We start from the raw sequence: 57,671 nt of genomic DNA on the forward strand, positions 1-57,671 counted from the left end.
ATATTTTTTTGTTCTCCTCTTTTAATCTTATGCCACATCTTCAGCGTATCTTCTGCTCCATGACCTCTAGATAATTGATCTCTAACTATTCTTCTTATCCTTCTTACATCTGTTGTTGTAATTCTATTATGATTATCCAAATTTAATTGAGTTAGTGCTGAAATATAAATTCTAAATTTATATTTTTCATCAATATATGATGTTAATATTGGATTTAAAGCATGAATTCCTTCTACAATAATAACTCCATTTTTAGGTAGTTTCATCTTTTTCCCAGTCCATTCTCTTTCACCTTTTATAAAGTTAAACTCAGGTATTTCTACTTCCTCACCTTGTAAAAGTAAATTCAAATGCTTATTAAATAACTCTGTATCTACTGACTCTATTGTTTCAAAATCATATTCACCATTTTCATCTATTGGTGTTTGATCTCTATTTACAAAATAATCATCCAAAGAAATAGGAACTGGAATTACACCATTTACCCTTAATTGAATTCCCAACCTATTTGCAAATGTTGTTTTTCCTGAAGAACTTGGCCCTGCTATTAATACTAATTTAAGATCATCTTTTGAGCAAATCTTATCTGCAATCTCTGCAATTTTCTTTTCATGAAGCGCTTCTGATATCATAATTAAATTTATTAATTCGCCTTCATCGATCTTTTTATTCAATGATCCTACATTACCAACACCTAAAATATCTAGCCATTTTTCAGTTTCCCTAAATATACTACTCATTTTTCTTTGCTCAATAAATTCTGCTAAAGTAAATTTTTCATAATCATTTGGCCTTCTTAATATAAATCCATTATCATAATACATTAAATCAAAAACTTTTATATCACTAGTTCTTTCAGTCATAGGTCCATAAAAATAATCATATCTTCCATCTAACTCATATAACTTTACTTCTTTAAAATCTACTTGTTCAAGTAAAAGAACTTTATCATGCATATTATAAGAATTAAAAATATCTATTGCCTTTTCTTTAGTAACTTTTATCTTATTTATAGGTAAATCTCTATTTATCAATTCTTGCATTTTAGCTTTGATGTCTTTCACATCTTTTTCATTTAATGGCTTATCTTTAAAAATCTCTCCAAAAATCCCCTTACCAACACTATGTTCAATTGTAATTTTAGATTCTGGAAATAAATCTAAGGCTGCCTTTATGAATATAAATTGCAATGTTTTAGTATACTTCTTTTCTATTTCCTCATTAGCCCTTACTTTTAAATTAATGTCTTGTTTCATACTTAATCCACCCTTCTAAACCATTATAATATTATTGCCTAATTAAAAATCCATATTATAAAATTTAGTGTTAATCCACCTTATTCACCTACTGAAGGGAATAGAGTTTTCTTCTATTAGTTTTTTTAATTAAAGTCTATATATTCTTATTATATACTGCAAAAAAAAATATTCTATTATTTTTATATATTAAAATTCTTTTTATTTTCAAATTCTAATTTTATTAAGGAATAAAAGCATTTTATTTACAAATACTTTAATTAGAGGTGATTTACTATGTTCATTGTCCTAATTAGAACAATCTTTTTATATTTCTTGGTAATACTCGTAATGAGATTAATGGGAAAAAGGCAAATTGGAGAATTACAGCCATATGAATTTGTAATAACAATAATGATATCAGACCTTGCTGCTTTGCCTATGCAAGATACTCGATTACCTTTAATACTTGGAATTATTCCAATTATCACTTTGTTATTCATAAAAACAATATTAACCCAATTACAGTTAAAAAGTCAGTTTACTAGAAAAATATTAGAGGGCGAACCTTGCATCTTAGTTTGTAAAGGTAAAATAAATTATCAAGCTTTAAAAAGACAGCAAATTAATTTAGATGAACTCATGGAAGAATTAAGATTAGCAGGCTACTTTGATTTAAATGAAGTTCAATATGCTATTTTAGAAAATAACGGTCAACTATCTTTTTTAACTTCTCAAAGTAGTTCTTCTAGCGGCGGTAGCCCTAATGCTTCTTGCAGTTCCAATACTCAACCATTATCATCAGGAAGTCAAAATAGTTCTTCTGCTCAAAGCAGTTCTAGTAACTCTCAGAATTCTAATAGTAATTCTTCTGAAAGTGAAAGTTCTTCTAAAAATAATAAAAAGAGTAATTCAACTAGCTCTAGTAGTTCATCTTCTTCCGGAAATTCAAGTAATTCTGGAAATAGTAGTTCTACTCAACCGCCTAGGCTTCCTATAATTTATGTATTAGATGGGCATGTTAATAAAAATGCTTTAACAACTAGTGGTAAAAATAAGGTATGGATTGAACATGAACTAAAAAAACATCATATAAATTCAATTGAGGATGTATTAATAGCTATGATTGATACTCAAGGAAAGTTTTATTATCAACTTTATGATAAAAATGAAAAAGAGAAAGGAGCTAAAAAATGAAAAACTCATTATTTTCTATTTTTCTCTTTGTAGTCCTATTAGGATTTTTAACTTATACTGATATCAGTTTTAAAAACCTTTGTTCAGAAGTAGTAGATATGTGTGAAGAAATGGAAACAAATATGAAATCATCATCTAAAGAAGAAAACTTCAAAACAGCAATGGATATATATAATTTAATCCAAGATAAAGGTAAATTTGCTGCCATATATATAAATCATGTTGATTATGATGTAATGCTAAATGAAGCATTAAAATTAACTGTATATATTGAAAATGATGATCCTAGCGAGACTGAAGCCTCTCTTCATATTTTGAAATCCAGTACAGAACATATGAAAGAATTACAAGTACCTAATATAGAAAACATATTTTAACTAAAAATTAGAAGGTAATATCTATTTACCTTCTAATTTTTCTGTAAATACCCCCTTAATTCATATACTTTAAATCTCAATTAATCTTTTTATAAATATCTATTTTACTAATAACAATGAATATCTCCAGACTATAAATCATATTATTCTTATTATATTTATGCATAATTATTTCTTGTTTTCATATATAAATATATTTTTATGCAAATTCTAAAATAACTATTGCATAATTATGCATTAATGTGTATAATTATAAACATCAAGTATTTAGACCATTTTATGGATATACATACAATGCTTAGTTGAGTATAAGTAAAAACTACTAACTCCTAACTAAAAACTATTAACTAATTAAAAGGGGGCTTTTATATATGAAAAAATTTAATAAAGTTGTTTTAGCTTATTCAGGAGGTCTTGACACATCAATAATAATATCTTGGCTTAAGGAAACTTACGGCTGTGAAGTTATAGCTGTTGTTGGTAATGTAGGACAAGCAGATGAGCTAGAAGGACTAGAAGAAAAAGCAATAAAAACTGGGGCATCAAAAATATATATTGAAGATTTAACAAAAGAATTTGTTTACGACTATATCTTCCCTACCCTTCAAGCTGGTGCAGTATATGAAGGAAAATATCTACTTGGAACTTCTTTTGCTAGACCTTTAATTGGAAAGAGACTTGTAGAAATTGCAGAAAAAGAAGGGGCAGATGCAATTTGTCACGGCTGTACAGGTAAAGGAAATGACCAAGTTCGTTTTGAACTTGCAGTTAAGAACTTTGCACCTGAAATGCCAATTATAGCACCATGGAGAATTTGGGACATAAAATCTCGTGAAGAAGAAATCCAATATGCTTTAGATAGAGAAATACCAATAAAGATTACTTACGAAACTAACTATAGTAAAGATAAAAATCTTTGGCATTTAAGTCATGAAGGTTTAGATTTAGAATTTCCTGAAAATGAACCTAAATATGATAAGATTCTAGAAATGTGTAACACAATAGAATCTGCACCAAACAAAGCAACTTATATTACTTTAACTTTTGAAAAAGGTATTCCAGTTGCACTTAATGGTGTAAAGATGGATGGAGTTTCATTAATAGAAGAATTAAATAAAATTGGTGGAGAAAATGCTATTGGTATTATGGACATGGTAGAAAACAGACTTGTTGGTATGAAGTCAAGAGGTGTTTACGAAACTCCAGGTGGAACTATTTTATACAAAGCTCATGCTGATTTAGAAGAACTTTGTTTAGATAAAGCTACTCATCACTTTAAACAAACAATTGCATTAAAATTTGCAGATTTAGTTTACAATGGTGAATGGTTTACTCCATTAAGAGAAAGTCTTTCAGCTTTTGTTGATAAGACTCAAGAAACAGTTACTGGTGATGTTAAGCTTAAACTATATAAAGGCAATATTATTAATGCCGGAATGAACTCTCCTTATTCATTATACAGCGAGGAATATGCTACTTTCGGTGAAGATGGCGTATATAATCAAAAAGATTCTGAAGGATTTATAAATCTTTATGGTTTACCAACAGTAGTAAATTCAAAGATGAAAGATTCTTTAAAGAAGAAGGATAAATAAAATGAAGCTTTGGGGCGGAAGATTTACAGAGGGAGTTAATGAGTTAGTTAATACCTTTAACTCCTCTATTTCAATTGATTCAAGAATGTATAAGGAAGATATCGAGGGTAGCCTTGCTCACGTTAAAATGTTAGGAAAGCAAGGAATCATTCCTCTTAAGGATAGTGAAAAAATAGTTGAAGGCTTAAAAGAAATATTAATTAGAATTGATAATGGAACTATACAAATAGACAATGACTCAGAAGATATTCATAGTTTTATTGAAAGTATATTAACTTATTATATCGGTGATGAAGGTAAAAAACTTCATACTGGTAGAAGTAGAAATGACCAAGTTACTTTGGATACAAAACTATATTTGAAGAAATATTTAAAAATAATTATTGATGAAATATTAAATCTTCATACTACATTATTAGAAAAGGCAAAAGAAAATATAAACACAATAATGCCTGGTTATACTCATATGCAAAAGGCTCAGCCAATTACATTTGCACATCATTTATTAGCATATTGTGAAATGTTTAAAAGAGATATAGGCAGACTTTTTGACTGCTATAAGAGACTTGATGAAATGCCTCTTGGAAGTGGAGCTTTAGCAACATCTACATACCCTATTGATAGAGAGTTTGTAGCATCACAGCTTGGATTTTCTAAAATCACGCTTAACAGTTTAGACTCTGTTTCAGATAGAGATTATGCAATTGAATCCCTTTCTGCACTTTCATTAATAATGATGCACTTATCAAGATTTTCTGAAGAAATTATACTTTGGTGTACTGGTGAATTTAATTTTATAGAATTAGATGATGGTTACAGTACTGGAAGTAGTATAATGCCTCAAAAGAAAAATCCTGATGTTGCTGAATTAGTTAGAGGTAAATGTCCTAGAGTTTATGGTAATTTAATGACATTACTTACTGTAATGAAAGGAATTCCACTTGCTTATAACAAGGATATGCAAGAAGATAAAGAAGCTTTATTTGATGGTTTAGATACTGCTCTTCTTTCACTTCAAACATTTAATGGAATGATAAAAACTATGAATGTAAAAAAGGACAATATGAAAAAATCAGCTTCCGGTGGATTCACTAATGCTACTGATGTTGCAGATTATCTTGTAAAAAAGGGAATGGCTTTTAGAAGTGCTCATGAAGTTGTTGGTAGAATAGTCCTTTATTGTATTGATAAAAGTATTACTATAGATGATTTAACTCTAAAAGAATTTAAAGAATTTTCTCCTATTTTTGAAGAAGATATATATAAAGCAATTGATTTATTAACTTGTGTTGAAGAAAGAAGTGTCATTGGGGGACCTAGTTCTTCATCAGTAAAAATGCAAATTGAAATTTTAGAAAAATTCATAAAAACAAATAAGGAGAATTTATCATGTTTAAAGTAGGAATAATTGGTGCCACAGGATACGTTGGAGTTGAATTATTAAGGATTTTACTTAATCATGATGATGTTACAGTTACTGCTATCTCCTCCTCTACTTTTAAGGATGAGGAGATAAGCTCTGTATATAGAAGTTTTTTTAATAAAACAACTTTAGTATGCCAAGATAAAACTGAAGTTATTGATAAATGTGATGTAATATTCACTGCTCTTCCTCATGGTTTAAGTGAGGAGATTGCAGCAAAAGCAATAAGCAAAAATAAAAAGGTAATAGATTTAGGGGCTGATTTTAGATTAACTTCTGAAGAATCCTACGAGGAATGGTATGGAAAGAAATTCACTTGCAACTCTCTACATTCTCAAAGTATTTATGGATTACCAGAATTTAATGGATCTAAAGTCAAAGAATACAATATAATTGCTAATCCAGGTTGTTATCCAACAAGTATTTCACTTGGACTTATGCCATTATTAAAAAATAATTTAATTAATACAAAAAATATAATTTGTGATTCAAAATCAGGAATTACTGGAGCTGGAAGAGGCCTATCCTTAAAGACACACTTTGCAGAGGCCAATGAAAACTTCACAGCTTATGGAATTGGAAGTCATAGGCATACTCCTGAAATAGAACAAACATTGTCTTATATGGCAAATGAATGTGTAGAAGTAACATTCACACCTCATCTATTACCAATCAATCGCGGAATATTATCTACAATTTACTGCGAAACTAAAGCTAATCTTACCTTAGAAAAAATCCATGAAATATATACAAAGCAATACGAAAATGAAGAATTTGTACATGTATTACCATTAGGTAAAACTGCTGAAATAAAGCATGTAAAATACACTAACAACTGTCATATATCTCTTCATCAAAATTATAGAAAAGATAAATTAATTATAGTTAGTGTTATAGATAATATGGTTAAAGGAGCTGCCGGACAAGCTATTCAAAACATGAATATTTTGTTAGGTTTACCTCAAAATACTGGACTTAAACTAATAGCTCCAAGCTTCTAATTAAAGGATGTGTAATTTTATGATTAATATAGATGAAAATTTAAGTGTGACTTCCCCTACTGGTTTCAAAGCTTCAGGAATTCATTGTGGATTAAAGAAAAGCTTATTAAAAAAAGACTTAGCTTTAATATACTCTGACGTTGTCGCTACCTCTTGTGGTGTATATACAAAAAATAAAGTCAAGGGGGCTCCTCTTACCATAACCAAGCAACACCTAGTTAATAAAAAAGCACAAGCAATAATAGTTAATAGTGGAAATGCCAATACTTGTAATGGTGATGATGGTTTAGCTAAAGCAAAAAAAATGGCTACTCTTTGTGCTAAAGAATTAAATATAAAAAATGATGATGTTCTTGTTGCTTCCACTGGTATAATTGGTGTTCCTTTGAATATAGATGCAATAAAAGATGGAATTCCTCAACTAGTTGGAAATTTATCATCTAATATCGAATCTGCCAAAAATGCATCTATGGCTATTATGACTACAGATACTATTGAAAAACAAGCTGGAATAGAAATTGAACTTGGTGGTAAAAAGGTTACTATAGCTGCTATGGCTAAAGGCTCTGGAATGATTCATCCAAACATGGCTACTATGCTTTCTTTTATAACAACAGACCTTTCTATATCCCCTTCTCTACTTAAAGAAGCCTTAAAGCAAAGTGTTAATGTTTCTTATAATAGAATAAGTGTTGATGGTGATTCTAGCACTAATGATATGGTATTAATTATGGCAAATGGTCTTGCGCATAATGAAACTATAACTAAAAAAAATGCTGATTATGATTTATTTTTAGAAGCATTAACAGCTTTAAATATTTATATATCAAAGAAAATAGCCAAGGATGGTGAAGGTGCCACCAAACTTATAGAATGTAGTGTTAAAAATGCATTATCAATAGAAGATGCAGAAACTCTTTCTAAAAGTGTAGTTACTTCAAGCCTTGTTAAAGCAGCTATGTTTGGTAGTGATGCTAACTGGGGAAGAATTCTTTGTGCTTTAGGATACTCTAATGTAGATTTTGATCCTGAAAAAGTAGATGTTTCTTTTGCTAGTAAAACTGGCGAAATATTAGTTTGTAAAGCCGGTTCTCCTGTAATTTTTGATGAAAGAAAAGCAAAAGAAATCCTATCGCAAAATGAAGTTAAAATTTTAGTTAATATGAACTTAGGATCTTCTGAAGTAACAACTTGGGGCTGTGACCTAACTTATGATTACGTAAAAATAAACGGGGATTACCGTAGTTAAAAATACATTTATATGCCTCAAAGTTAAATTTCATTAATGATTTAATCTCTGAGGCATACACTAAATTTAGATATTTTCTAAATATGAATATCTGGGAGGAAAAATAATTGAATTACACTCAACACGCAAATATATTAGTTCAAGCATTACCTTATATTCAAGAGTACTATGGTAAAACCATTGTTATAAAATATGGTGGAAATGCTATGATTAACGATAACCTTACTCAAACTGTAATTAATGATATTATCTTAATGAAATGTATTGGTATTAATCCAATAATAGTTCATGGTGGAGGGCCTGATATTAGTAGTACATTAACTAAAATGAATCACGAAAGTAAATTCATAAATGGGCTAAGATATACTGACGAAACTACAATAACAGTTGCTCAAATGGTTTTGGCAGGAAAGGTTAACAAAGACTTAGTAAAACTTATAGAAAAAGATGGTGGAAAAGCCATAGGATTATCTGGAATTGATGGCTCATTAATTAAAGCTAAAAAATTTAAAAGCGAAGTTGATTTAGGATATGTTGGCGAAATAACTTCTGTAAATACAGAACTTTTACATCTAACTATGAACGCCGGATTTATTCCCGTAGTTTCTTCTATCGCCATTGGTGAAAATGATCATAATAGCTATAACATTAATGCAGATATTTGTGCCTCTAAGATAGCATCTGCATTAAAAGCAGAAAAATTAATTTTATTAACTGATGTTCCTGGAGTAATGTCTAACCCTAGTGATCCATCTACTTTAATTTCAACATTAAGATTACATCAAATTCCTAAATTAACTGTAGATAAGGTAATTAAAGGTGGTATGATTCCTAAAATAAGCTGTTGTGTAGAATCTGTTCGAATGGGAGTTAAAAAAGCTCATATAATCGATGGAAGGATAGAACATTCTCTACTACTTGAACTTTTATCTGAAAGAGGAATTGGAACAGAAATTTATTAAAAAGGAGGAAATAAAATTGACATTGCTTGAACAGGAAAAAGAATACTTGATGAATACTTATACAACACTTCCAATTGAAATATCGCATGGTGAAGGTTCATATTTATATGATATTAATAATAAAAAATATATAGATTTCACTAGTGGAATTGGTGTTAATTCCTTAGGCTATAATAATGTGGCTTGGAAAGAAGCTGTTATTTCTCAATTAAACTCCTTTCAACATTTATCTAACATTTTTTCTAATGATACTACAATTGCTTTAGCTAAAAAGCTTACTGAACTTTCAGGGATGAGTAAAGTTTTCTTTGCTAACTCTGGTGCTGAGGCAAATGAATGTGCTATTAAACTTGCTAGAAAATATAGCTTTAATAGATATGGACAAGGTAGAGGTACTATTCTTTCATTGAAACAATCATTTCATGGAAGAACTTTAGCTACATTAACTGCTACTGGACAAGATAAATTCCATAATTACTTCTTCCCCTTTCCAGACGGATTTAATTATGTAACCACAAATTCAATATCTGACCTAAAGGAAAAACTTACCTCAGACGTTTGTGCTATAATGATGGAAGCTATTCAAGGTGAAGGTGGAGTTCATCCTTTAGATAAAGACTTTGTTTTAGATGCATGTAAATTAGCTGAAGAAAATGATGTATTAGTTATATTTGATGAAGTCCAATGCGGTATTGCAAGAACAGGTCATTTATTTGGATATAATAACTTTAATATTAATCCTGATATAGTAACTTGCGCAAAAGGACTTGGAGCAGGACTTCCTATAGGTGCAGTTTTATGTAATGAAAAGCTTTCTACTACCTTTACACCAGGGGATCATGGTTCTACCTTTGGTGGTAACCCAGTAGCTTGTGCAGGTGGATTATCTGTTTTAAATCAGATTTGCAACACAGATTCTTATAACGAAATAATATATAAAGGTAACTATATAAAACAATCTATTTTAAATGATAATAATAAGCATGTTAAGGATGTTCGTGGATTTGGATTGATGCTTGGTATAGAAATTGCTAGTGATTCCTCAGTTGTTCAAAAGAAAGCACTTGAAAAAGGACTCCTTGTATTAACTGCTGGTAAAAACGTCATAAGACTATTACCACCACTAAACATAAACATGGAAGACGTAAAAACAGGAGTAAAGATACTACTATCAGCATTAGTATAGTGGCAAGCTTTGCTAGAGTGATAAGTGACAAGTTGATGATGATTAAATCTTGCTTATTTAAACTAATTAATTTTAGCAGTAATTAAGTTTACTACGTGTTTCAAGAAAAAAAGAAAATATTATATTGAAGGGAATATTGAAATTGAGCCGTAGAATTAATTGTATAAATTCAAGATAATATTTCACTAATTCCCGAAAAGATAATATTTCTTTTTTCACTATTACACAATAAACCTTAATTACTTCTCAATAAAAAAAGGGGGCTTTATTTATGAATAAAGATTTACTACGCATGGATAATCTTTCTAAAGAAGAAATTTTAGATATATTAAACCTTGCTGATCAATTAAAATATGAAAGAAAACATGGTATTGACCATCCTTTACTTAAGGGAAAATCATTGGGGATGATTTTTGAAAAGGCTTCAACTCGTACAAGAGTTTCTTTTGAAGTTGGAATGTACCAACTTGGTGGACATCCATTGTTCTTAAGTTCAAAAGATCTTCAAATAGGTCGTGGGGAACCTATTCAAGACACTGCTAGGGTATTATCTAGATACTTAGATGGAATTATGATTAGAACTTTTTCACAAAAAGGTATTGAAACCTTAGCTGAGTGTTCTTCTATTCCAATAATTAATGGATTAACTGATGATGAACATCCTTGCCAAATATTAGCTGACTTAATGACAATAAGAGAGAAAAAGCTTATATTAGAAGGCCTGAAAGTTGCTTATATTGGTGATGGTAATAACATGTGTAATTCACTAATTGTAGGTTGCTTAACACTTGGAATGCATCTATCAATAGCAAATCCTATTGGATATAAACCACTTAAATATTATATAGACAAAGGTTCATCATTAGCTAATGAAAATGGTGTTTCTTTTGTAATGACAGAAAACCCTGAAGAGGCTGTGGTTGATGCTGATGTTATAATCACTGATGTTTGGGCTAGTATGGGACAAGAAGATGAAGCTAAAAAGAGACAAATTGCATTTAAAAGCTATCAAGTAAATAGTAACTTAATGAAACTTGCTAAAGATGATGCAATAGTTCTCCACTGTCTTCCAGCTCATAGAGAAGAGGAAATTACTGAAGAAGTTCTTGAATCAAATTCTGATGTAATTTTTGAAGAAGCTGAAAATAGACTTCATGTGCAAAAAGCAGTTTTAGTTAAACTCTTATCATAAAAGGCAGGACTATTAAGTCCCGCCTTTTATTTTTCTATGTAATTTATAACATGTTTTATTATCATATTAATACTTCCATCACCATTACGTTGAATTTCAAACTTAGAATCATCATGATAAGCTTCTTCATTTATATATAAATCAATATCCTTATCTATTTTAAGTCTTACTCTCTTAAGCTTCTTTTCTACCCATGCCTTATCTACAGACACTTCATTATCTAAACCATTACCCTTCATAAAGATTTCAAAATCTTGCTTTTGTGTAGGATTATCCCTAAATAATTCATTAGAAACTTCTTCTATATTAATAGAATCTTCTTCCTTAAGTTTGCTTTTTATTGTTGTTCTTATTTTCTCTGCTTGCTCGGCATTTTCAGCAACATTACTTCTAGTCCAAGCTTCTGAAGCTTTTAAGAATGTCTTTGTCATATCTCTTTTATTTGTTACAATACTACACCCTAAAAAATTATTCATGAAATAATTTGCACCATATTCATCATCGTCATTAGATTTCTTTTGCTTATCAATAACATATAAATCAAATATATTATCTTCTCTTATTGGTTTAATAAATGCAGCTTTTTGAATTCTTTGACTACTTGCTGGCAGTCCTGCTGCTTGTGGTACTATTCCTATTCCTATCTTTTCATTAACAAATTCAACTGAATGAGTAAAATTCTTTACATAATCCATTTTTAGTATACCTATCATAGGGCCAACATCTGTAACTAATGAAACTATTATTAAATCACATGATGGAATATTAACATTACCCTTCATTATTAAAAATAACTGTCTTGCAAGCTCCTTAGATAACCCCAAAACATCTGAATCTACACCATTCAAATAATCCTGTACGATTTCCTTAACTATATTTCTCTCTGAATTAAATGATGCTGTCTTTAATTCTTCATCTTTTAAACATTTTTCAATATGCTTATGTAAAAATTTATAAATATCTTCAGTTAGCTCTAATGTATACTCATTTAATACTGGCTCTGATGAATTATTATCAAGTATATGTATTACTGCTTCCTGAATATTTATATCATTAATATATTCCAAAATATCACCTCTAAAAATATGCTACAATTAACTTTTTCTTTAAAATATTATATCATCAAATTTCATCTTATTTATTTAAAAGGTCATTTTCACCATATTCTGCACTATACTTTTTGAATAAATTTACAGATGGTGTTAAATATCTATTTTTTAATGTTGCTAAATATATGAATCTTTCATGCTTTGGATTTATTATAGGTAATACTTTTACATTATAATACTTTAATGATGATATCTTAGGAACTACTGCTATTCCATAATTTATTTCAACTAATCCAGCAACGGCATTATCTTCTTCAACTTCACAAATTATATTAGGGCTAACATCAACTTCTTTAAATAAATCCGATATTAATGATCTAATTCCACTTTTTTCACTAAACCCTATAAAAGGATAATTATCTACTTCACTTAAATCTATAAATTCATTTTTTGCCAAAGGATGCTCATTTGATACTATTACAACTAACTCTTCCTTCGCAATTGGTATAAATTCAATATCCGGTTCATCATCTACTAATGAACAAAAGACCATATCATATTTTTCTTCTTTTAAATCTTTGATTAGTGATTGGGTTGTTCCTTGACCAAATAAGAATTTTATACTCTTATTTTCATCTGCATTAGTAAAGTTCTTTATTAACTTTGGTACAAAATTAGGACCTAATGTATAAATATATCCTAGCTCAATTGTACCTGTAGATACATTAGTCAGTTCTCTTATTTTTTTCTCTCCTCTTTCTAGTTCACTTAATGCTTTATCTACATATTCATAGTATATTTTTCCATATTTGGTTAATTTGATATTTCTACCTTGTTTTTCAAAAAGATAAGTACCTAAATCTTTTTCTAATGCAGACATAGCATGACTTAAGCTTGGTTGAGTTATAGATAATTCTTCTGCTGCTTGAGTATAATGTTCCAACTTTGCTAGTACTCTAAAATAACTTAAATGATTTAAATTCATAAGTATACTCCTTTCTTTTTTAATTTCTATCCTTTGTTAAATTTACTACTAATTTAAAGTCTAATTTTTTAATTAATTCTAAAACATTATATCACATCTATAGATATTTTCTATAAATATTCAAAAAAATATGTATTAGAATAATTGAAAATATTATATTAAAATCTATCTTGTAAAATAAATATGGAACTTATACATAATAACGTTAAATTTTTATCAAAAGGAGTATTAAAATGCAAAATACACTTACAAAAAACAAGTATTTGCCTACGGCATTATCTATGTATATTAACTACTTTATACATGGTATGGGTTGTATAATATTAGCCCAAAATATCGATTTCTTAATGAAACAATTTAACACTAATAACGCTGGAGTATCTTATGTTATCTCAGCACTTGGATTAGGTAGATTAATTGTTTTATTTGTCTCTGGTATATTATCAGATAAATATGGTAGAAAACCATTCGTACTTTTAGGTATGGGAACTTATGTATTATTCATGGGTGGTATATTAGTTAGTAATAATGTTACAATAGCATTCTTCTTTGCTTTATTAGCTGGTATGGCTAACTCATTTATGGATGCTGGTACTTATCCTGCATTAACTGAATGTTTCCCTGAAGCATCAGGAAGTGCTAACGTTGCAATTAAAGCATTTATTTCAGCTGGTCAATTCATATTACCATGGATAATAAGCTTCTTAATTGCTAACAATCTTTACTTTGGATGGTCATTCATCTTCTGTATCGTAGTATTCTTAATAAACGGATTATTTATATTAAAACTTAAATTCCCTGAATTTAAGCCTGTTGAAAAAGCTGAAGCTACTACAGAAGAAAAAGTTGAATCTACTGTTAAAGCTAACTTCTGGATTGAAGGTATATGCTTAATCTTAATCGGATTTACTGCTACTGCAACATTCCAAGTAATCGCAAACTGGTTACCATCATTCGCAAGAGAAGTTGCTGGTGTTGAGCAAACAGTTTCATTAAAATTAATAAGTATTTACAGTACTGGTTCAATAGTTTCTGTATTTGTTACTTCAATATTAGTTGCTAAATGGATTAAACAAGTTAGATTTACATTTGTTTACCCATTAATATCTTTAATAATGTTAACAGTACTTTGGATGTTCCCAAGCACTATTACTTGTGTAGTTGCAGCATTCGTAATTGGATTCTCTGCTGCAGGTGGAGTTTTACAACTTGCTTTAACTTCAATGTCAGAATTATTCCCAACAAGCAAGGGTAAAATTACTGGTATAGTGTTTACAGCTTCAAGTATAGCTTCTACTGTAGTTCCAAGTATAACTGGTATATTAGCAGATATAAACTTAAGCCACGTAATACTATTTGATATCGGAATAACTGCTCTAGGTGTTGTATTAGCACTTATCGTTAACATAAGATATAATATAGTTAAAAAAAATGAATTAAAAGCTAATATAGCTGCTTAATAAATTTAAAGGGTCTGTCACATTAAATAATTAATGTACAGGCCTTTTTTTCATAAAACATTCTATTTTATAGATTATTAAACTTCGCTATGCTATTAAAATCATCAATAAAATTTGCTATATCATCAATAAATATTTATATCCTATTTATACATCATTTATTTTCTCTCTGATTAAATTTATATATACAGCATTAATAAGTAATAACATTTAATTTTTTTATATTTCTATATCATATATTCTTATCAATATTCAAATAAAAAAATATAAGTAGTAATTTTCATATTATTGCTACTTACATTACTAAAACTATAAATTTTAAAAATAAATATAATTTACCTCTAAAAAAATTTCTTTTACTTTTTAACATTCTAAAACATCATAAATATAATAAATATATAATGTATTAATGAATTTAGGAGTCAAAATAATGTATAAAGTTGAAGTTAAAGAATTAGGTGAAAATAAGGTTTCCCTCTGTAAAATAATACCTCATATCGACTATAAGGATTTATATAATTTAGTTAAATCATATACCAATGAAGTACACTTATCTTTCTCCCTTCCGAACAATTGCCCTAATGGTAAAGAATGGGGAAATATATATGCATCTCAACAAAATGTAATTGGTCAAATAAAAATGACTTATATTGAAGAGGAGCATGATTCTTCATCTAATTAGTTACTTAAAACAAAAACTATAGAGTAAATATTACAAACATATTACCCTATAGTTATTTTTTTAGTTCAAATAATCTATAATATAATCTTCTACCAGACGCATAATACTATGCCTTTTGCAACAATAGTAAACTCCTCTAATGTCATTTTTGAATTAAAATTTAACTCATAATCTCTTCTTTTCCATTATGAATACTTATCAGTTCAAATACACCTTCAATAATCAATTCAAATCCTAATATTAATATATGCTCTGTTGCCTTTCCTAATGGGTCAAAAATCAATAAAATTGATAATGTAAATTCAATTATTGCTTTTATTAATGGTAAAAATCCACCCTCCTTTTTAGAAAAATAATATAAAGCTTCATTTAAATAATTTGCTGATTTATTTAAACCCGATATTCCCCAAAAGATAACTACCACAACTAATGCATTCTCTCTTTGAATAAGTATAGCTATAGCAACTGCTATTATTACAAGTGATCTCTCTAATTTTTTCTCTTCTAAACTTGCATAATCTTTTTCCTTAATGCCCTCTATCATCTTTACTATTCCCTTTATAAGCAATACCATGGCACAAATATTCGGTAACCATCCAATTATTTCTTCATGATAACTAATACAAATGAAACCATTTATAATTATTAATATCGTTGATATATAATCCCAAATTTGTTTTTTCATATTATCCCTCCATTCCAATGTTATGAATTAATAATTATACATAAGTTTATAAAAATATATTATTTTTTATAGTAATATTGATTAATATATATTTAATTTACCCTGTTTATCTTTTTATATAAAAAAAACCATATAGGTATACTCCCTATATAGTTTTATCGATAATTAATTAAATTATTAGTAATTTATAAAATTTAAGTTTCTTTCAAACCTCTTACATTCCACTTAATAAATATCATAAGACCTATATTAAATATTGCAGAAACTAATAATATAATTCCTATTGGTATTCCCATATCTATAACTTGTCCAAATAATAACTGCCCTGGTGCAACACTCACAGTTGCCACTGCTGTTGAAAATGCCGATACACGGCCAAGCATTTCCCCTGGTACTTGCTTTTGTATAAATGTTAAGGTCAATACATTTGATAATGACAAAGATAACATTATTGCCAGGCCACCAACTGCAAATATTCCAGCTAAAGCATAATTATTTAACTTTATAAATCCTAAAGTAGACATTACAATAACTCCTGATATCATTGGGAAATATGTGTAATGTACCTTTTTCATAGAAAACATATTAGGTTTTACACTAATCCAAAATCCACCTAATATCATTCCTAAAACACAAACACCTTCTACTAGTCCGTATATTTCTGAAGAAAGTCCTAAGAACACATTTATAAAATATGGTGCAACTATTGATAATATTGGAACTAAGAAAATATTGCATAAAGCATAAGATGCTATAATTCCAAGTACAATTTTCTTTTCATTTTTTAAGTAAATAAAGCTTTCCTTCATATCTGTGAAAGACTTCCTAATAAAATTCATAGATACTATTTTTTCTTCATCCTTAGATATAGCTATCTCATTATCAGTTACTATATTTGTCTTTACTACATCTGGAATATCTAAGAACATTTCTATTATTGCAGAAACTAAAAAGCTTACTGCATTTATTATTACGATTATCTTTATACCTAAAAATCCATAAAGTAATCCTGCAAGTATTGGTCCTGCAAAGTTAACAATAGATCCAACTTGATTTATTATTCCATTTGCTGAAGTTAGTCTTTCTTCCTCTACTATTTGTGGTATTGAAGATGTTACTGCTGGTCCATATAAAGTAGCACATATTGATAGCATAAACATAACAGTTCCAACTATTAATGCACTATCACTACCCCTAAGTAATATGTAAGCATATCCTCCAATCAATATGGTGCAAAATAAATCTAGATATACCATTATCTTTTTTCTATTTATATTATCAGATAATCTACCTGCAATTGGTGCAAATATTATATACGGTATAGTAGATATTGCTAATATTGTTGAAAAGGTAGCCGTGCTACCTGTAAATTCTAATAAGTATAATGACATACTAAATCTTTGAATTGCATTTCCAAATAAAGAAATAATTTGTCCTATAACTATTATTATAAAATTCTTATTTTTCATCTGTCCCCCTAAATAAGTCATACTCCATACATATTGGATACTTACCATCTTCACTTATTGTAAGGTTTGCATCTATTCCATATATAGTGTTTAAGTTTTCTTTATTAATTACATCTAATGGTCTTCCCTCACAAATAATCTTTCCTTTTTTAAGACCAATAATATTATCTGCAAATCTACAAGCATTATTAAGTTCATGAAGAACTATAACTACTGTTATATTTTTTTCTTTATTAAGCTTTTGAAGTACCTCTAATACTTCAAGTTGATAAGACATATCTAAGTAAGTTGTTGGCTCATCAAGCATTATTATTTCAGTTTCTTGAGCTAATGTCATAGCAATCCAAGCTCTTTGTCTTTGCCCTCCAGATAAGTTTTCTACTTCTCTATCAGCAAACTCAGTAAGACCTGTTTCTTCTATTGCCCAATCAATAAGATCTTTATCATGACTAGTAAGCCCACCAATCATTTTTTGATGAGGAAATCTACCAAAAGCAACAAGCTCTCTTACTGTAAGTCCATCTGGACAAACTGGTCCTTGAGGTAAGAATGCAACTTCTTTTGCTATATTCTTTTCTTTTACCTTTTTTATATTTTTATTATTAATGAAGATATCACCACTTTTAGGCTTATTAATTCTCGCTATAGTTTTAAGTAAAGTTGATTTACCACATCCATTTGCTCCAATTATTATGCTTATTTTTCCTTTTGGTATTGATAAGCTCATATCTTCAATTATAGTATTATTTTCATATGCCACGCTTAAATTCTTTACACTAATAGCTTCCATAATTATTTCTCCTTCATCATTAAATAAATAAAATATGGTACTCCAAATATTGATACTGTTATTCCTACTGGAATTTCAATTGGAGAGAATAAGTTTCTTGAAACTGCATCTGCAAGAATAACTATAATAATACTTATCATTGCTGAAACCGTAATAAACTTTTTATGATAAGGTCCAACTAACTTTCTTGCAATATGAGGAGATATAAGTCCTAAAAACCCTATATTACCTGCAAAGGCTGTTGCTGTTCCTGCCAAAATAACTGCAAAAGTTAAGAATTTTTTTCTTTCCTTTTCTAAATTTAAACCTAATGATATAGCAAGTTCATCTGAAAGGTTTAAAACGTCTAGTTTTTTATGATTTAATAAAACTATTGTAAACATTATTGCTACTATTGGAATTATTACCTTTGCATAGCTCCATCCTGATCCCCAAAGGCTTCCCGATGTCCAAACTAATACTCTATTATAGTCTCCAACACCACCTCTAAAAGTAAAGAATGTTATAAATGCATTAAGACCAGCATTTAATCCAATACCAATTAATAAAAGTCTTTTAGGTTTTATTCCCTTTCTACTTGACATCATATATATTATAAACGCTGTAACTGCTGCTCCTATTATCGCCATAGCTGGTAGTACAAATATTGATAATTGCCCAAGTTCGCTATAATATGCTCCAGTTGAATATGTAATAAATAATACTGCTGCAACTGCTGCCCCAGCATTTATTCCTATTATTCCTGTATCTGCTAAATCATTTTTCGTTATAGTTTGAAGAATTGCTCCTGCTGTTGATAATGCAATTGCTACAAACATACCAACTAACAGTCTTGGAAGTCTAATAGTTAATATTGCTGTATTTTGAAGTTTAGTTCCATTTCCTAAAAGAGTGTTTATAACCTCTAAAGGCGAAACCTTATATGTACCCCAACATAATGTAACCATAAAAGAGACTACTAATAAAACAAGTAAAATTGCTATAACTAATTTAAAATTTTTCTTATTCATTATCCTCTCTCCTTTCTAGCTACTGATATAAAGAATGGTATTCCTATTAATGCTGTAAACACTCCAATTGGTGTTTCATAAGGATTAAATATCATTCTTGCTGCAATATCTGCAAATGTTAAAAGAACTGCTCCAAGTAAAAATGAACATGGAATATTTCTTCTATAATCTTCACCTAATAATTTTCTAACTATTTGAGGTACTATAAGCCCAACAAATGCTATATTTTTACCTACTGCAACTGCAGCTGCACACATTGGTATCATGACCATAAGAGTTACAAATCTTATTTTTTCCGGATTTTCTCCAAGTCCAATTGCAACATCATCACCTAAATTTAATATGTTTATCTTTGGTGATAAAAATATTGCTATAACAAGTCCTACAATTCCTACTACAAAAATTAATTTAAAGTCTGCCCAACTTGCATTTCTAAAACCTCCAGATACCCAAAATCCTATCATTTGAGATTGATTTGATAAAAGGCCAATTACTGTAGTTAAAGAAATGAAAAATGTACTCATAGCTGTTCCTGCTAAAAGTATCTTTGCAATTGAGTTGTTATTTGCTTTTTTTGATATAAATCCTAACACTATAATTCCTGTTATTAATGCTCCTATAAAAGAGGCTATCATTACATTTTGAGTAGTTATTCCTATTCCTGCTGCATAAAAAATTGCTATTACTAACGTTGCTCCTTGGCTTATACCTAATATAGATGGTTCAGCTATTGGATTTCTAGTAACGCCTTGAATCATTGCTCCTGTTACTCCTAATACTCCCCCTGTAAATAATACAGCTAAAGCCCTTGGAATACGTACATCTCTAACTAACATAAGCTCTAAAGTTTCACTATAATTAAATATACTATCCCAAATGTCTTTAAACGTAATATGGACTGACCCTAACCTAATGGCTAAAGTCAATCCTCCTATTAAGAGTAACAAACTACAAATTACAAATATTATTGTACGTTTATTACTTTGTTTCATTTAACATGTCACCTATTTCATCTACTAATATTTCTCTTCCAATTGGACTGTATCCTTGGTTAAAGTATGGTGATGATTCTAATACTACTACATTACCATTTTTAACAGCAGGTAAGTTGTTCCAAATGCTGTTTGCTTCTAATTGAGCTAAGTCTTCATCTGTTGCTATTAAGAATATATAATCAGATTGAATTGCTGCTAACCCTTCATAAGTTACAACTGGTAAACTAATGTCTGTTTGTTCTGGCATTCCTGCTGGTTTAGCTAATCCCATGTCGTTATATAATACATCACCAAATCCTGCACCATCAAATATGAAGAATTGTCCACCACTTGCTAAGAATGAAAGATAAGTTGTGTCTTCACCATATTCAGTCTTGATTTTATCTCCAGCTTCTTTTGCCTTAGTTTCGTAATTAGCTATCCATTCATTAGCAATATCTTCTTTATCAAATACTTTTGCTAAAGCTCTAACATCATCTTTCCAATTTAAAGCTTCTAATTGAATCATAACTGTTGGAGCAATTTCACTTAATTGATCATACATTTTTTCTTGAACTGTTGATATAACTATTAAATCTGGGTTTAAGTTCATAACCGCTTCTACATCCATAGTATCTTGCATACTATAACCTAAAATTTCAGCACCTTTTAATGTCTCTTCTAAATATGAAGGGAATTTAGTGTAATCATATGCATCACTATTTGCAGTACCTACAACGTCATATCCTAAAATTGATAAAATATCGCTGTTCCCACTTAAATCTACTATTCTTTGTGGTTCTGCAGGTATTTCAACTTCTCCTCTTACATCTGTAACTGTTACAGTATTTTCAGTAGTTTTGTCTTCATTTGCTGTTCCGTTGCTAGCACATCCAACAAACATCATAGCTGTCATACAAGTTGCTACTATTGTTTTTAAAACTTTATTCTTCATTTTGTACCTCCATATATTTATTAACTAACTTTTATTTTTCTCATTTGACTTGAGTTAATTGTATATGAGAGTCATTCTCACTTCAACTGTTGCACCTAATTTAATAATTTTATCATCCTTTATAATAATTATTTTAATATTTAACTAAATTTATTTTATCCAAATTACTTATAAATAATATGAAGTTTAAATATTATTTATATATTCTCATAATGACTAATTTAATATTACTATTACCACAATTATTTCTTATATAAATATAACGAGTAATAGTATCTACTATTACTCGTTATACATCTATTCTATTTACTTTTATACTATAAATTAAATTTCATTAAATTATCTATTTGCTCGTCATTTCCTAATTTAAAAATATGTGTATCAAAATTTTCAAATCCTTGTTTTTCATAAAATTGTATTGCACTATAGTTCTTTTCCCACACACCTAACCATATATATCTTAAGGAATTCTCCATTGCAATTTTCTTTGCTTCTTCTATTAACATTTTCCCTATTTTCTTTCCTTTATATTTTTGTAATACATAAATTCTTTGAATTTCTAATGTATTATCATGATTTTTCTCTGTTTGTGCTTTATCAAAATTAATCTTCATATACGCTAAAACTTCATCATTATTTTTAACTATGTAAAATTTTGAATCACTATTTTCAATTTCACTTTTTATCCTATTATAAGATAAATTTTCTTTTATATACTCTTCCATATCTTCTTTTGTATTTTCACCTGCAAATGTTTCATAAAATGTCTTTTTACTTATATCTATAACATTTTCTATGTCTTTTAAAGTACATTTAGTAATTGAATAAATCGCCATATTATAAACTACTCCTATCATATTTAATTATTAAATAACTATATAAAAATATATTTATTAACAAAAAAAGGTGTCAAAAGCACTTCTTCAAAGACCTAACGAAGTACTTTCAACACCAATATCACACTTACCCGGTGGCAAGTCTGTGGCTTTTAATATATTTACTATATAATTATTCTCTATTTATATCATAAATTATACTAAAAGCCTTCTCATATTTCAAATGTATAATCGCTTAATGCAAAGGCAATTATTTACTTTGCTCTTAAATGCATTAAATATATAATTAAACTAATACTTACTAAATATAGAGGGATAATATGATTTCTAAAACAACAAAAGATTTTCAAACTACCGTTTTAAATAAAATGACTTTTGAACCATATAAAGGTGAAAACTATACTATATATAAAAATGAAAACAGACCTGATTTAGGCTACTTTATTAAATATTCACGTGAAGGATATTATGATTTTGGAATAGGCGACTATAGTATTCCTGCCGATTTTTCTATTTCTTTTGAGCATAATGAAGAAATAATGAGATTTGGTACTGTTTATACTGGTGAGACTGCTTTTGAAATTGAAGATAATCCTATATCTTCTTTCACTCCATCCTCATTTTTTGTAGTTGAAAAAACAATTCAAGGAAAACAGTTTTGGAAGAAAGGTCAACACTTTCATGGAGCCGAAATAACAATTTACAAAAAATACTTTGATGAAATAATAAAGCCAAACTTTCCTAATACTTTAGACTTTGATAACTTTATTAGTAATTATACATATAGATATCTTCCACTTGAAATATCTACAATCATACAAAGACTAAGAAGTATGTCTGAAGTCAATGAACTTACCCCTATATATTTAGAAAGCAAAATTCTAGAATCTATAGCTTTACTTTCTAAGGAGTTAAGTTCTTCACCAGAAAATGTTTTTACTAATCAATTAAACTATGGAAAAATTAAGATAGGAAAAGATCGATACATTACATTAACTGCATCAGATGCACATGCAATACAAAAAGCTCATGATATATTAACAGAAGAAGCATGTAATCCTCCAACTATAAAAGCTTTAAGTAAAATTGTATTTTTAAATGAACAAAAATTAAAGGCAGGATTTTCTGCAAAATATCATATGTCTATTAGTGAATATACTAACTCTATTAGAATGACAATGGCAGAAAATCTATTATCTACAACTGAGTTAAGTATTGATGAAATAGCTAAACAACTTGGTTATAATTATAGTGGTAATTTCGTTAAAATGTTTAAAAAAACTCATGGTAAAACCCCTTTAGCATTTAGAAAACTTAAAATTTAATTATCTATTATAAAGCATATGACAAAGGAATAATCTATCTTGTAGATTTCCCCATATCATATGCTTCTTTTATTATATCTTTTCCTTTTAAAAAGTCTTTTTCAATTGCCCCACAGCCATAGATTACTCCCTTTAACTTAATGTTTTCAAAATAATCAATGTATTTTTCAAAAGACTCTACAATTGTATTCATATACTTTTTAGTAAGTGCTACTCCACTTATAATAAGATAAGCTTCCTTATGTTTTACACCTTCTAACTTAGCATAAGTTCTGTCCATAATTGTTTTCATTTGTGCATTAAAGCTATAAAAGTATACTGGTGATGCAAAACTATTATATCTGAGCCTATTATTTTATCTAAAATTTCTGTCATATAATTCTTATGAATACATATTCCTTCATTTAATTTGCAAGCCCTACAACCTAAACAGTAATTAATATTTTCATCATTTACTAATATTTTTTCTACATTATTATATGTTATAGATTGCATATATACAGAGTTCTTCAAATTAGACTATGAGAGAAATGTAAATTATAAACTTAATACATATAAAAAACTTACTAATAATTTATAATGTTATTAATTGATTATTAGATATTTATTCTTGCTCCAGACTACATATTATAGAGCAAGAATTTTTTATTTTTAACTATAAAATTATAAACACTTTTATATCCTATATATGAAATTTGTAACTCTTTTGTAACAAAACCCCCTAATAATTGCCTTATAATTTTATTAATTATAATATTCAAGAGGAAGATAAAATGAGAAGAAAAATACTAACTGTAATTACCTTAGCAATGTCACTTTATATTATATTTTCATTTATTACAGGTATGTTAAGTGGAGTTTTTAAAAGCACACCTGAAAAAGATTATCTTGTGAAATTAGAAAATAAATCTTTAGATGATTTGCAAGATAAGATAGATACTTATCAAGATAGTATTTTAAATGCCAAAAATGATAACACTGAAGATCAATCCATTGAAAACATGAATATCAATTATAGTAAATACTATGAAAATACTATTTTCATGGGAGATTCCATAACTGAAGCATTATCTGAATTTGGTATTTTAGATAGCTATAACGTAATTGCCAATAAAGGGGATACTGTTATAAAAGCTTTAAATAGTATAGACAAGCTTCAAGGTATTAATCCTAAAAACTTAGTTTTATTATATGGAATGAATGACGTTATTGCCTTTGATAGCAATTCGCCTGAAGAAAGCTCTAATGCATTTAAAGAAAAATATATTGAACTTATTAATTCAATTAAAGCAGTACTACCAAAAACAAATATTTATTTAATATCTCCCCTTACTGTAATGGATAATGCAGTTAACACAAATCCTAGATTAACTAATGAAAACCTAAATAACTTTAGATTGAAAGTTGATGAAGTTGCCACCGCCACAGGTAGTACCTATATAGATTTAGCCAGCGTAATAACTGAAAAAGATTATTTGCATGAGCAAGATGGAATTCATTATAAATATGATTTCTATACATTATGGTTAGATTTTCTTATTAATTACATACAGTAAAGTTTAAATTATATATAACAAAACTTACTTTACCATATAAATATTTTTATATAATTTAAAATTTTCATAATTGATAAATTAATAATATTATTAATTTTATAACGAGGACTATATATGATACATAAATATAAAAAACCAAAATTTAACCAACAAAAAAAGTATACAAAATATTATTTACTTGAAATAGTTATAATTATCTCTTTATTCATAGGTTTATATCCTATATTAAGTATTAAGAGTGCTGATATGTCTGCAATAAAATCTAATTTAGAACAAAACCTAAACTTAGATTCTATAAATATTGGAGATGAAAAAACATTAAAAAATTTATATTACATTAATATGAACTCTATTGAAGATTTCATATCTTATGCACCTAAAAGTAATATGGATGTTGAAGAGATATTAATATTAAAGTTAAAAAATGGCGCAAGCATGGATGAAATCAAAGAAAAAGTTAACGCAAGACTAGAAAAACAAAGTGAAAGCTTTAAAAACTATAATCCTGAAAAATATAAAATCATCGAAAACGCCATATTAGAGGAAGAAGGACAATATTTAATATTTATTATATCTGAAGATTCTTCATCTATATACAAACTAATTAAAGACAATTTTAAATAACTAAATAATTGGAGTGAATAACCATGGTCTTTAGCAGCCTAATTTTTATATTCATATTTTTACCACTAGCTTTAATAAGCTATTATATTGCTCCTAAAAGATTAAGAAACACTATTATACTTTTAGCTAGTTTAATCTTCTATGCATGGGGTGAACCTATATACATTATACTCATTATTATATCAATACTTATAAATTATTTAGGAGCTTTAATAATTAGAGTACATATTAACAATAAAGAAAAATCTAAATTCATTTTTATAACAATACTACTTATAGATATAAGCATACTATTCTTTTTTAAATATTATGGATTTGCTATAGAAACCTTAGGATCTATTATTGGTTTGGACTTAAAGGTTAAAACTATTGCTCTACCACTTGGAATATCATTTTATACATTCCAACAAATATCTTATGTAGCTGATATTTATATGAAAAAAGCAAAGCCACAAAGAAACTTAATAGATTTTGCGGCTTATATCACAATGTTTCCACAACTTGTTGCGGGACCAATTGTTAAATATACCGATATATATAAACAACTTTCTAATAGAAAAGAAAGTATAAATAAGTTTGGAAAAGGAGTTCAACGATTCATCACAGGCTTAGGCAAAAAAGTAATACTAGCTAATAATCTAGGCTTAATTTGGTCACAAGTAAAAGAATTAAATTCAAGTGATTTATCTGTTGTGTTAGCTTGGATAGGTATAATTGCTTTTACTCTTCAAATTTACTTTGATTTTAGTGGATATTCAGATATGGCTATAGGTCTTGCTAATATGTTTGGCTTTGAATTTTTAGAAAACTTTGATTATCCATACATATCAAAAAGTATAACTGAGTTTTGGAGAAGGTGGCATATTTCATTAGGAGGGTGGTTTAGAGAATATATTTATATACCTCTAGGAGGTAATAAGAGAGGTACAATTATTCAAATTAGAAATTTATTTATTGTATGGTTTACTACTGGGCTGTGGCATGGAGCCAGTCTTAATTTTATAGCTTGGGGACTATACTTTGGAATAATTCTATTTATAGAAAAAATATACTTAAAGGACTTATTGAAAAAAATCCCTTCTATATTTTCACACATATATACATTAATAATTGTAATTATAGGTTGGGTCATTTTTGATACGAGTACACTTTCTGATGCAGGTAACTATATAAAAATAATGTTTGGGTTTAGTAATAACATATTTATTGATAATCTATCTAAATATATATTAACTAATAATTTTATCATTCTACTTCTTGGATTAATATGTAGTACAAAATTAATCAAATTTTCTACTAATAAAATTAAGTCTGCACTTAAAGAAAATGATATATTTATAATAACAGCAATTAATTTGTTAATCCTAATAATTTCTACTACCTATTTAGTAGGAGCAAGCTATAACCCATTCTTATACTTTAGGTTTTAAGGAGGTATTTTTATGGAAAATCCCCAAAAAAAATATAAAACTAAAAGAAATGAAATAAATAAAAGAAAAATCAAAAAATATAATAGATCTCTAAATGTACTTATGTCCTTAATATTTATATCCTTTATTACAGTTACAATACTTTTTAACGTTTTAAAAATCGATAATACATTCTCTGAAGAAGAAAATAGAGTATTAGCCACAATGCCTAAATTTACTATAAAAAGCTTCTTAAGTGGAGATTTTGTTGAGGACTACACAAAATATGTAGAAGATAATTTTGCTGGAAGGAAGGGCTTTGTCAGTATCAAGACTAATTTAGAAAAGCTATCTGGGAAAACTGAAATTAACTCTGTCTTCATCGGAGAAGATGGACAACTATTTGAAAAATTTGAAGAAGGGCCAGAAGAGGAAACTGACGCTAAAATAGACGCCATAAATTCTTTTTCTGAAAAGTATAAAGACTTAAATATAAGCTTTATGTTATCTCCTACAGCTACTAAAGTTCTTGAAGAGAATTTACCTAAATATGCTCCTAATGATGATGAATTATCTTATATAAATACTATTTTTTCAGGCTTAAACAATAATATTAATACTATAAACCCATATGAAGCTTTAATAGAAAATAAAGATGAGTACATATTTTATAAAACAGATCATCACTGGACAAGTAAAGGCGCTTATATTGCTTATACCGTAATGTGTGAAAAATTAGGATTAACACCAAACCCTATTGAAAACTTTGATGTTGTTACTGTTACTGATTCATTTTATGGAAGTCTATCTTCTAAAATAGGTGTACAAGATAGTGAGGCTGACAGTATTGATGTGTACATCCCTAAGGAATCAGACTTTGTTGTGACTTATGTAAATGACCAAAAGAAAAGTACAAGCCTATTTGACAGTACATATTTAGATCAGAAAGATAAATATAGTGTATTTACCGGAGGAAATCAGCCCCTAATTAATATAAAAACTTTAGGTGATCCAAATAAGAAGTTATTAATTATAAAAGACTCCTATGCAAATTGTTTCTTGCCTTTTTTAACTTCTCATTATGGTGAAATTAATGTAGTTGATTTAAGGTATTTCTATGATGACTTAGATACTTTAATTGAAAATAAGGAAATAACAGATATATTGTTCTTATATAATGCTAATACATTTAATAGCGATGATTCTATATTAAACATTGGAATGTAATAAAACAAAAATTGATAGTAGATAATTAAATATAATTATCTACTAGCAAAATATTTAGATACTTAATTTCATAGTTTGTATCCATATATGACCTAACTATCCTTTATATTTCTTAATTATATATTTCCTTATAAATTCTACTTTCATCATATCTATCTTTTGATTTATCTTTACGGCTGAATATCCCATTGGTAGAACACAATAAGGTTTAATATTTTTAGGAAGAGCTAATCATTCCTTTAATTATTTAGAATGATTAGCTTTATATAGTTTTATCACTATTTTATATAACTTCATTTCACTTTAAGAATAATATCCATTACTCAATTAATTATATTTATAATATTATAACTAGGATAATGCCACATCTAAAATCATCATAATTACAAAACCTATTGCAAATCCTATTGTCCCTATATCAGAATGATCTCCAATTGAGCTTTCTGGAATTAATTCTTCAACAACAACATAAATCATTGCCCCAGCTGCAAAAGAAAGAAGATAAGGCATTACAGGTGTTAATGCTGCAGAAAATAGAATTGTTAAAATTGCACCTATTGGCTCAACAACCCCTGATAAAAATCCATAAAAGAAAGAGCTTCCTTTACTCATTCCCTCACTTCTCAAAGGCATTGATATTATGGCCCCTTCTGGAAAATTTTGAATAGCAATCCCTATTGATAAAGCAAATGCTCCTGCAATAGTTATTGTACTTCCTGTATTCATGGCTCCAGCAAAAACAATACCTACAGCCATTCCCTCTGGTATATTGTGCAATACAACAGCTAGTACAAGCATAGTTCTCTTCTTTAGCTTTTCACTCTTTAATCCTTCAGGCTTATCATTATCTAAATGAAGATGAGGAATTATTCTATCCAAAATAAGCATAAAAAATATTCCTATTAATACTCCAATTGCTGCTGGACCAAATGCAAACTTACCCATTTTATTGCTCATATCAATTGCTGGTATAATTAATGACCATACTGATGCTGCAATCATTACACCTGATGCAAATCCAAGCAATGCCTTATTAACAAGTTTACTCATCTCCTTCTTCATTATAAAAACACAAGCAGCACCTAATGTAGTACCTAACAAAGGTATTAATAGCCCAATTAATATATTCATATCCATGACCTCCTTTATTAAAATAAATTATATTTTTATGTTAACTCATTTGATAATCATTATCAATTATTCTTGTGATCTTTATAAATATTTATATATTATAAAAAAGTTCCTGACTAAATATAACCATTTAATCAGGAACTTTTTTTATTTTTCAATCATATATAATAATGCTTTTTTAGCATTTTCAGTATTCTTAGAATCAATAAGTATTCCTATTATAGCCATAAAAATAAACTTACCATATATCTAATACATGATAAGTTTATTAGTTTATTTTTAATAATAATTGTTATCTTTTTTAGTTCCTCTATACTAAAACCCTTTATATTTCTTCCTGAAAAAAGTTATAACTAACATGGACCTTAGTTAATTCTAACTTCTAAATTTAATAAAAACTTACTCTTCTAATACACTAGGAAGTCCTATAGTAAACCTACTTCCGTTATTAACTTCACTTTCAAGTCTAATATATCCTCCATGCAGCTCAACTATATACTTAACAAGTGTAAGCCCAATACCGCTACTACTTACCTTTGTAACATTAGCCCCATCCACTTGTGAAAATCTTTTAAAGATAAACTCTTGATCCTCTTCTGATATTCCTATACCTGTATCCTCTACAGTGATTTCAACGTATTGCTTAACTTCCGAAATAAATACATATATTTGTCCACCTTCTGGAGTAAATTTCACTGCGTTACCTAATAAATTTATCACACATCTTTCAATCTCAGTAGCATCACAATGTATTATTTTTTCTTCCATATCTGGATCAATTGTAAGTGTTAAGCCTTTATCCTCAATATATTTACTCATATTAAGTGCAGCTTCTTCAACTATATATACTATATCATTATTTTCTTTATTAATTTTATAATGACCAGTTTCTATCTTTGAACTATCTATAATATCACCTATTATTTTTAATAAACCATCACAATTTTTGCTTATAATATTCATATATTTATTTGATTTTTCCTTAGTCATAGCATCCTCTTTGCTAAAAGCATTTATTAATTGAACTGTTGATGATATTACATTTATAGGTGTTCTAAGCTCATGTGATAAGTTTACAAAATAATTATTTTTAAACTTCTCTGTATTTATTATTTCTTCACTTAATCTTTTATTTTCTTCTAATTGCTTATTTAATTTCATTGTTTTTTGATTTACTAATTTCCTTAATATCTTAACATAAGTAAAGATATATAAAACTAATGCTCCTAATATAAAAATATATATTAAATAAGCTGCAGGTGTCTTCCACATCGGATTTTTCACCCTTATATTCATAGTTGTTTCTTCAGTTAAATTACCATGTCCATCTCTAGCACGTATTTTTAAAGTATATTTACCTGGCTCCAAAAACTTTATAGATAAATCACTATTACAATCTACATATATCCACTCTGAATCGATTCCTTCAATCATATATTCATAAGTTATATTACCCAAATTTCTATAATTCGGTAAGAAATAATCAATAAATAAATATCTATCATCATATTCTAGAATCAGCTCATGACCATCATAAATCACCTTTCTTTTCCCTATAAAAATCTCTCCAATAACTACCTTATCATCAGTTTTTTCTGGCTCAACTATTTCTTGTGATTTAAAATATGTAATCCCTTTTGTACTTCCAAATATCAAAGTTCCATCTGAATATATTACACTAGAATTTAAATTAAATTTACTTCCATATATACCATCTATCTCTGTAAAGTTTATAATATCTTTTGTTTCTAAATTTAATTTACTCAAACCTTTATTACTACTTATCCAAAGATTATTATTTTTATCAGGCACTATTGAATTTATGAAATTATTAATTAAACCTTCGGCCGTTGTATATGAAGTAAATTTCTCTAACTCTACATCTAATTTACTTAATCCCATATTAGTTCCTATCCATAAATTTCCCAACTCATCAAAAGTAATACAATTTATATTATTACTAATTAATGATTCTTTATCTGATGAATCATTAATATATTGTTTAATAATACCATTTTCTTTACTATATTTAATTATCCCAGTATCACTACCACTTAACCAAATAATATCATTATCCTTATTATCTGCTATAATATATTTTATATTACCTGGATTTATATTAGCTGCACTCAATTCATTGCTATAATATACTTTTTCTCCTGAATTAATATCATAAGCATAAAAATCATTTTCAGTAGCTGTCCATATTTTTTCTCCATCATTATATAAATAATTCACTTCATAAAAACAATCTTGCTCATATATATGACGTGTATATGAATAATTTTTTGTATCAATTGATACTAAATATTTATTAGTGGTAATAATAACAAATTGGTCATTTATACTAAATATATTTTTTATATAATTATCATTCATAATAATATTATTATCATCTTCGTCTAAATGAGTTATTAAATTGTCATCTTTATCATATATGTATACTCCCTCAAACTTTGTAGCTACCCATAATTGTTCACCATGCTGTAAAATAGATATTACATCTTTATCATATAATTCTCCTCCTCCTTTTTCATCCATTTTTGAATGATTAAATTGTTTATTTCCACTTAATATATTTACTCCTCTATCAGTACCAATCCATATTACCCCATTACTATCCTGATAAAAGCACGTTATAACATCACTCGAAATAGAATTCGGTATTTCTGTATCTTTCTTAAACCCCTTTATTTCCATTAGATCTCTAAAATATACTTTTATTCCATCACTACTAGATATCCACATATTATTTTTATTATCACTCATAATAAAGTTATTATTATATATATTTATATTTTTATCTTCATTATTTAAAATACTATTCATCTTATCTTCATCAAGTGTATACAAGTTTACATCATCATTTGATAAAATAAATATTTGTATATCTTCACCATTATTTACATCATATATAATAATTCCTTCTTTAGTAGAAATCCACATATATCCCTTGCTATCACTCTCAATATCATAAATAAACAACTTATTTTCATATACTTCAGTTTTGCTATATATAATTTCAGAATTTTCATCTATTATATTTATTCCCTTTTTTGTTCCAACCCATATTTTATTATATAGATCCTCTTCTAAACATGTTATTGACGAATTAGTCAAAGAGTTCTTATCTTCTTCATCATTGTAAAAACATTCCACTTCCCAAGTTTCAATATTTATTTTCATTAATCCATTTGAAGTACCAACTAACATAATATTCTCTTCATAACTAGTATTTAATATTGCTGTAATTTCTACTTCTCCTAAATTATACTTAGCATTCTTATATTCCTTAATCCGTACTACTTCATCAATATTATTCATTAAAATATCCAAACCATTATCGGTCCCAATCCATATATTACCAAGATCATCTTCTGCTATAACATTTATATATGTTGAACTTAAGGAATTTGAACTATTAATATCTGCATTGTATGTCTTTACTACCTCGCCATCGTATCTATTTAGACCATCTTCTGTACCTATCCACATATACCCTTTACTATCTTGAAAAATTGTTGTTATATATTCATTTGAAAGACCTTCAGCAATAGATAATTTATCAAATTGTCCTTTTATTAATATACCTGCTGATATACTTTCAAAACTTGAAATATTAATTAAAATACATATTAATGCTGCGTTTATTACTTTCTTTAATCTCATGAATCTCCTACCCTATATCTTGTATCTATTACATATTAAAATATTTCCAATTATATTATATAAAAACCAACATTTTTTTCAATAATATTATTCATTTTCGCTTTAATTTACCAAATATTTAATAATTTCTTCAAATATAACAATAGACCTAGTTTAATATAAAACTAGATCTATTATTATATTTATTATTTTTATCAATTCTAACTTTACTTTTTCATTATTTATTCCTCAAGAAAGTTGATAACAGTGAACCCTTATTCTTTGATTTAACCTTTATATATCCACAATGTTTACTTATTATTTCTTTCTATTAGAATTGAGATTGATTCTTCTACTTCATTAAAATTACTTACCTCAATTGTCATTGATGGATTATTACAATATATATATCTTCTATTTGTTTTGTGGTAGATACACTGTAATTCTTGTACCTACTTCTTTTCTACTCAAAACACTAAAATATCCATTATGATTATCAATAATCCATTTAGCTATAGATAATCCAAGACCAGTACCACCATTTTTTCTAACCCTTGCAGTATCAGCTCTAAAGAAACGCTCAAATATATGTGGCACATCTTTGGTATCCATTCCAATCCCATTATCCTGTACAGAAAAATAAGCTTCCCCCTTATTATTTCTCCCTATTTTTAATATTATATCTTCTCCATTTTCCGTATATTTTGCTGCATTTTCAACTAATATCCTAGCAGTTTGCTTAAGAAGACCACTATCTCCATAAATATTAACATCCTCTAACTTAATATAACTATATATATGTTTATCATCTATCATTTTAGATTCTTCTACAACATCCTTAATCATATCACTTAAAGAAAATTCTGTTATAGTTAGCTGCGTTTTGCCATTAATACCTCTTGCTAAAAATAATAGTTGCTCAACTAAATTTTTCATATTCTCGGATTCAGATTTTATTGCTGTAATAGATTCATCTAATACACTTTCATCACTTTTCCCCCATCTATCAAGCATATTTGCATAACCTTGAATTACCGAAATAGGAGTTCTAAGTTCATGCGAAGCATCAGAAACAAATCGTGCTTGCTGCCTATAAGAATCCCTCATTCTATCTAACAACTTGTTAATAGCATCCTCTAACCCCTTAAACTCACTATCTCCAATATGAATTCTTTCATCTGAAGAAATTGGACTAATTTTTGATATAGCATCTTCTAAACTATGAAACTTTTCTTCATCAAATACCATGTCGCTAAGTCTATCTGCTGTTTCTGCTATTTCATTAAGAGGCTTTAAAGTTTTTCTAACCTTAGCTGTACCAAAGATTATTTCTTCTAATAAAAATATACATTCTACTATTCCAATTATACTTATTATTTTTATTATATTATATAAAAAATCACTTGCTTCCTTAACCATAGTTTTTCCATTATCCCATGTTACAGTATATGTAGCTGTTTCTATTGGATAAAAACTTATTGATCTTTGAGCATTATTTATCAATTCCCCACAAAAGTTTTTTTCAGCATCAATACACCATAATCCTATTAAAACTATAAGAATAATTGCATCTATTATAAGGAACTTAAAAAATAAATCTCTTACTTGTATTGCATTAAGCTTTATTGCAATAGATGTAACATTTTTTGTTTTTCTCTTCTTATTCATCTTTTATTACGTATCCTACTCCACGAACTGTAGTTATTATTTTAGTATTAAAAACATCATCTATTTTAGTTCTTAAAAATCTAATATAAACATCTATTACATTTGTTTCTCCAATATAATCATAACCACAGACTTTTTCAATAAGCACATCTCTAGTTAATACTATATTTTTATTTTCCATTAGTATTTGTAATAATGTAAACTCTCTATTGGTTAATTCAATTTCATTATTATCATACATTACTTTATGTTTCATCTTATCTAAGCTTAATAAGCCACATTTTATTACATCTTCTTCTCTTTTTACTGTAACTATTCTCTTTTTAAGTGCTGTTCTTATTCTTGCAAGTAATTCTTCAATTGCAAAAGGCTTTGTTATATAATCATCTGCACCAGCATCAAGCCCTGAAACCTTATCCATAACAGCATCCCTTGCTGTTAACATTATTACTGGAATATCTGATATTTTTCTAAGTCTTCTTAATACTTCAAGTCCATTAAGCTCTGGAAGCATGACATCTAGAAGGACCAAATCTACTTCACCCTTTTCAGCAATTTCAAGCCCTTCTCTACCATTATTAACTTTTATTACTTTATATCCTTCATGAACTAGTTCTAGCTCTATAAATCTTGCAATTTTTTCTTCATCTTCAACAACTAAAATTTTAATCATTATTTACCTCCAGCTTTTATTCTTGATTTAATCTTTTTTACCTCTTTTGATACTTTTCTTAAAATATCATTAATCTTATCAGTGTTAACCTTTTTAGATTCCATAAAAAACTCTATATCTAAAAATAATCCAATGATAACAAGAGGTATCGCTATCCAAAATCCAAATATTAAAAGAACAATAACCACTGTAAGAGGAAGCTTTAAAAAGAAATTATTTTTACCCCTTATTTCTATAAAAATATTATTACATGTATCTATAACTTTACATATAGCTTCAAAAATCCCTTCAAAGTTATTATTCCATTTATAATTACTCTCTTTTTTAACTTCTTCAAAATTAAATTGGCTACCTTCTTCTTCATAATTTTCATTATACTCATTAGTATAAAATATACTAACTGAAGGCCCTTTTATCTTACCTTGCTCTTCTAAATACAAAATAGAATCAAGTATATCCCAATTATTTATTTCTAATACATCTTTTGCTTCCTCATAGGTTATCCCAGTTTTTTCTCTTAGCTTTTCTACAAGATTAAGCTTATCCACAAACGTTCCTCCAGCTTTTATTTATTAACATCTTATTTAAATTCTTTCCCTATTTATTAAATTATACCATCGTACAAAATATTTCTAAATAATTCACTAAAAAATAGAAAAGCCCTGAAAATAATTCAAGACTCTTTTTATAATATTTTAGTTTTCTTCATATCCTTTTTTAAAATCTTTTTTTATATTACCTGCTGATTCTGATACCTTTTCAAAAACATCATTTACTCCACCACAATTCATATTAGGTCCTCCAACTGAATACTTATACCCACAGAATAAACCTATTATTAATAATATTACAGTTGGTGGCATAAATAGTATTAGTAATATTATTGAAATTGTTAAAGATATTCTTATTGGTTTTTCATTATCCTTTTTAATTTCAAAATAATTCTTATTTCCTTTAGAAATAACCTTTCCTAAACATTTAAATATTCTTCCAATAACTTCTCCAATTCCACCATAGTTTTCGTCCTTTTTTTTACTGTTATCTTCTTTCTTTTGGTCTTCTTCTTTTACTTCAATAATAGTAGTAGTTTCATTATTTTCTACCTTTCCATTTCTCTCTAAGTAAATTATTGCATCTAAAAGATCCCAATTACATTTTTCTAATACTTCTTGTGCCTCTTCATTAGTTACATGCGCTTTCTCCATTAATTTTTTAACCATTTCATTTCTTTCCATTTATATAACCTCCATAAACCGAATTCTAAATTCCAGATAAATTTATCTTTGTTGTTTACTATGGTTATATAATACTTTAAGTAGATTAATCTAAAATATAAGAAAGATTAAAATTAGATTAAAAAATTAATACGAATTCTAGTATAAAAATGATACTCAACCTAAATTTATTAAAAAAGCAAAAAATTCAATTCATTATAATGCACAAAATACCTATAGATATTCTCTACATCCTAATGAATAGGCTTAGCTTGTACTTAAACAATTACTACCTACTTCCAATAATAATAATATATTAAAAGAGTTCTTTCATTAACGTTTTCTTGTTGATATTATAAATAAAAAAGGTTGTAGTTTAAACTACAACCTATAATAATCTAAAATTATCTTCTATTTTGTTCTTTTTTAGCTCTTCTACAAGATACACATCTTGTTGGCTCGTTATCGAATCCCTTTTCTTTGTAGAATTCTTGTTCTCCTACTGAAAATACGAATTCACTTCCACAATCTCTACATACTAATGTTTTATCTGTCATAAATATTCCTCCTAAAATTAAAGATTCTAAATTGATATAATAATCTCTAATTTTCGAGAAACTATTTACCTAAATGAAACTTTTTTTGTTAGCAACTTTGCTACTCTCTTATAATAACATAGTATTTATTCAACTGCAACCTTTTTTGATTATTTTTTATAAATAATTAAAATTAATCTATTTTATTCCAATAAAGCATAGTATTTTTAATTTTAGAATCATTTTTCATATATAATACCGACTCAGCTTTATATTTTCATTATCTCTTTTAATTTTAATTGACGATTTTATTTTTCTTCCATTTTCCTGAATAAAAATATATCATACACATTATTAATGATACTAGTGTCGCAACTGGAGCTGCAAATCCTATTTCATATAAAGTAATATCTTGCACTTTACTTAATATATACGACCCTGGAATACGCACTAAAAATGTTGCTATACAGCTATGAATCATCGGGAACATAGAATGTCCACATCCACTAAAGAATGAATTCATACAAAATATAAAGGCTACTAAAATACAATCTATACTATAAGACCTTAAATACAATGCAGCAGATGATATTACTTCAGAATCTTTACTGAACATTGCTGTTAAAGTACTTCCATACCATTGTGAATATAAACAAAATATCACTCCAAATATTAATGAAAACCCAATTCCTACATATAATGATTTTTTTGCTCTCTCAATTTGGCCTGCCCCCATATTTTGAGCTGTCATTACTGCAATAGCTGCCCCAAAGGCTGATGGTATAAGCATTGCAAAAATTATTATCTTTTCAACAACACCTACTGCTGCTGATGCAATTAATCCCATATTATTAATTATTACTGTTATTAATAAAAATGATATATTAATTAATCCATCTTGCATTGCAATAGGAAGTCCTAATTTTAATATATTACTTGTCTTATCTGATTTAATCACTATATATTTTCTTTTAAATCTAACTGCAAATTTTGATTTGCTTATATAAATACATGCGAATATTAAACTAATTCCCTGAGCACTAATTGTTGCAATTGCAGCACCTGCTGCTCCCATTTTAAATACACCAACTAATAAAATATCTACTACAATATTAATTACACATGCAACTGCTACAAAATATAGTGGTACCTTTGAATTTCCTAATCCTCTTAATATTCCACTAACTACATTATATCCTACAATAAAAGGGATGCCTGCTGAACAAATTAGTATATACTGCTTTGTAAATTTGACAGCTTCTGTTGGAGTATGCATCAATGAGGTTATCTGCCCTGAAAAAGAAACCATAATTATAGTTAAAATTATAGCTAATATAGTAAATATACTTATCATTGCTCCTATAGTTTTAACAACTTCTTTATCTTTTTTAGCCCCTAAATACTGTCCAATTAATACTGTTCCACCTGTAGTTAATCCCAATATTACACCTGTTATTGTTTGCATAACCTGACTCCCTGTTGCAACTGCTGAAACACCTGCTGTATCGGCAAATTGCCCTACAATTAATAAATCAGCTGCACCATATAATGCTTGAAGCAAACTTGCAAGTAAAAATGGTAGTGCAAACCTTAATACTGTTGTTGATATTCTTCCCTCTGTTAATGTTAATTTTTCTTCCATAAATAAAAATCCTCCCGAAAATCAAAAATGCTGGATAAGATAGTTGGTCTTATCCAACCATCTTATCCAGCATATAGCAATCGTATATACCCTCCGATGAACAATAAAATGATATCATAATTTATAAATAATGTCAATTTATACATAAGCTACCTGTCTTATTTTAGAATATTAAAATAAAAATAACTATCAATAAACTAATTTATTGATAGTTATTTTCGTGTTTTACTTTATTTAGATTTTAACTTTATTTATATCTATATTATAGAGCTCCAATTCTCTTAAGTGTATCAGTAATATGTCTACCTTCTTCAACACCTTCAATAATTCTTCTAGCTCTAACACTATCACCAATGTTAACAACTTCAACATTAGTTCCAGCAAAGTTTTCTTGTAATGACGCCATTAATGGAGAGTGTGCTCTCATTCCTAAACATACAAATCCATAATCAAAGTTAATTTCTTCATCAGCTCCATCTTTATTAACTATAAAGCTGCTATCTTTAATTTCTAATAATGAAGTTTCAACTCTTACATCTACTTCTTTCTTCTTAAGCATAGTCATAAAGTCAAGCTTAGTTATTATATCCATTCCATTTCCTACAGCTGGCATTCTTTCAACTATAGTAACGTGAGCACCCTTATGAGCGAAGTATTCAACTACATCTAGTCCAACAGCTCCTCCACCGATAACTCCTATTTTCTTTCCTTCTAAGTCCATTTCATTGAACTTTTCAATATTATTTATTAATCCAAATATTGATAATACTTTTGAATCTTCTTTATCAACTCTATCATGTAATCCTGTAATTGGAGGTAATAATGGAGTTGATCCTGTAGCATTAACAACTACATCTGGTTTTAAGTTTTCTATTGCTTCCATTGTAGCAGTAGTGTTTGTAAATATATAAAGATTTCTTAACTTCTTAGCTCTGTTAATTAAGTAATTTGGGAAATCATTAATTCTATCTTTAGCTGGTAATTTAGCTATTTCTCTAGATAATCCACCTAAGTAAGGTTTAGCTTCAAATAAGAATGTTGTACATCCAACTTCAGCAGCTGTACAAGCAGCTTCTAATCCTGCAGTTCCTCCACCAATAACAACAACATTAACTGGCTTGTTTACTTTCATAGAAGTATGAGCTTCTTCTCCTAAAATAACTTCTGGATTTATTGTACATCTTACTGGTCTGTTTATTCCGATTCTGTGACCAGCACATCCAATGTTACAAGATATACATTTTCTTAATTCATCTTCTCTTCCACTTTTAACTTTGTTAACCCATTCTGGATCAGCTATAAGTCCACGTCCCATTGCTAATAAATCAGCATGTCCTTCTGCTAATATTCTTTCAGCAACTTCTGGATTTCTTATGTTTCCTGAAGTTATAACTGGCTTATTAAACTTTTCTTTGAAAGCTTTGGCCATGTATGATCTCCAACCATCCTTTAAGTAGTTAGCATCTATTTGATATTGAAGTGTATCGTTAACTGCAGCTGATACATTTAATATATCAATTTCATCAATAAGGTATTCCATCATTTCTAATGTATCTTCTAATGTATTTCCACCTTCCATGAATTCATCTGCACTAAATCTAAAGCTTATTGGGAACATTGGCCCTACTGCAGCTCTAACTTTTTCTAATACTAATTTAGGGAATCTTACTCTATTTTCTAAACTTCCACCAAATTCATCAGTTCTCTTATTATATAAAGGTGATAAGAATTGGCATAGTAAGTAAGAGTGTCCTCCGTGAATTTCAACTGCATCAAATCCAGCCATTTGAGCCCTTCTTGCAGCATCTGCATACTTATCAGCAATTGCATATATTTCTTCAACTGTTAATGGTCTTGGAATAGCTCCACCAGTTTTTGAAGGTACATTTGAAGAAGATACTGGAGTATTTCCTTCTATTCTTCCTGGTACAGCTGATGCTCCAGAGTGATTTATTTGAATAGCAACACAAGCACCATGTCTATGTAATCTTTCAGTTAATCTAAATAGATTTGGCATATATCTATCATGATCTAATCTAATTTGAGTTGTTCCGTTTGAACCAACTGGAAAATCAACACAAGCATTTTCTACGATTATTAATCCAGTTCCACCTTTAGCTCTCTTTTCATAATATTGAACATGCTCTTCAGTGAAATCTCCCATAGCTCCACCGTAGTTTGTTCCCATTGGAGGCATAGCAACTCTATTTCTAATAGTCATATTTTTAATTGTTAATGGTGTAAATATGTTTTGGTACTTATTCATCCTACATTCTCCTATAAATTATATATTGATAAAGTTTTAACTTTTGTTTTCATATCATTTCTTACATAAGTATAACTCTATTCGAACTATAAATCTAATTAATATTTTCAGCTTTTTCAATAGATATAATCTATGAATTTTAGCTAAATTAAAAAAAGGCTGTGCACAGTGCAGCAGCCGTTATTTATTCAAATCTTATTTATTTCTAGTGATATAGTCTTCTAAAGCTTCCATAGCTAAAACATAACCTTTTTCACCAAATCCACACATTTGTCCAATGCAAGCTGGAGCTGTTTTAGATTCTTTTCTGAATTCTTCTCTAGCATGTACATTTGAAATATGAACTTCTACTGTTGGGATTCCTGTATTTCCTTTTATTGCATCGTGTAAAGCTATGCTGTAGTGAGTATAAGCCCCTGGGTTTATAACAACACCATCAAATTTTTCAAAGTATGCTCTTTGTAAGAAATCTATCATAGTTCCTTCACAGTTACTTTGAAGAAGAGTTATTTCGTGTCCTCTCTTTTCTCCCTCTTCTTTTATATAATCACATATTTCAGTGAAGCTCTTTGCTCCGTATATTCCCTTTTCTCTAACACCTATCATATTTATGTTTGGTCCGTTTATTACCATGAATTTCATATATATTTCCTCCTAGATGCACTTATGCACTATTCTATTTTATTTCGTATTATTTTTTAATGAAACACCTACTCCTATTCGTCGTAGGTTACACTTTGTGTAACTTCAACTAGCCAAATTTAAATTTGGAGTTTCAGTCAAGTTCGCTTTGCCAAATTACCAAGTAGGTAAGTTCCACTAGCTAAATCTAAGATTTAGAGTGTCACCTAAAATTTGGAAGCTTTTTAGGAAACACCTACTCCTATTCGTCGTAGGTGTAAGTTCGCTTTGCCAAATTAAAATTTGGAAGCTTACTTATCTCCGAATAAGTATTCTTTCATGTGTTCTATTGGCATTTCTTCTCCAGTCCAGCATTTGAATGCTTCTGCACCTTGGAATAACATCATTCCTAATCCATTTATTGTTGGACATCCAACTTCTTCTGCTAATTCTAATAATCTAGTCTTAGCTGGTTGATATACAACGTCACTTACTATAAGATCTGGTCTTAACATATCTTTTTCTATGTAAGTTTGACCAACGTATGGTTTCATACCCATTCCAGTACCATTTGTGAATATTACTGAAGTAGCTATTTCTGCTCTTAAAGCTTCTTTATCTTCTAATCTGAATAATTTAGCTTTACAGTTAGTTTTTTCGTTTATCTTCTTAACTGTTTCTTCTGCTCTTGCAAAGAATTCATCATCTTGGTTGAATATTGAAATTTCAGCTACTCCATCTAAAGCCGCTTGGATACAAATTGCTGTAGCTGCTCCGCCAGCTCCAACTATAGTCATCTTCTTACCGATAATATCAAATCCAGCATCACTTAATGATCTCATATACCCAACACCATCAGTTATGTGTCCAGTTAAAACACCATTATCATTTATAACTGTATTTACTGCTCCTGCAAGTTCTGCAGCTGGAGTTAATTTATCTAAGTATTTATGAATAACAGTTTTGTTTGGCATTGATACATTGCATCCTCTAGCTTGCATTGCCTTTAATCCCTTTACTGCATCTTCTAATCCATCATTACCAACTTCAAACGCAAGATAAGCATAATCTAAACCTAAGTATCTGAATGCTTCATTATGCATCTTTGGTGAACTTGTATGTTTAATTGGTGTTGCTATTAATCCTATTAATGTAGTATAACCTGAAATACGTCTTTCCATTGTATTCTCTCCTTTATAGTAAACAGCTTACTTTATCTTAAGCTATTATTAATCAATTTAATCCGTCTTAGTATTTTTTAATAAAAATAATGAACGTTAAATATTTAACACTTAATTCTCTTTTATTATATTCCAGCACTCTATACTAATCCAATTGATTTTAACCACATTATTCATAGATAAAAGCTATATATTAATCACGTTGCATAACTACAGTTTATAAATACATAAAAATAATGATGAATTATAAATAATTCATCATATCAAATATACTATGCTATTGATTCTTTATTTTTCTTCATCCATTTATAATACTTCTCTTGGCATTCTGTAGAACAAAATTTATTACCATTAAAATAGTCTACATAATTAGTATCCTCATTACAAATGCTACATTTAAGTACTTCTTTAACTTTCATCATATTATATTGCCCCATGTTTATCTTATTAAATTTCATTTTGTATGCCCCCTTACAGTTTATATTTATATAAATATTTTATCACTTTTTCATTTAATAAGTAATTCTTTTTATAGATATTTTCTATAATTATTATAGTTTTTATCTATAGATTGATTTTTATATTTCTTTGTAGTTTTTTGTATCTTTATAATTACTTTTTAAAGTCATACAACTTCCTTTATCATCTAATAGTTAAATTATTGACATCTTATTTTATCTAATATATTATTTACATAACGTTAAATAATTATATTCCACTAATAAAATATTAAACACTTAATTTTAAACTATTAATAGATAACCTTTACAAGATTTTTCTATCAAACAACTTATATTAATTATTGGGAGATAATTTTATGAAATTTAATTTTACAAAAGGAAAAAACCACTCTACTACCCTGGCTATAAAAATGGGAATATCCCTTGTATTAGCCTTAATTGTTGGTACTGCTTTCATTTTATTAAGAGAATCATTAATCGCTAATGACAAATCCTCAATATGGAATGTCATTAATAGTATTCTATTTCAAGATATAACTACTGAAGAAGGAAGAAATTCTTTAGGTATTTTCTACATACTAGGCCAATTGTTTATTAACTGCCTTCAATTAATAATAATTCCAATGGTATTTTCATCAATAGCCCTTGCTATGTGTCATATTAGTGATACTAAAAAACTTGGGAGAATATCTTCAAAAACTTTATTAGGTTTTTTAATGACATCTATATTTGCATTAGCAACTGCTTGTACATTGGGATTTTTTGCTTATAAACTAGGATTTTTCAATGTTAATCTTTCTAGTAACACTGCTACATCTGTAACTATCTCTACTGGAAGTAATCCTCTACTTGTAATACTTAATGCAGTTCCAAATAATATAGCTAATGTTATGGCTAATAACTCAATGGTATTATCAATAGTATTTTTGGCTGTCGTTGTTGGATTATGTATTAATGCTTTAGATGAAAGAATCTTAGTTTTAAAGAATTTACTTATCGATATAAATAACATAATTAGTGTATTTTTAGGATTTATTATAACTAAGTTTAGTCCATTTGCTGTTTTTGTGTTAATTACTAGAACTTTTGCAGTATATGGCTTAGATCGTTTAAAACCAGCATTAGCCTATATGTTTACCGTTGCTGTTTCATCAATACTATTCTTTGTTATTGCCTATCCACTATTTATTTATATAAACACTAAATTAAACCCTATTGTGTTCATGAAAAAAACTGCTAAAGTTGCTCTTTTAGGTTTTTCAGCAGCTGCTTCTTCTGCTGCGTTATCATTAAATGAAAAAACAACTGTTGAAGAGCTTGGAGTTAATAAAGATATTGCTTCTTTTGTACTACCTCTAGGTATGACTATTAATATGAACGGTACTGCAATCATGCAAGTTATAGCCGCTATCTTCATTGCAGCTAGTTCTGGATATAACCTTACTATTCAAAATGTAATATTAATAGCAGTTTTAGCATTAATAGCTTCTATAGGTACACCTTCTGCACCTGGTTCATCATCAATAATACTTTTTACAGTATTAACAGGTATGGGATTTAATAACGAAGCTACACTTATAGCTTATTCATTAATTATTGCTATAAATAGACCTATAGATATGTTGATTACTTGTTTAAATGTAATTGGAGATTCTGCAACTGCAGTAGTTGTAGCAAATTCTGAGGGTTGCTTAGATAAAGAAATATATAATAGTTAATATTAAAAGGAGTATCTATAATAAATATAGATACTCCTTAATTTATTATTTATCTTTCTTTAATTACAGCTTTTCTAATTAATAAAAATGATACTCCACTTAAAATTATTGCTATTACTAAAAGTGTTATTATACAAGCAAAAACATTTATTGGATTAAATCCAAATATATAATCAAGAAATTTATTTATTTTCATTGCTAACCTTGGATTTGTTATCGAACAATTACCTGTAAACATTATAAGTGCTACTGGAATAACTGATACTATTACTTTTACATATTTATTAGATCTATAATAAATCATATTAATTACTATTCCTACTATATATGCTAAAAGACATAATGAAAATTGAAATAATATTGTATTTATAATTGTAGTAAAACTATTGCTTTGCACCCATACCCCATTATAAACACTATTCATTCCATCTACTAAATTTCCATAAGACATATCATAAAGGGTTGGATTATTAATAATAATATTGTTCAATCTATTAATAATAATATCTATAATTGACATTACTAATGCTATTGGTACACTTGATATCAATAGTCCCTTAATAAAGCTACTTCTTGATACACCATTACTTTTGGCAAAATAGAAATTTGACTTAAAGGAGTTCAATCCACAAACAAACAAGAAAATTACAGTTGCAAATTCTACTCCTGACATTGTGATATTTACTCCATCAACATAATTACTTATACATATAGTTATTCCTATAACAATAACTATCAAATAGTATATCATTGCTGATTTCATTACTGCTTGGATATTCATTTTTGCAATCTTTAAACTTTTCATCTTAAATCTCCTCCTTTTCAGTTAAATATATAAATAACTTTTGCAATTCAACCTTTGAAAACTTTAACCCCAAATCTTCTGCTAACTTTTTATCCTCTTTAGTTAAATTACCTATTATAGTGGCAGATTTAAATGATGTTATTTCTTCAACATTTACTATATTTTTTGCTTCTACAAATTTATCAATATTTTCAGTTAAGCCTGAAACTGTATATGCCTTATTTAATAACTCTTCAGCTTCATCACTACTTATAACTTTACTATTATTTAAAATAATTACTTTTTCTATTAAATTTGAAACCTCCTCAATAATATGAGTAGATAAAATTATAGTTTTAGGATTTTCTATATAATTTTCCATTAACACTTTATAAAATAACTCTCTATGATTGGCATCAAGACCAAGCACTGGCTCATCAAAGATTAAAACATTTGCATTTGAAGCAAGTGTAGTTATTATTTTACATATAGAATTATATCCTGTAGAAAGATTTTTTATCTTAGTATTTATATTTAAATTAAATTTCTTTGCTAATTCTAAGGCATATTCACTATCAAAATTTTTATAAAATTCTTTAGTCCATTTAAATATTTCTTTCACTTTATAATCTGATGGATATAAAGTTCTTTCTGTCATAAAATATATTTTTTCTAAAGCATTATCATTTTCATAAATAGTTTCACCATCAATAGTTATTTCACCCGAATCTACTACTGCTCTATCTGTAATTAAATTTAATAAAGTAGTCTTTCCAGCTCCATTTCTTCCTAATAGACCATAAATTTTATTTTCTTCAAATGTTATATTTATATCTTTTAAAACTTGTTTTTTGTTATAACTCTTATTAACCTTTTTAACCTCTATTATAGACATATCCTTACCCCTCTTTATTAATCATTTTTATGATATCTTCTGTTGATATATTTAACTTCTTTGCCTCATCTAAAAGTGTAACTATATAATCACTAAAAAAGCTTTCTTTTCTCTTATTCATTAGTAATTCTTTACTTCCCGCTGAAACAAACATCCCCACACCTCTTCTTTTATATATAACTCCTTCATCAACTAAAATATTAAACCCTTTTCCTACAGTAGCAGGGTTTATTTTATATTTTACTGATATCTCTGTAGTTGATGGTATCATTTCATCCTCTTTGAATATCCCTTTTATAATACTATCTTCTATTGCTTGCGCTATTTGAATGTAAATTGGAATATCATTGTTAAATTCTATAATCATATTATTTATCCAACCTCCTTTTCTATAGTTAGTTAATTGGTTCATTACTTATATAACTAACTATATAACCCACCTATTTATTTGTCAATATTTTACTTGGATATTTTTTCAACAGAAAAATAAGTTAATACCGAATCTCAAGTATTAACTCACTTAACCTATCTATAAAATATATTTACTATTTCATCACTATTAAGTAGCTTATCTATAAAAAGTCACTCAACACCTTCTTTAATATAATTTATCTTTATAAATATATATTTCATCATATTTATATTACAAATTGAATTTATTCCTATTAAAATAAAATGCCCTTTACTTCATTATTTTTAATACACATTATTTATTGTATAATGTAACTATTATTATTTAAAATTGAGAGGAGTCACATTTAATGAAAGAATTAGAAACTAGAGTAATGGATATTGATGTTGATGATATTAGAAATAAAATGAAATCATTGGGTGCAATTAAGGTTAAATCTGAAGACCAAGTTAATGAAATATATGATTTTGAAGATGGTAGACTTTTAGCCGCTAAAGGATATGCTAGAGTTAGAACTACTATTGATAGACTTACAGGGAAAGAAACTGTATTTATGACTACAAAAAAAATGTTAAGTCAAGGCACTTTTAAAGTTATGGAAGAAAATGAAACTATTGTTGAAGATGGAGAAATGGCTAGAAGAATATTTAAATCTTTAGGTCTTGTGCTTCAAGAATCTATTTCTAAATATAGAGAAAGCTATAAAATTAATGATTCTTTAATTGAAATTGATATTAATGATAAGAGTTTTTGTCCTTTCCCTTACTTAGAAATTGAAACTACTTCTGAGGAAAAGCTTGAAGAAATTCTTAAATTAATTGGCTATACTTTAGCTGACACTACTTCTAAGACTATTTATGAAATTTTAGCTGAAAGAGGAATTGAAGGCAAAATCAAAGGGCGATAATTGTTCATCATGGTAGATGAAAAAAACAAATGGATTATCTACAGGAATTAGTATAATTTTCATTAAGAATTTATATCCTCATTTCCAGAAAAACTGCTAAAGCTTCGAATGTCGTTTTACTCCCTCAGCTTCTTCACGCAGTTTTTCTTCCAATAAGGATTAAATTCTAAAATTCAATTATAATATTCCTTCCGATACTCCATTTGCCTTTTTCTTAATTGCCATATTTTATAACTTTAATCCAAGGCTAATTTGGGTTAGCTAATGTTTATACTAAAAATAGTAATAATTTTATTAATGACAATGTCTAACATGGTGTAGTACTTCACCTGTTTCCGTATCAATTGATACTATTGCTCCTCTACTTGATGAATTTATTTCATTATCCATCATCATTCCTGAATCCCTAATAATTGAAATAGTTTCTTCATAAGTTTTTCCTTCTAAATTAATTTCATTATCTCTATCCGTAGTAGTTGCAGTAACGCTAATAGCTGTTGTACCTACTACTAATCCTAATATTAATAAACCTGAAAAGACTTTTTTAAACTTGCTTGTTTTCTTTACATTTAACATCATTATTAATCTCCTTTTTATATACTTTTTATCACTACATAAATAGAGACATAAATTATTGGGGATCAAACTTACATTTTCAATGATACTTATTACAGTATTTCCATATTCTTTTCTTTGAGAATACGACATATTTTCTGCAACTATTTCATCACATGATATCTCACACCACTTTTCTATATTACTATTCATAATATAAATTATTGGATTAAACCAATTTAATGCTGTAATCAATATTTGAACAAATTTTATTAGTAAGTCCCTTCTTCTTAAATGAATTAATTCATGTATTATTACGGGTTCTAAATTATCACTGCATATCATATTATCTGGGAATATAATTACTGGATTAAATATTCCTACAAGCATTGGAGAATTAGCAATAAAACTTTTTCTTACATATATTTTTGAAGTTATATCCAACTCTCTTTTACATCTATTTAGTATATTGCTAAATTCATTATCTTCATAACTAAAACTTATAACTTCTTTTATAAATTTGTTATAACAATAAATATTCCATAAAATAAATATTACTGTCCCAAGTATCCACACTATAAATAATATCTCTGCTATACTTAATATACTGCTTTTCACACTTATTTCATTAAATGCTACATTAAAATAGTTTATAGTAATGCCTTTAGAATAATTATTAAAATTACGGAAAAGTAATACTATAGGAAAACCATAAAATATAATATTTATTTTTAAAATAAAAAAGTGAAACTTTGCAGAAAATATTTTGCGTGTTATAAAAGACATACAAAAAAATAACATAAAGAAAATTGTTCCTGAAATAGTTATCTTTAAAATAATTTTTAATATTTCATTCATATCAGCCTCCTATTTATCAGAAAACCAATCTTTTAGTTCTTCTATTTCTTCTTTATTAACCTTTTTCCCATAATATAAAGCTGATAAAAATTTCTTTACTGAACCTTTATACATATCATTTAATATACTTTGTGCTTCCCTCTGTCTATATTCCTCAATAGTAACAGATGAAATATAATAATTTGATCTTCCTTTTTTAACACAAGTTAAAACATCCTTTTCAACCATTCTAGCTAAAAATGTTGCTATTGTTTGGCCTGACCACTTTTTACCTTTTTCTTTTTCAATTATATTTAATAGCTCCGATGATGTTACTTGTTTATTAAGTCCCCATATAATTCTCATTATATCCATTTCTGTATCCGATAATTTTTGAAATTTTTTCATGATGCACATCACTCCATTAACCTTTTTCACTACACGTCTGTAGTATATATTAAACATACTACAGATATGTAGTGAATGTAATATATTTATTTACTTTTTCAAACACCTTATTACTCCACCACCCTAGGTTATTACCACTCATTCCAAATGATTGTGATTCATATAAATTTCCTAAATCATCTTTAACTTCTATGACTTCTGATTTTTTTGACTTATATAATTTATCTATCCCTAAGATTACTTTCATTAAATTCCATATTATAGCTACATACATTAGTCTTTTTTTAACTATATAAAGTTTCAACTTTTTTTATTTATTATATTAATACTATATACCAAAAAAGAGTTATATTAAGATTAAATTTTAAACTCAATCTTAATACAACTCTCTTTATTGTTAACTTAAATATTATATAATTTATAAAATAAATTAAACTTTCCTACCAAATATTTCAACCAATAATTATATGCTATTTTATAGTTCTAAATTCAAAGCCTTGGCTTTGTAAGTACTCTATTATTCTTGGAAGAGCTTTTACTGTTTCCTCTTTCCCATATGTATCATGCATTAAAAGAACTACACTATCTGCATTAGGACCTAAAGCTTCTACCCCTTCTTTAGCACATTGTACTAATTCATCAGCATTTTTCTTTTTCCCTTCAGCATCTTTATTCAATGCATTCCAATCAACATTATAGTATTCATTTTGTTCCATAGCCTCTTTCATTGCAGTACGGCCTTCCCATGACCAATATCCACCTGGTAATCTAATAACCCTTGTTGAGAAATCTTCACCTAATACTGCTTTCATTGAGTTTTGACTCTTTTCAAGATCTGATATAATGTTATTTACATTCATAGTTTTATTAGGATATAAGTATGAATAATCATGACTATATGTATGATTTCCTATCGCATGTCCTCTTTCAACTTCTTCTTTTAATATTTCTTTTGCTTCATCACTCTTATCTATTGATGAACCTAAAACAAAAAATGTTGCTTTAACATTATATTTATCTAATATATCTAATACTTGTGGCGTATTTGTTGTTGATGGTCCATCGTCAAAAGTTAAATAAACTACCTTTTTACCATCAGTTCTTACTGGATACTTTTTTGTCCCATTTAAAAGACCTTTAGTATTTTCAGCAACCACTGCAGCATCATCAGCGTTAGAATCTTCTTCAAATGATAAGTAACCACTATTATCTAATTTATTTTCTTCTACCTTATCCTCATCATTTGCTTCATCCTTATTATTTTCTGCTTCATTTTCATTATTAGCCTCTGTATTATTACTTGTCCCATTTTGATTTTCATTAGGAATTGCAAGTTCTAACCTTTGTTCTTTATGCTTTGGTATAAATTTAATACATAAAACTACTGCTACTACTATTAATATACTGCCTAATACAATAGTTACTTGTCTTTGCCTTTTTTTCTTCTTATTTCTCTTATTCATTCTTTTACCCATCTTTCGCTGCCATCCTTCCCCTGAATTACATTTTATTTCAATACGAATTTTCTCTTCACTACTAATATACAATATAACTATAGGTGAATTCGTTACAAAAGTGTTACAAATAAATAATAATATTAATACAAAAGTATTTTATAGCTTTTTATATTTATTTTTCTTATATACTTTTTTTGATACCGCTTACCTTTTATTTATCTATATATTAGACTTTTTACCTTTAAATAAAGTTTCAATAATCTTAATTTTTTATAAAATAAAAGGATAAGTTAAAACTCATCCTTTATATTAATATCCATTAACATTATTTAATTGTTCTAAATTCAAATCCTTTGCCTTGTAAATACTCTATTATTTGAGGTAATGCTTTTACTGTTTCTTCTTTACCATATGTGTCATGCATTAAAAGAACAACACTATCTGCATCTGGGCCTAATATTTCTATATTTTCCTTAGCTTTTTGAACTAATTCATCTGCATTTTTATTATGTCCTTGAGCATCCTCATTTAATGCATTCCAATCAATATTACAATAACCTGTTTCTATCATCTTATCTCTCATAGCTGTACGACCTTCCCATGACCAATATCCACCTGGAAATCTAATAACTCTTGTTGAAAAATCATCACCTAATATCTCTTTCATTATATTATTATTTTTTTCAACATCTGATACAATATTATCAACATTCATAGTTCCATTAGGATATAGATAAGTATAGTCGTGTCCGTATGTATGATTTGCTATTGCATGTCCACTTTTAGCAATTTCTTTTAATATATTCTTTTCTTCATCCCCTGCTTCTAACATCTTCCCTAAAACAAAGAATGTGGCCTTAACATTATATCTATCTAACACATCCAATACTTGTGGTGTATTTGTTATTGATGGTCCATCATCAAAAGTTAAATAAACAACTTTTTTACCATCAGTTCTTACCGGATATGATTTAGTGCCATTTAAAAGACCTTTAGTATTTTCAGCTACCATAGCTGCATCATCTGCATTAGGATCATCTTCTAATTTTATATAATTACTATTATTTTCTGAGTTAACTTCTGCTTCTTGTTCTTCTTCAATTATCTGATCATTTTGAATTAATTCATCTTCTTTATTAACTTCATCAGAGCTATCATTTTCCTTATTACTCGCTATATTTTCTTTTAAAGTGTTATTTTCTTTTTTAGAAATAAATTGTACTCCCACTATTGTTACAGCAACTACTATCACACATATAATTAAAACAGTAATATTTTGCTTTTTAATTGTGTCCATCTTACTTCTATTCCTATTATATTTTTTGCCTATCATTATTATTCCCCCTACTGATATAATTACCGCATTTACTATAATAACATATAATTCAATATTATTCCAAACCCTCTTTTACACAAAATCAACTTATAATACTTCATCTTTTATACAAAAAAGAGAAAAAATTAAACTTTTAAACTACTAGTTTTTTATTCTGGTAAAGTTATAAATATCTTTAAATAAGATATAATTAGCTAAAAATTAAAAGGATAAGTATTTAAACCTATCCTTTTAACTTTAAACTTATTCTATTATATAATTTCATAAATATATTTTCTTATTTCTTTTTCAACATTATCACATTTATTAATTCTTTGAATAATTAATTATCAGATAAAGGTACTCCATCAGCGTCAGTTGTTATTGTAGTTCCACATAAAATAAGTATTCCTTCTATGAATCCCCAAAGACTTCCTGCTCCACAAGTTAAAATTGTTACTACAATTTGTATAATACCAATTCCTATATACCCTAAATAAAATCTGTGTATTCCAAGTCCCCCTACCAAAATCCCTAATATTCCTGCTGCAATTCTTGACTTTGGCCTTTTAGCAACATTATTATAGTTTTGATTGTAATTAGGATTATTGTTATAATTAGGGTTATTATTATATCCTTGATTGTTATAATTAGTGTTGTAACTTCCTTGATTATTATAATTATTAGAGTAATTTTGATTATTATTAAATCCATTATATCTGTTTTCATTTACGTCTTTATTATAATTTTCAATAACATTTCCACAGTTATCACAAGTATCACCGTTCACCTTTACACCACATTTATCACAATATCCATTTCCATCTCCAGCCTTAAAGCCGCATTTAAAACAAAAATTAACACCTTCATTTAATTTTTCTCCACAATTTTTACAATACATATTGCTTCCCCCTTAAATAAGTATGTAAATATTATACAGCATTATCAAAAATATTATCCATACATTTTAATACATTTATCTTAATGCTTATAGAGTATTGCAATATATAATAACTACTATCCATACCAATTCACCTAGGTAATAATAATTCAGTTTGTTCTATTACTATAATAACAAAAAACCTAGAATATTATTACCTAGGTTTTTTGCTATATTTTATATTAATTTATTTACCTTTTATTCTGTAACTTATTTAGCTAATATTTCTTTCATTTCTCTTACTTCTTTTATTTCAACTAAAACACTTCTTATACTTGCAAAGATAATCTTATTATCAATACCTTTAGTTGATTTTATATGTTCTTCTACTATTTTTATTGTCATATCTATATCTCCATTTACTGGATTAGATAACATTCTTAAATCATCAATCATATATTCAACGTTATTATGATTAATTTTACTTCTTCTTATTAATACATATAACTGATAAATATCAACAATTAAAATTCTTATCTTATCAAAATAGTTATCAACTTCTTCATTAATATATCCATCATTATTAGCAGCTATTTTCTCTTCTATCATAGTACTTACTAACAATAGGGTATCCATCTCATGACTATCATTATTTTCATTCTTTGCATTTTCATATACTGCTTTTAGCATTCCATTAATTACATCTGTATACATTTCTGATAGTTCATTATTTGCATCTTTCATTTTTACTGGTAATATAAATTTATTAATTATAATGCCTATTATAGTTCCTAGTATAACAAATACTATTCTCTCAATAGTTAATACTACTGCTCCGCCAGACATAGCAACGGAGCCAATTGCACATATTGTAGTATAAATAGTTGCATATCTATATGTAAATGCATATGATCTTAAATAACCTGCAGCCATTATTATTAATACTCTGACTAATGTGTTTGTAAATATAGTAAATAGTAAAACTACAATAATGCCTCCAACAAGTGTTGCAAACATCTTGTCTTTAATTTTTTTCTTAGATAATTCATATATAGGAATTATTATAGTCATTGCTGTAAAGTAAATCCATTTTCCTTCCGGAAATTTAAAATAATCTGCAATAAAGGCTGAGATAGCAACACCTAATGATACTCTAACAGCATAAGAAAATTTCACTGATTTTTTATAAAACTCTTTCTTATGAATATTAATCATTTTATAGTCTTCTGGTATATCACTATTAGCTTCTATCTTGTTATAGTTTTCTTTACCTAATAGCTTTAATTCTTCTAATGACATATTTAACATATGAATAGTGTTTAATATTCTTAAAGTATCTATGTCATGTACATTATCATCTTTATATTTATTTAGTATGTTACTTATATTATCATTAATATTGCTTAAATTATCTTCTTTTCCCAAACTACGCTTTACTTCTTGTAAACAAATTGATAAATCCTCTAATACATATTTATTATTAATATCTTTATCTAATAAATTTGATAACTTTTCTAAAACCACAACAATATTTAGTTTTATCCTACCTTCTTCTGTTACATAAAATTCATCTTTCCTGTTATCATAAACAATTTTTCTAAATTCAGTAGAATTACTCCTTATTGCCTTATTAATTTCTTGTTTATTTATACTTTTATCATTTACCTTTTTTATAATATCATCACAAATATTATCTATTAATTTATTTCCAACCTTAGTAGTTTTATTTTTATTGACAATAAATTGCACTAACATAATTCCAATTGGCGCTACTAAAAGTGAAAGCAATCTCATTGGTAATTCTTTTGCAGTAATTGGAGTTGCTAATAAAAATAAATATTGTAATGAAAATGGTAAATAAACTGGTGACTTTAAGTTATAATAAAACGTATAAATTATTATAAATATAGCTATAAAATTTAAAGGTATAGCTGCCCATACATTTAGATTTGCTAAATATGTAAATATCCCAATACCTATATTTATTATAAGTAATTTAATTAAGTTTTTTCCTGGTGAAATAGTAAGATTAATTTGTGTCAACATTAAGATTGCTGTTATTCCCATTACTCCTACCAGCATATTTTTATCTCCAAAAATAGTTTTAAATATTATTACAAATGCCATTATTAAAATATATAAAACAGTTTGTGATATAATAAATTGTTTTGTTATTTTTTTGGGTTCTGCCAAAATAATCTCTCCCTTTCAAATTAGATATACAAGAAACAATATCACCATAATTTGTAACTCATATCAATTTTGATATTTATGAAAGTATATTTAAAATTATCCTTTTCTCCTATTAATAAACTATTTCAATTAAATTATTATATTATATAAAATATTACACTTCCTATATTTATACTTTTCTCCACACTTATAAATTTTATGCATTAATAAAAAGGTGGCTTCTATAATATTGAACTGCCCCCTGTCTACTTGACAGGGGGCAGTTCATATAGATACCACCTTTTACTTTATCTTAAACTTAAATTCATTAAACTATAAGTTTTCTCTTCTCTTTGAAGATTTTATAAATAACTTCTGAAGACCCTCTTTATCATCTTTCTCTAAACAAGATTTAATTTTATCTAATTCAGCTTCAAAATTATAAATAGTTTCAAGTAAATTTTCTTTATTTCCTAAAAATAATTGACTCCATAAAGCTTCATTAATATTTGCAATCCTAGTTAGATCCCTATAACTATCGCCTATAAACTCCCCTGTATTTCTTCCTTCAATATCACTATTGATAAGGGCTACTGCTAAAGCATGAGGTAACTGACTTGTAAATGCAATCATTTCATCATGGTACTTTGGACATATTCTTTTAACATGCTTAAATCCCATCTTGTATGCTAAATCTTCAATTAAATTTATGTTTTTATCCTTATTCCTATCAATAACTGTAATTAAGAAATTTGCCCCTTTAAAAACTTGATTAGTTGCATAATCTATGCCCTTCTTTTCCCTCCCAGCCATAGGATGTGCAAAAACAAAATCAATTTTTTCTGGTAATATTTCAATTATCTCATTTATAAATAACTGTTTAATCCCAGTTACATCTGTAATTACTGTCCCATCTTTAAAATACTCTTTATTATTTATAATGAAATCTTTTACTAGATTAGGGTAAATAGCTAAGACAATCAAATCAGCATTTTGAATTATATCCTTCTCATCTTCATAACCTTCTTTAATAATTCCTAAAGCCTTTGCCTTTTTTAATGTTTCTATATTATTATCTACACCATAGACTTCACTATATCCTGCTTCTTTAAGTGCCATTGCATATCCACCACCAATAACACCAAGACCTACAATTAGTATTCTCATAATACCCCCCTTTATTTAGTTAATAGTTTTGAGTTAAAAGTTAGTAGTTAAAGATATTTAAGAAACTCCTAAAGGAGTTTTTTTATCCTTAACTACTAACCTCTAACTATTAACTCTTAACTATAATATTTTTCCTTCTATTTCAGCTAAAGCTTTCACTTTTTTCATTACCTTATCAAATAAAGCTGGCTTAAGTGATTGTTGTCCATCACTTAATGCACATTGAGGATTATTATGAACTTCTATCATAAGTCCATCTGCTCCTGCTGCTATTGCTGCTTTTGCAAGTGGCTCAACTAAGTACCAGTATCCTGCTGCATGGCTTGGATCTACTATTACTGGTAAGTGTGATAACTTTTTAATTACTGGTATAGCACTTAAATCTAAAGTATTTCTAGTGTAAGTTTCATATGTTCTTATTCCTCTTTCACAAAGAATAATATTTTCATTTCCACCAGCCATTATATATTCAGCACTCATAAGCCATTCCTCAATAGTTGCAGATAAGCCTCTCTTAAGTAAGATTGGTTTATTAGTTTTCCCTAATTCCTTTAATAAATCAAAGTTTTGCATATTTCTAGCACCAACTTGAATCACATCAACATTCTCTACAAAATCATCTATATATCTAGTGGACATTATTTCTGTAACTATTGGTAATCCGGTTTCC

54 protein-coding genes and 1 pseudogene (2 of these 55 cut by a window edge) are annotated in these 57,671 nt (G+C 27.7%); 19 read left to right on the forward strand and 36 right to left on the reverse strand.

Annotated elements, in window-relative coordinates; genetic code table 11:
• Positions 1–1,256, reverse strand: the 5' portion of a protein-coding gene (locus tag I4V63_RS04295) for a nucleoside kinase (RefSeq protein ID WP_196000064.1). The gene continues 241 nt to the left of window position 1, outside the view; only the first 1,256 of its 1,497 coding nucleotides appear in the window; its start codon is at positions 1,254–1,256; its stop codon lies beyond the left edge, outside the window.
• Between the two features lie 276 nt (positions 1,257–1,532).
• On the opposite strand from I4V63_RS04295, the pseudogene I4V63_RS15565 reads away from it, so the two are divergent.
• From I4V63_RS15565 to argF, 10 genes and pseudogenes are all read left to right on the forward strand, one after another.
• Positions 1,533–1,970 (forward strand): annotated as a pseudogene (locus tag I4V63_RS15565) (YetF domain-containing protein); the annotation flags it as partial.
• 264 nt (positions 1,971–2,234) lie between these two features.
• Positions 2,235–2,432: a YetF domain-containing protein gene (locus I4V63_RS15915; RefSeq protein ID WP_347707721.1), complete on the forward strand. Its 198-nt coding sequence runs from the start codon at positions 2,235–2,237 to the stop codon at positions 2,430–2,432.
• Positions 2,429–2,809 carry a DUF4363 family protein gene (locus I4V63_RS04305; RefSeq protein ID WP_196000066.1) on the forward strand — a complete coding sequence of 127 codons (381 nt, stop codon included), beginning with the start codon at positions 2,429–2,431 and terminating at the stop codon, positions 2,807–2,809. Before I4V63_RS15915 ends, I4V63_RS04305 begins: the two co-directional genes overlap by 4 nt.
• A 371-nt stretch (positions 2,810–3,180) precedes the next feature.
• Entirely contained in the window at positions 3,181–4,404 is a 1,224-nt protein-coding gene (locus tag I4V63_RS04310; RefSeq protein ID WP_196000067.1) for an argininosuccinate synthase, read from the forward strand.
• Position 4,405: 1 nt separating this feature from the next.
• Positions 4,406–5,806, forward strand: coding sequence for an argininosuccinate lyase (gene argH, locus I4V63_RS04315; RefSeq protein ID WP_196000068.1), 1,401 nt, complete (start codon positions 4,406–4,408; stop codon positions 5,804–5,806).
• Positions 5,794–6,828 (forward strand): N-acetyl-gamma-glutamyl-phosphate reductase, encoded by a 1,035-nt coding sequence (argC, locus tag I4V63_RS04320; RefSeq protein ID WP_196000069.1) that lies wholly within the window; start codon positions 5,794–5,796, stop codon positions 6,826–6,828. The genes argH and argC overlap by 13 nt, the downstream gene beginning before the upstream one ends.
• Before the next feature lie 19 nt (positions 6,829–6,847).
• A complete protein-coding gene (argJ, locus tag I4V63_RS04325; RefSeq protein ID WP_243280443.1) occupies positions 6,848–8,077 on the forward strand; it encodes a bifunctional ornithine acetyltransferase/N-acetylglutamate synthase in 1,230 nt (409 codons plus the stop codon).
• A 107-nt stretch (positions 8,078–8,184) separates the two neighbouring features.
• Entirely contained in the window at positions 8,185–9,039 is an 855-nt protein-coding gene (gene argB / locus I4V63_RS04330; RefSeq protein ID WP_196000071.1) for an acetylglutamate kinase, read from the forward strand.
• A 49-nt stretch (positions 9,040–9,088) separates the two neighbouring features.
• Positions 9,089–10,225, forward strand: a complete 1,137-nt coding sequence (locus I4V63_RS04335) for an aspartate aminotransferase family protein (RefSeq protein WP_196000152.1) — start codon at positions 9,089–9,091, stop codon at positions 10,223–10,225.
• Between the two features lie 271 nt (positions 10,226–10,496).
• Positions 10,497–11,417 carry an ornithine carbamoyltransferase gene (argF, locus tag I4V63_RS04340; protein ID WP_196000072.1) on the forward strand — a complete coding sequence of 307 codons (921 nt, stop codon included), beginning with the start codon at positions 10,497–10,499 and terminating at the stop codon, positions 11,415–11,417.
• Positions 11,418–11,443: 26 nt separating this feature from the next.
• Here argF and I4V63_RS04345 read toward each other — a convergent pair whose 3' ends face one another.
• Both I4V63_RS04345 and I4V63_RS04350 read right to left on the reverse strand, forming a co-directional pair.
• On the reverse strand, positions 11,444–12,484 hold the full coding sequence (locus tag I4V63_RS04345) for a nucleoid-associated protein (RefSeq protein WP_196000073.1): 1,041 nt from the start codon (positions 12,482–12,484) through the stop codon (positions 11,444–11,446).
• Between the two features lie 67 nt (positions 12,485–12,551).
• Positions 12,552–13,451, reverse strand: a complete 900-nt coding sequence (locus tag I4V63_RS04350) for a LysR family transcriptional regulator (RefSeq protein WP_196000074.1) — start codon at positions 13,449–13,451, stop codon at positions 12,552–12,554.
• A 233-nt stretch (positions 13,452–13,684) separates the two neighbouring features.
• Here I4V63_RS04350 and I4V63_RS04355 point away from each other — a divergent pair, with 233 nt between their 5' ends.
• Both I4V63_RS04355 and I4V63_RS04360 read left to right on the forward strand, forming a co-directional pair.
• Entirely contained in the window at positions 13,685–14,911 is a 1,227-nt protein-coding gene (locus I4V63_RS04355) for an MFS transporter (RefSeq protein ID WP_196000075.1), read from the forward strand.
• A 430-nt stretch (positions 14,912–15,341) separates the two neighbouring features.
• Complete coding sequence (locus I4V63_RS04360; protein WP_196000076.1) at positions 15,342–15,593, forward strand: hypothetical protein; 252 nt, start codon at positions 15,342–15,344, stop codon at positions 15,591–15,593.
• 160 nt (positions 15,594–15,753) lie between these two features.
• Here I4V63_RS04360 and I4V63_RS04365 read toward each other — a convergent pair whose 3' ends face one another.
• The 7 genes from I4V63_RS04365 to I4V63_RS04395 form a co-directional block, all read right to left on the reverse strand.
• Positions 15,754–16,278: a DUF308 domain-containing protein gene (locus tag I4V63_RS04365; RefSeq protein ID WP_196000077.1), complete on the reverse strand. Its 525-nt coding sequence runs from the start codon at positions 16,276–16,278 to the stop codon at positions 15,754–15,756.
• 194 nt (positions 16,279–16,472) lie between these two features.
• Positions 16,473–17,747 (reverse strand): MFS transporter, encoded by a 1,275-nt coding sequence (locus I4V63_RS04370; protein ID WP_196000078.1) that lies wholly within the window; start codon positions 17,745–17,747, stop codon positions 16,473–16,475.
• On the reverse strand, positions 17,737–18,537 hold the full coding sequence (locus I4V63_RS04375) for an ABC transporter ATP-binding protein (protein WP_196000079.1): 801 nt from the start codon (positions 18,535–18,537) through the stop codon (positions 17,737–17,739). Before I4V63_RS04375 ends, I4V63_RS04370 begins: the two co-directional genes overlap by 11 nt.
• Positions 18,538–18,539: 2 nt before the next feature.
• Positions 18,540–19,547 (reverse strand): iron ABC transporter permease, encoded by a 1,008-nt coding sequence (locus I4V63_RS04380; protein ID WP_196000080.1) that lies wholly within the window; start codon positions 19,545–19,547, stop codon positions 18,540–18,542.
• Complete coding sequence (locus I4V63_RS04385; protein WP_196000081.1) at positions 19,547–20,539, reverse strand: iron ABC transporter permease; 993 nt, start codon at positions 20,537–20,539, stop codon at positions 19,547–19,549. The genes I4V63_RS04380 and I4V63_RS04385 overlap by 1 nt, the downstream gene beginning before the upstream one ends.
• Positions 20,526–21,476 carry an iron-hydroxamate ABC transporter substrate-binding protein gene (locus tag I4V63_RS04390; protein WP_196000082.1) on the reverse strand — a complete coding sequence of 317 codons (951 nt, stop codon included), beginning with the start codon at positions 21,474–21,476 and terminating at the stop codon, positions 20,526–20,528. The genes I4V63_RS04385 and I4V63_RS04390 overlap by 14 nt, the downstream gene beginning before the upstream one ends.
• A gap of 317 nt (positions 21,477–21,793) precedes the next feature.
• Positions 21,794–22,312 (reverse strand): GNAT family N-acetyltransferase, encoded by a 519-nt coding sequence (locus tag I4V63_RS04395; RefSeq protein ID WP_196000083.1) that lies wholly within the window; start codon positions 22,310–22,312, stop codon positions 21,794–21,796.
• A gap of 320 nt (positions 22,313–22,632) precedes the next feature.
• On the opposite strand from I4V63_RS04395, the gene I4V63_RS04400 reads away from it, so the two are divergent.
• Positions 22,633–23,637, forward strand: coding sequence for an AraC family transcriptional regulator (locus I4V63_RS04400; protein ID WP_196000084.1), 1,005 nt, complete (start codon positions 22,633–22,635; stop codon positions 23,635–23,637).
• Between the two features lie 34 nt (positions 23,638–23,671).
• Here the strand turns inward: I4V63_RS04400 and I4V63_RS04405 are convergent, their stop codons facing one another.
• Positions 23,672–23,917, reverse strand: a complete 246-nt coding sequence (locus I4V63_RS04405; RefSeq protein WP_196000085.1) for a hypothetical protein — start codon at positions 23,915–23,917, stop codon at positions 23,672–23,674.
• Between the two features lie 8 nt (positions 23,918–23,925).
• Positions 23,926–24,132: a hypothetical protein gene (locus tag I4V63_RS04410; protein WP_196000086.1), complete on the reverse strand. Its 207-nt coding sequence runs from the start codon at positions 24,130–24,132 to the stop codon at positions 23,926–23,928.
• 278 nt (positions 24,133–24,410) lie between these two features.
• Between I4V63_RS04410 and I4V63_RS04415 the strand changes: the two genes are divergently transcribed.
• From I4V63_RS04415 to I4V63_RS04430, 4 genes are all read left to right on the forward strand, one after another.
• Positions 24,411–25,193: a GDSL-type esterase/lipase family protein gene (locus I4V63_RS04415; protein ID WP_196000087.1), complete on the forward strand. Its 783-nt coding sequence runs from the start codon at positions 24,411–24,413 to the stop codon at positions 25,191–25,193.
• A gap of 114 nt (positions 25,194–25,307) precedes the next feature.
• On the forward strand, positions 25,308–25,817 hold the full coding sequence (locus tag I4V63_RS04420) for a DUF4358 domain-containing protein (RefSeq protein ID WP_196000088.1): 510 nt from the start codon (positions 25,308–25,310) through the stop codon (positions 25,815–25,817).
• 23 nt (positions 25,818–25,840) lie between these two features.
• The gene (locus I4V63_RS04425; protein WP_196000089.1) at positions 25,841–27,247 is read left to right on the forward strand and encodes an MBOAT family protein; all 1,407 of its coding nucleotides are present in this window, start codon (positions 25,841–25,843) and stop codon (positions 27,245–27,247) included.
• Between the two features lie 12 nt (positions 27,248–27,259).
• Positions 27,260–28,453: a DHHW family protein gene (locus I4V63_RS04430; protein WP_196000090.1), complete on the forward strand. Its 1,194-nt coding sequence runs from the start codon at positions 27,260–27,262 to the stop codon at positions 28,451–28,453.
• Between the two features lie 351 nt (positions 28,454–28,804).
• Here the strand turns inward: I4V63_RS04430 and I4V63_RS04435 are convergent, their stop codons facing one another.
• The 12 genes from I4V63_RS04435 to I4V63_RS04490 all read right to left on the reverse strand — a co-directional run bounded on the left by I4V63_RS04435 (position 28,805) and on the right by I4V63_RS04490 (position 43,491).
• Positions 28,805–29,584 carry a ZIP family metal transporter gene (locus I4V63_RS04435; protein WP_196000091.1) on the reverse strand — a complete coding sequence of 260 codons (780 nt, stop codon included), beginning with the start codon at positions 29,582–29,584 and terminating at the stop codon, positions 28,805–28,807.
• Between the two features lie 399 nt (positions 29,585–29,983).
• Entirely contained in the window at positions 29,984–33,253 is a 3,270-nt protein-coding gene (locus I4V63_RS04440; protein WP_196000092.1) for a sensor histidine kinase, read from the reverse strand.
• Positions 33,254–33,646: 393 nt separating this feature from the next.
• The gene (locus I4V63_RS04445; protein ID WP_196000093.1) at positions 33,647–34,900 is read right to left on the reverse strand and encodes a HAMP domain-containing sensor histidine kinase; all 1,254 of its coding nucleotides are present in this window, start codon (positions 34,898–34,900) and stop codon (positions 33,647–33,649) included.
• Positions 34,893–35,573, reverse strand: a complete 681-nt coding sequence (locus I4V63_RS04450; protein ID WP_196000094.1) for a response regulator transcription factor — start codon at positions 35,571–35,573, stop codon at positions 34,893–34,895. Before I4V63_RS04450 ends, I4V63_RS04445 begins: the two co-directional genes overlap by 8 nt.
• Entirely contained in the window at positions 35,573–36,121 is a 549-nt protein-coding gene (locus I4V63_RS04455) for a ubiquitin (RefSeq protein WP_196000095.1), read from the reverse strand. Before I4V63_RS04455 ends, I4V63_RS04450 begins: the two co-directional genes overlap by 1 nt.
• Before the next feature lie 147 nt (positions 36,122–36,268).
• The gene (locus tag I4V63_RS04460) at positions 36,269–36,808 is read right to left on the reverse strand and encodes a DUF4342 domain-containing protein (protein WP_196000096.1); all 540 of its coding nucleotides are present in this window, start codon (positions 36,806–36,808) and stop codon (positions 36,269–36,271) included.
• 383 nt (positions 36,809–37,191) lie between these two features.
• Positions 37,192–37,344, reverse strand: coding sequence for a zinc-ribbon domain-containing protein (locus tag I4V63_RS04465; protein ID WP_196000097.1), 153 nt, complete (start codon positions 37,342–37,344; stop codon positions 37,192–37,194).
• Between the two features lie 274 nt (positions 37,345–37,618).
• Positions 37,619–38,965, reverse strand: a complete 1,347-nt coding sequence (locus tag I4V63_RS04470; protein WP_196000098.1) for an MATE family efflux transporter — start codon at positions 38,963–38,965, stop codon at positions 37,619–37,621.
• 262 nt (positions 38,966–39,227) lie between these two features.
• Positions 39,228–41,231, reverse strand: coding sequence for an FAD-dependent oxidoreductase (locus I4V63_RS04475; RefSeq protein WP_196000099.1), 2,004 nt, complete (start codon positions 41,229–41,231; stop codon positions 39,228–39,230).
• 195 nt (positions 41,232–41,426) lie between these two features.
• Positions 41,427–41,873, reverse strand: a complete 447-nt coding sequence (gene aroQ, locus I4V63_RS04480) for a type II 3-dehydroquinate dehydratase (RefSeq protein ID WP_196000100.1) — start codon at positions 41,871–41,873, stop codon at positions 41,427–41,429.
• A gap of 290 nt (positions 41,874–42,163) precedes the next feature.
• Positions 42,164–43,033, reverse strand: coding sequence for a shikimate dehydrogenase (locus I4V63_RS04485; RefSeq protein ID WP_196000101.1), 870 nt, complete (start codon positions 43,031–43,033; stop codon positions 42,164–42,166).
• Positions 43,034–43,305: 272 nt separating this feature from the next.
• Positions 43,306–43,491: a hypothetical protein gene (locus tag I4V63_RS04490; protein ID WP_196000102.1), complete on the reverse strand. Its 186-nt coding sequence runs from the start codon at positions 43,489–43,491 to the stop codon at positions 43,306–43,308.
• A 359-nt stretch (positions 43,492–43,850) separates the two neighbouring features.
• Between I4V63_RS04490 and I4V63_RS04495 the strand changes: the two genes are divergently transcribed.
• The gene (locus I4V63_RS04495) at positions 43,851–45,212 is read left to right on the forward strand and encodes a dicarboxylate/amino acid:cation symporter (RefSeq protein ID WP_196000103.1); all 1,362 of its coding nucleotides are present in this window, start codon (positions 43,851–43,853) and stop codon (positions 45,210–45,212) included.
• A gap of 49 nt (positions 45,213–45,261) precedes the next feature.
• Here I4V63_RS04495 and I4V63_RS04500 read toward each other — a convergent pair whose 3' ends face one another.
• From I4V63_RS04500 to I4V63_RS04510, 3 genes are read right to left on the reverse strand one after another with little or no spacing between them, the layout of a single operon-like run.
• Positions 45,262–46,017 (reverse strand): hypothetical protein, encoded by a 756-nt coding sequence (locus tag I4V63_RS04500; protein WP_196000104.1) that lies wholly within the window; start codon positions 46,015–46,017, stop codon positions 45,262–45,264.
• Between the two features lies 1 nt (position 46,018).
• Positions 46,019–46,891: an ABC transporter ATP-binding protein gene (locus tag I4V63_RS04505; protein ID WP_196000105.1), complete on the reverse strand. Its 873-nt coding sequence runs from the start codon at positions 46,889–46,891 to the stop codon at positions 46,019–46,021.
• Between the two features lie 4 nt (positions 46,892–46,895).
• Entirely contained in the window at positions 46,896–47,258 is a 363-nt protein-coding gene (locus tag I4V63_RS04510) for a GntR family transcriptional regulator (protein WP_196000106.1), read from the reverse strand.
• Between the two features lie 394 nt (positions 47,259–47,652).
• Here I4V63_RS04510 and I4V63_RS04515 point away from each other — a divergent pair, with 394 nt between their 5' ends.
• Positions 47,653–48,210: a CYTH domain-containing protein gene (locus I4V63_RS04515; RefSeq protein WP_196000107.1), complete on the forward strand. Its 558-nt coding sequence runs from the start codon at positions 47,653–47,655 to the stop codon at positions 48,208–48,210.
• A 294-nt stretch (positions 48,211–48,504) separates the two neighbouring features.
• Here the strand turns inward: I4V63_RS04515 and I4V63_RS04520 are convergent, their stop codons facing one another.
• From I4V63_RS04520 to aroF, 9 genes are all read right to left on the reverse strand, one after another.
• Positions 48,505–49,623, reverse strand: a complete 1,119-nt coding sequence (locus I4V63_RS04520; RefSeq protein ID WP_196000108.1) for a M56 family metallopeptidase — start codon at positions 49,621–49,623, stop codon at positions 48,505–48,507.
• 9 nt (positions 49,624–49,632) lie between these two features.
• Positions 49,633–50,010, reverse strand: coding sequence for a BlaI/MecI/CopY family transcriptional regulator (locus I4V63_RS04525; protein WP_196000109.1), 378 nt, complete (start codon positions 50,008–50,010; stop codon positions 49,633–49,635).
• Positions 50,011–50,068: 58 nt separating this feature from the next.
• Complete coding sequence (locus I4V63_RS04530) at positions 50,069–50,257, reverse strand: hypothetical protein (RefSeq protein WP_196000110.1); 189 nt, start codon at positions 50,255–50,257, stop codon at positions 50,069–50,071.
• 223 nt (positions 50,258–50,480) lie between these two features.
• Entirely contained in the window at positions 50,481–51,485 is a 1,005-nt protein-coding gene (locus I4V63_RS04535; protein WP_243280444.1) for a polysaccharide deacetylase family protein, read from the reverse strand.
• A 307-nt stretch (positions 51,486–51,792) separates the two neighbouring features.
• Positions 51,793–52,800 carry a polysaccharide deacetylase family protein gene (locus tag I4V63_RS04540; protein WP_243280445.1) on the reverse strand — a complete coding sequence of 336 codons (1,008 nt, stop codon included), beginning with the start codon at positions 52,798–52,800 and terminating at the stop codon, positions 51,793–51,795.
• Positions 52,801–53,125: 325 nt separating this feature from the next.
• Positions 53,126–53,683, reverse strand: coding sequence for an NINE protein (locus I4V63_RS04545; protein WP_196000111.1), 558 nt, complete (start codon positions 53,681–53,683; stop codon positions 53,126–53,128).
• 249 nt (positions 53,684–53,932) lie between these two features.
• Complete coding sequence (locus tag I4V63_RS04550) at positions 53,933–55,855, reverse strand: FUSC family protein (protein ID WP_196000112.1); 1,923 nt, start codon at positions 55,853–55,855, stop codon at positions 53,933–53,935.
• A 312-nt stretch (positions 55,856–56,167) separates the two neighbouring features.
• The gene (locus I4V63_RS04555; protein WP_196000113.1) at positions 56,168–57,001 is read right to left on the reverse strand and encodes a prephenate dehydrogenase; all 834 of its coding nucleotides are present in this window, start codon (positions 56,999–57,001) and stop codon (positions 56,168–56,170) included.
• A 120-nt stretch (positions 57,002–57,121) separates the two neighbouring features.
• A protein-coding gene (gene aroF / locus I4V63_RS04560) for a 3-deoxy-7-phosphoheptulonate synthase (RefSeq protein ID WP_196000114.1) crosses the window boundary here: on the reverse strand, positions 57,122–57,671 show its 3' portion. The gene runs 464 nt beyond the window's last position; the window shows 550 of its 1,014 coding nt (coding positions 465–1,014); its start codon lies beyond the right edge, outside the window; its stop codon occupies positions 57,122–57,124.

Origin of the sequence: Clostridium sp. 1001271B_151109_B4 (assembly GCF_015670405.1) — a bacterium.
Classification (GTDB): domain Bacteria; phylum Bacillota; class Clostridia; order Clostridiales; family Clostridiaceae; genus Clostridium.

What these genes read in the sequence shown, in the direction of transcription:
- I4V63_RS04305 (WP_196000066.1), top strand. Translation starts at nt 2,429, where the DNA reads ATGAAAAACTCATTATTTTCTATTTTTCTCTTTGTAGTCCTATTAGGA.
- I4V63_RS04310 (WP_196000067.1), top strand. Translation starts at nt 3,181, where the DNA reads ATGAAAAAATTTAATAAAGTTGTTTTAGCTTATTCAGGAGGTCTTGAC.
- argH (WP_196000068.1), top strand. Translation starts at nt 4,406, where the DNA reads ATGAAGCTTTGGGGCGGAAGATTTACAGAGGGAGTTAATGAGTTAGTT.
- argC (WP_196000069.1), top strand. Translation starts at nt 5,794, where the DNA reads ATGTTTAAAGTAGGAATAATTGGTGCCACAGGATACGTTGGAGTTGAA.
- argJ (WP_243280443.1), top strand. Translation starts at nt 6,848, where the DNA reads ATGATTAATATAGATGAAAATTTAAGTGTGACTTCCCCTACTGGTTTC.
- I4V63_RS04335 (WP_196000152.1), top strand. Translation starts at nt 9,089, where the DNA reads ATGAATACTTATACAACACTTCCAATTGAAATATCGCATGGTGAAGGT.
- argF (WP_196000072.1), top strand. Translation starts at nt 10,497, where the DNA reads ATGAATAAAGATTTACTACGCATGGATAATCTTTCTAAAGAAGAAATT.
- I4V63_RS04350 (WP_196000074.1), bottom strand. Translation starts at nt 13,451, where the DNA reads ATGAATTTAAATCATTTAAGTTATTTTAGAGTACTAGCAAAGTTGGAA.
- I4V63_RS04355 (WP_196000075.1), top strand. Translation starts at nt 13,685, where the DNA reads ATGCAAAATACACTTACAAAAAACAAGTATTTGCCTACGGCATTATCT.
- I4V63_RS04360 (WP_196000076.1), top strand. Translation starts at nt 15,342, where the DNA reads ATGTATAAAGTTGAAGTTAAAGAATTAGGTGAAAATAAGGTTTCCCTC.
- I4V63_RS04365 (WP_196000077.1), bottom strand. Translation starts at nt 16,278, where the DNA reads ATGAAAAAACAAATTTGGGATTATATATCAACGATATTAATAATTATA.
- I4V63_RS04370 (WP_196000078.1), bottom strand. Translation starts at nt 17,747, where the DNA reads ATGAAAAATAAGAATTTTATAATAATAGTTATAGGACAAATTATTTCT.
- I4V63_RS04375 (WP_196000079.1), bottom strand. Translation starts at nt 18,537, where the DNA reads ATGGAAGCTATTAGTGTAAAGAATTTAAGCGTGGCATATGAAAATAAT.
- I4V63_RS04380 (WP_196000080.1), bottom strand. Translation starts at nt 19,547, where the DNA reads ATGAATAAGAAAAATTTTAAATTAGTTATAGCAATTTTACTTGTTTTA.
- I4V63_RS04385 (WP_196000081.1), bottom strand. Translation starts at nt 20,539, where the DNA reads ATGAAACAAAGTAATAAACGTACAATAATATTTGTAATTTGTAGTTTG.
- I4V63_RS04390 (WP_196000082.1), bottom strand. Translation starts at nt 21,476, where the DNA reads ATGAAGAATAAAGTTTTAAAAACAATAGTAGCAACTTGTATGACAGCT.
- I4V63_RS04395 (WP_196000083.1), bottom strand. Translation starts at nt 22,312, where the DNA reads ATGGCGATTTATTCAATTACTAAATGTACTTTAAAAGACATAGAAAAT.
- I4V63_RS04400 (WP_196000084.1), top strand. Translation starts at nt 22,633, where the DNA reads ATGATTTCTAAAACAACAAAAGATTTTCAAACTACCGTTTTAAATAAA.
- I4V63_RS04405 (WP_196000085.1), bottom strand. Translation starts at nt 23,917, where the DNA reads ATGGACAGAACTTATGCTAAGTTAGAAGGTGTAAAACATAAGGAAGCT.
- I4V63_RS04410 (WP_196000086.1), bottom strand. Translation starts at nt 24,132, where the DNA reads ATGCAATCTATAACATATAATAATGTAGAAAAAATATTAGTAAATGAT.
- I4V63_RS04415 (WP_196000087.1), top strand. Translation starts at nt 24,411, where the DNA reads ATGAGAAGAAAAATACTAACTGTAATTACCTTAGCAATGTCACTTTAT.
- I4V63_RS04420 (WP_196000088.1), top strand. Translation starts at nt 25,308, where the DNA reads ATGATACATAAATATAAAAAACCAAAATTTAACCAACAAAAAAAGTAT.
- I4V63_RS04425 (WP_196000089.1), top strand. Translation starts at nt 25,841, where the DNA reads ATGGTCTTTAGCAGCCTAATTTTTATATTCATATTTTTACCACTAGCT.
- I4V63_RS04430 (WP_196000090.1), top strand. Translation starts at nt 27,260, where the DNA reads ATGGAAAATCCCCAAAAAAAATATAAAACTAAAAGAAATGAAATAAAT.
- I4V63_RS04435 (WP_196000091.1), bottom strand. Translation starts at nt 29,584, where the DNA reads ATGAATATATTAATTGGGCTATTAATACCTTTGTTAGGTACTACATTA.
- I4V63_RS04440 (WP_196000092.1), bottom strand. Translation starts at nt 33,253, where the DNA reads ATGAGATTAAAGAAAGTAATAAACGCAGCATTAATATGTATTTTAATT.
- I4V63_RS04445 (WP_196000093.1), bottom strand. Translation starts at nt 34,900, where the DNA reads ATGAATAAGAAGAGAAAAACAAAAAATGTTACATCTATTGCAATAAAG.
- I4V63_RS04450 (WP_196000094.1), bottom strand. Translation starts at nt 35,573, where the DNA reads ATGATTAAAATTTTAGTTGTTGAAGATGAAGAAAAAATTGCAAGATTT.
- I4V63_RS04460 (WP_196000096.1), bottom strand. Translation starts at nt 36,808, where the DNA reads ATGGAAAGAAATGAAATGGTTAAAAAATTAATGGAGAAAGCGCATGTA.
- I4V63_RS04465 (WP_196000097.1), bottom strand. Translation starts at nt 37,344, where the DNA reads ATGACAGATAAAACATTAGTATGTAGAGATTGTGGAAGTGAATTCGTA.
- I4V63_RS04470 (WP_196000098.1), bottom strand. Translation starts at nt 38,965, where the DNA reads ATGGAAGAAAAATTAACATTAACAGAGGGAAGAATATCAACAACAGTA.
- I4V63_RS04475 (WP_196000099.1), bottom strand. Translation starts at nt 41,231, where the DNA reads ATGAATAAGTACCAAAACATATTTACACCATTAACAATTAAAAATATG.
- aroQ (WP_196000100.1), bottom strand. Translation starts at nt 41,873, where the DNA reads ATGAAATTCATGGTAATAAACGGACCAAACATAAATATGATAGGTGTT.
- I4V63_RS04485 (WP_196000101.1), bottom strand. Translation starts at nt 43,033, where the DNA reads ATGGAAAGACGTATTTCAGGTTATACTACATTAATAGGATTAATAGCA.
- I4V63_RS04490 (WP_196000102.1), bottom strand. Translation starts at nt 43,491, where the DNA reads ATGAAATTTAATAAGATAAACATGGGGCAATATAATATGATGAAAGTT.
- I4V63_RS04495 (WP_196000103.1), top strand. Translation starts at nt 43,851, where the DNA reads ATGAAATTTAATTTTACAAAAGGAAAAAACCACTCTACTACCCTGGCT.
- I4V63_RS04500 (WP_196000104.1), bottom strand. Translation starts at nt 46,017, where the DNA reads ATGAAAAGTTTAAAGATTGCAAAAATGAATATCCAAGCAGTAATGAAA.
- I4V63_RS04505 (WP_196000105.1), bottom strand. Translation starts at nt 46,891, where the DNA reads ATGTCTATAATAGAGGTTAAAAAGGTTAATAAGAGTTATAACAAAAAA.
- I4V63_RS04510 (WP_196000106.1), bottom strand. Translation starts at nt 47,258, where the DNA reads ATGATTATAGAATTTAACAATGATATTCCAATTTACATTCAAATAGCG.
- I4V63_RS04515 (WP_196000107.1), top strand. Translation starts at nt 47,653, where the DNA reads ATGAAAGAATTAGAAACTAGAGTAATGGATATTGATGTTGATGATATT.
- I4V63_RS04520 (WP_196000108.1), bottom strand. Translation starts at nt 49,623, where the DNA reads ATGAATGAAATATTAAAAATTATTTTAAAGATAACTATTTCAGGAACA.
- I4V63_RS04525 (WP_196000109.1), bottom strand. Translation starts at nt 50,010, where the DNA reads ATGAAAAAATTTCAAAAATTATCGGATACAGAAATGGATATAATGAGA.
- I4V63_RS04530 (WP_196000110.1), bottom strand. Translation starts at nt 50,257, where the DNA reads ATGAAAGTAATCTTAGGGATAGATAAATTATATAAGTCAAAAAAATCA.
- I4V63_RS04535 (WP_243280444.1), bottom strand. Translation starts at nt 51,485, where the DNA reads ATGGGTAAAAGAATGAATAAGAGAAATAAGAAGAAAAAAAGGCAAAGA.
- I4V63_RS04540 (WP_243280445.1), bottom strand. Translation starts at nt 52,800, where the DNA reads ATGATAGGCAAAAAATATAATAGGAATAGAAGTAAGATGGACACAATT.
- I4V63_RS04545 (WP_196000111.1), bottom strand. Translation starts at nt 53,683, where the DNA reads ATGTATTGTAAAAATTGTGGAGAAAAATTAAATGAAGGTGTTAATTTT.
- I4V63_RS04555 (WP_196000113.1), bottom strand. Translation starts at nt 57,001, where the DNA reads ATGAGAATACTAATTGTAGGTCTTGGTGTTATTGGTGGTGGATATGCA.